Raw genomic sequence first — 57,671 nt, 5'->3', positions numbered from 1 at the left:
GCACAATTTAAATTTTTAAATGTTTTGTTAACAACTCAGAACGCGAAGCTGAATTTAACTGAACTTTCAAGCAAAGCTGCTCGAGTTAAATTCAAAAATGGTACTGAAACATTTAATCAAATTATTCCATATGAAATTATTTTGAAAGGTGAAGCTTTAAGCGGAGCAGAAAACTTAGGCTTAGATGCAAATATTAAGCTAAAAAATGATCTGACTAAAACCTTTGATATTACCCAAGGCGAATCTGCGGCTGCATTTATTAATGCAGATTTGACAGTTAATCTCTCTGGTAACGTAAAAGGTGGGGGGGCTGCTGTGAAGCCATTCAGTTTACTGCTTAACGCTAAAAGGAATGATTACCAAAAAGGGATAGCAAATCTTAAAGTTACAGTTGATCAAAATACATTAAATATAGATGTAAAAACTGACAATCTGATCGCGCAATCTCCAATTATCTGGTCAAGAGTATCTCATGCGAATGGTGCATTTGTAGAAATTCCAGATTTAGATCAATTCAGTTCTGCTGATATTAAAGTCGGTACTGTTAGCTACGGTACGATCAATAGAGTATCGAATAGCATTTATTCTGCGAAATTTACCGATAACACTGTGTTAATGATTGCACCATAATAATGAATTAAGGAGAGGGGGTAACGATGTTCCCCCTTTTTTCTATGTTGAAAAAAAAATTAGTATTATTGGGATTATCGCTCCCGTTTTATAGCTATGCACAAGAGGCTATCTATTATCAAGTGCAAGCAGATGTTTATAGTGAACCGTTAGCGATTCATGCATTTACAGATGATTGGGGTGATTCTAAGTTTAAATCAGGAAAAAATGCATTTGCTCATGGTTTAATGCAATTGGGCGTAAAGCAGGGTAATTGGGATTTTAGCTGGATCTGGCGATATGACTATGCGCTCAATTTCAGTGAGGATACAGCAAAGCTTTATTATCAAATACAGAATGAACTGCCTATCGATGCAAACTCAACGTATGACTTGAGGCTTGAAGCACAGCATATTGATACTGTTGGGTCTCGGGCTGCCTATACATGGCCCATTAGTTCGAATTGGAATTTAGAAACGGGTATAACCGCGTTAATTGGGCGTCATTATATTGATGGTCATATTAATGCGCTAGGGGTAACGACAGATCAGCAAGAGCTTATGGACCGCGTCAAATGGCTGAATGGGAGCATAGATTACAGTTATGATCATCCTGCTTTGAAAGAAGATGAAATGGGCTGGAATGAGCAGGCGCATAGCGGGTATGGCTATGCCCTAGATGCGACTTTAAGAGGTGCTATTGCAAAAAATTGGAATTTAAAAATTAATATTCAGGATGCATTGGCATATTTATATTGGCAAGATGCTCCATACACACGATATAACATCAGCTATGATCAAGATAAGCGTCCACGGTTTGATATTCAGGGAGAGTTTGATAAAGATAAGACCTATGCGCAAAAGCTGCCATTTAAAATTTATACGGATTTAAATTATGACTCAGAGCAGGCTTGGAGTTTAGGACTCAGTTCAATCTCAAATGAGTATATAAGTCTTTGGCAGCTCAATGCATATTGGAATACAGGGCTAATGTGGGGAATCCATTTTGAACCCCAAACCAATTCGTTTGGCCTTTCCGTCAAACATGAAAACTTTGGTTTTAAATACATAGCAGATTCATTCAATACCAACCAAGCAAAACGTATGGGCGCGCAAATATATGCGCAATATCTATGGTAAGTGCTGTTGGACCAGCGACTGTAAACAGATTAGCTTCTTTAGAATGTGTAAAGTTTTAAGCAGTTGTTTTATTTAGCCGTATTGATATGTATTAAAAAAAGCTTTGCATTGTCATAATGGAATTTAAATTGTTCGGTTATGGATAAGTTTGAATTTATCTATAACCGATTTTTATTTATATCGTAAATTTTTTATTTTTTAAAGTTTTTATTAGTATTAGATATTTATTAGTATTCCATTTTTGAAGGAATGGGCATCCCTTAACAGCAAAACAATGGCAATTGGATGAATGATAAAAATCACATAAAAATGCGAAATTTGCGCATTTAATGAAAATTGGTTATTATTTTGCTGGAATATTCACCAGTATGTTTGGGCTGGTAGAGTTCAATGTAGAGATAACAATTTTTAAAAATGGAAAAGCCAGAGGGCAGAACAGATGAAAAATAGCGCATTTGCAAAAATAATAATGGTCACAGGTGTCTTGGGTTTAACGGCGTGTGGCGGTAATGATCGTGATGAGACTGTAAGCGTACCGCCAGAGCCAGTTGCCGATGCCATGGTACAGAAAAGCGTAGAAGAGCTGACTTTATTAGATGTGAATAATCTTGCCTTAAATGCTGCGTCGATTCAGATTTTAAGTGATGAAGAGTGGCAGAAAGTACAAGCAGGCAGTCTGAAAATAGCAACAAATACAATCACAGCAGATGATTCTGAACAGTTATTTCCACCGATCAACAGTTTACCGACAGCGACTCATTTTAAAGGTCAAAGTTACCTTGCTAATGCTCAAGGCATCGTTAAGCTGCCTAAATTGGCTGCAGGCACATATTATGTTTTGGTCACTAAAAATGGACAGTCTGCAGTTTCAGCATTCTTGATCCATCCTAAAAATACCAATAAGAGCATTGTGCTGAATGTGATACTCAACTGTTTAGACCAAGACTGTCAGACCTTAAGCGATGCACCTGTCAATGATGCAGTAGTCGGTACGTTGTCTGGTCAGGTCATTTATAAAGGAAAGCCTTTAGCGAATGCGCAAGTCGCATTATCTGGCGGTGCTGCGACCAATGGTGCATTTGTCAGTGCAATTACCGATGCCAATGGCTATTTCACGCTTTCATTCAACGTATCAAATGCGCTGCTTGAAGCATTGAAAAATGCCACGCTCACCATTAGCGGTGCAGGAATTAATACTATTACGAAAAAAGTTACGGTCATTGCTTCTTCTGCATCGGGCTATCAATTTGAAGTGCTGCCTGAAACGACATCTGCAGATGCCATATGGCGTGAAACTTTTGAAGCGGACTCTGCTACTCGCAATGCATGGACAAGGTCGCAACCAAGTGTGGCCAATGTCGATTGGCAGTTGCTAAACAAAGGTCACAACATCCGTAATAATCAAGTGAATCAGCGTGTACGCTTAGCGCCGAATGACCAAAGTCAAGGCAAGGTGCCTGAGCCACTGCAAGGTAATACGGCATATTGGTATGGCGACAAAGTAAATGGCAACTTTATTGGCGCTTTAAGTGATTCATCTTTGGCTCCAGAGTTTGATGGCGGAACATCTAATACCCATAATATGGGTGAGTTAATCTCACCTGCCATTAATCTAAGCCAGTATCAAGCGCCTTTGAGTTTAAGCTTTAAAACATGGTGGGAAATTGAGTCGGTCAATCCAAATAATCAAGGGTTCGATTTGATGAATATTTTAGTTTCTACCGACGGTGGCAACAGCTTTAAGACCTTGGCTCGATTAAACCCGCTGGCAGATCCGTCCTCTGCATATGAGCGCGCGCCGATTCCATACAGTAATTTAGGCTTTAACCTCGCGCCGGCTGCTGTTCAGCAAGAAGCAATTTCATTGGATGAATATGCAGGCAAGGCCAATGTTCAACTGAAATTCCAATTCAAAACGGTCGATCAACTTTATAACGGTTTCCGCGGTTGGATGATTGATGATGTGGTGATTCAGAAAAAAGCCGGTACTTTCCCATTATTTGATGGTGCGAGTTTGGATGAAAATTTAGATAGTTTCTCTCAGGACTATAGTGGCGTCACTGCAAAACAAGCGGACACTGTGCTGAAAAGCACGAAGAGTTATGCACGGTGGGCTGACGAGCCACAGCGTAAATAACGATTTACATGGTGCCGTAGTATGAATGGTTAGAATAGGTTTAGGCGTACTGCATTCGCGATCAATCAACCATCAAGCGTGGTGAATGCTAAAAACAGCTCTCAATTGAGAGCTGTTTATATTTGAAAGGGCAATATATTCAGCCACTTTAGCATACTGGCGGCTAAAGATTTCGGATGTTGTAATGGAATCATATGGCCTGTATTGTCAAGCACTATAAATTACCAAGTGCTATGGAGTAATGCAGCTCACACGCTGTATTCCATAATGATTCATACAGAAATAAACTGCGAATATTTGGCTGCAAAGAGCTGCACAGGCTACAATCCACTTTTTTATAAGATGAGACGTGTTGTGAGCAGCGAAATGCCTCAACTGCAGCGCCGATTAAAGAACCGCCATATTCAGCTGATTGCAATGGGTGGCGCAATCGGGACAGGGCTATTTTTAGGCTCTGCGCATATTATTGAGTCGGCTGGACCATCGATAATTCTGGGCTATTTGATTGGTGGTTTGATTGCTTTTCTGATTATGCGCCAGCTGGGCGAGATGATCGTGCAAGAGCCAGTCACAGGTTCATTCAGTCATTTTGCTTTTAAGTATTGGGGCAAATTTGCGGGCTTTTTAACGGGCTGGAACTACTGGATTCTGTATATTTTAGTAGTGATGACCGAGCTGACCGCGATAGGCAAATATGTCAATTACTGGTGGCCGCATGTGCCTGCTTGGGTTTCAGTTTTGGTGTTTTTTGCTGTGATTACGCTAGCCAATTTAGCCAATGTCAAACTGTATGCAGAATCTGAATTTTGGCTGTCGATGATTAAAGTTGTGGCGATTGTTGCCATGATTATTTTTGGTATATATCTGCTACTTACAGCTGGCGCAGACTCTACCGCTTCGATTAGTAATTTATGGGTACATGGCGGCTTCTTCCCGCACGGTTTTGAAGGCTTATTCTACATGCTAGCCTTTATGATGTTTGCTTTTGGCGGCATTGAATTAATCAGCATGGCGGCGGCTGAAACTGAAAATCCTGATCAAAATATCCCGAAAGCGGTGAATCAGACCGTGATCCGCGTGTTCTTATTTTATATCTGTTCCTTGGCGGTACTGCTGTCGCTGGTGCCGTGGAATCAGTTGAAACTTGGCGGTTTGGATCATAGTCCTTTTGTGATGATTTTTAATCAGATGGGGATTGATTGGGCGGCACATTTGCTGAACTTTATTATTTTGACTGCATCCGTTTCGGTCTGTAATAGCGGCATGTATGCCAATAGCCGCATGCTGCTCGGTTTGGCAGAACAGGGCAATGCGCCAAAAGCCTTTAAACAGGTGAATAAGCACGGGACACCGATTGCTGCGGTTTTATTTTCAGCTTTGTTGATTTTTGGCTGTGTGCTGCTGAATTATTTCTTGCCCGAAAAAGCATTGAGTTATTTGATTTATATCGTAGTGAGCGCTGCGGTGCTGAATTGGATGCTGATTAGCTTAATTCATTTAAAGTTTAGAAAAGCGATGCAGCAGCAGGGTGTACAAACTAAGTTTCCTGCATTATTTGCGCCGTTCACCAACTACTTTGTCTTAGTGTTTATGCTGATGATTTTATACATCATGTGGAATCAGGGCTTTATGCTGTCGGTGCTGATGCAGCCCGTATGGATTTTACTGCTGTATGTGCTGTTTAAAGTGATGCAAGCGAAGAAGATTTAATACCATGAAGGCTTAGGGAAGAGCTTTTGTTCATTGCCACTAAAGAATGATTTTGAAAATTCTGACAAAATACGCAAATTGAGTGAGTATTAATATAAAGACTGCTCTAGTGTATTAAATTCTAGGGCGAATTTATATAAGATTATGATTTATATTGGATAAAATAAATTATTTCGTATAACGTGTATTATGTTAATTTTATGAAATTTAAATAACGGATTTTAAATAAATATCCAGAATTGAATATATGAAATAAAGTACTGCACCTAAAAAAAGAAACATTTTCTGCCATTTACTTGTTGATGTTAATTTATTTGCTGCATTTTCAAAATTCTTAACTAATAATTTAGCTTCATCCATAGTACTAGACTTTTTAGATAATAGACTTAAGTATTCAGAATTAAATTTTAAAAAATTTGCCTTATGCCCTAATTGAGCAGATCCGAAAATGAAACTTAATGCTAAAAAAAGCAATGATCCTATAATTAACCAAATTAAATCACTCCAAATGACCTGCTTTAGCTGAGTCAAAATAAAACCAATTGAAGCTGTTGCTGCTGTAAGAAACATAAAAGTAGTTTTTTCAACTAAAGCTGTATGTTGTTTGTGTAGCTCAACTTGTTTAGAATTATCATCCATAATAAATTATTAAAATTCTTAATGTTAAGAAAAATATTAACATAAAAAATTAGGATTAAACGAGACTAATAAATAATAAAGTTTCTAACTCGTTATTTTATAAACAGTGGGGCACCAAACAACTATCTAATTAACATAATAGTGATTATTTGAAATTCTCATGTAAGCCCAAAGTAGAAATGTCCGGTTTCTCCAAAGTAAAAATGTCCGCTTTTAGAATATGCGCTTTTGCGATTATCGAAGCGGACGGTTTGATATGTTGGTGTCTATGTCGGATAAAGAACTTAAACGATTGTCGGTCTTGCAAGAAATCTGCGATCAACGCATAACTCAACCTCAGGCTGCTCAGCTACTTCATATCTCAGAACGTCAGATCAGACGCTTACTGCAGAAATACAAAGCTCAAGGTCCCGCTGCATTAGCCCATGCCGCTCGTGGCCAAATCAGCAATTCTAAACTTCCTGAAGAACTCAGACTTAAGTGTCTCAATATTGTTTCAGATCAACTTTATGGTTTCGGACCCACTTTAGCGCATGAAAAGCTCACCACTGTTCATGGATTTGATATTTCAGTGGAAACACTACGTTCTTGGATGATTGCAGCCGATTTATGGATCCCTCGCTGCAAGCGCCTGAAACGACCATATCAGCCTCGTTATAACCGAGATTGTTATGGTGAATTGATCCAAATTGATGGCTCACACCATGATTGGTTTGAAGGTCGAGCACCTAAATGCTGTCTGCTAGTATTCATCGATGATGCCACAGGAAACTTGCAGCATTTACGCTTCTGTGCGTCAGAGTCAGCCTTTGACTATATGATTTCGACACGTTTATATATCGAACAGCATGGTAAGCCATTGGCATTTTACAGTGACAAACATTCAGTTTTTAGGGTGAATCAAAGTAGCAAGAAAGACACCAAGATTACCCAGTTTGGACGTGTTCTGAGCACTCTCAATATCGATATCATTTTCGCTAACTCCCCTCAAGCCAAAGGTCGTGTAGAACGAGCGAATAGAACACTTCAGGATCGTCTGATTAAGGAGATGCGTTTAGAAGGCATCAGTTCAATTGCAGATGCCAATAAGTGGCTGCCGTGCTTTATTGAGCAATTTAATCGTAAATTCGCCAAGATGGCTTTTAATCCCAAGGATCTACATCGGCCTATCGCTGAAACAGCCGAAGAATTAGATGATGTTTTTACCTGGCGTGAACCCCGCAGGGTCACGAACAGCTTGACGATTACTTATGATAAATGCGTATATATCTTGGAAAACAGCGAAGAAAATCAAAGATTGGTCGGCAAGTATCTTGAGTTCTTGGAATATCCGGATGGTACTGTAGCCATTGAATATCAGGGAAGAAAAATCAATTACAGCATCTTTGATAAATTAAGTCAGCTCAACCAGAGAGAGATCGTTGAGAATAAACGTTTGGGTTCTGTGCTGGCACATATTCAACAACAGCATGAACAACTGGAACACCAAAACAAACGCAATCGTTCTCAAAAGATGCCACGTAGACAAGCACAGAAAACAGCGATTGAACAACGAAATCTAAATCCTGTGCTTGACTTGGAAATGTCCATATAGGACATTTCTATTTGGTTATTAGGTAGGACATTTCTACTTGGGAATAACATCTCAATATTAACTTAATTGTAAGGGAAGTGTTATCTAAACACTCCTCAGCAACTCAATCCTTTGCCGCTGTCCTTTATTTAACTTCGACACCACTAATTCATAAGAATTTAGCACCAAATCCTGCAGCAGTTCTTCTTCCAATTCTTCATCTGTAAAAACAGAAATCCAATGCTTCTTATTCATATGCCAGCCCGCACGAATAAAGGGATAAATATCTTTAAGTATTGAGCCATTGTCTGGCAGCACCTTTAAGTTGATGGCCGCTTTGCCTTCCAAATGAAAACTCAGCATAAAGACCTTCTCCATCACTTTAAACACATCACAGCCTTCACCAAAAGGCTGGCTACAGGTGGTTTCAGGCAGGGCTAAGGCCGACTTAGCAGCTACAGTGTGTAATGCAATCATAGGGGATAACCTAAAAATAAGCCTGAGTTTTAAAGCCTAGGGACGAATATGTATAACGGTATCATTATTCACCAATTGCCAAATTTCATCCATATCAATATTACGCACAGCAATGCAGCCCCAAGTCCAATCTTTTTGTGGGAAATAAGTCATCAGTTGTGGTGCAGCTTTCATTTGTAAACTGGTCGCCGAACCATGAATCATAATGTCACCACCTGCAGAAACACCTAAATCTTTAGCCTTTTGTTTATCGGTCGCATTGGGGTAAGAGATATGCAAAGACTTATAAAATGAACTTTGCGGATTGCGCCAATCAATCATATAGCTGCCTTCAGGCGTTTTGCCATCACCTTCTTGAACTTTATGTCCAAGCGGTTGAAAACCCAGACGCATCGGGTAACGCCGAATGACTTGATCCTGATGTTTTAATTCCAAATAACGCTGAGCCTTATGTACCTGAATATTGTCGATCGGCGTTTCTGTGCGAATTTTTTTGAATTTGTAAATCGCTTAATTCAGGTGGAAAGGCCAGTGCATTGGTAGGTGTAGGTAGATATTTTTCAAATTTTTGATAGGCAAAGCAGGCAGCAACAATGCAGACGAGGATAGCGAAACTAAAGATCGTGATATTTTTTCTTGTCATTATTTTTGAGAGGATGAAGTGCTTTCGCAGTCCATCGATTTCTGAATTGTGGATAATGTTTAAATTATCCACAATTTTGATTCGAGTGAAATGTGGATTTGTGGATATTTTTTTAAGACGAGCAGCTGACCATCACTTCAGGCACATCACTTGGTAAAGGTCCTAAATCTTCTGTTGTTTCCAGTTCAGGCTGTTTAGTAAATGGTCGACTGAGCAATGTAAATAAACGTTCTACCTCTGAAAAATCATTGCGTTCAGCTAGCTCAATCGCCTTTTGCGCCATATGGTTACGCAAGATATATTGCGGATTGGCCTGTGCCATTTCCGCATCTAAAGCATCGGTGTCCTGATGCTCACGGATGCTTTCATATTGGGCCAAGAAACCTTCAAATGCGCGACGGTCTAAACAGTCATCTTTAATGGCTTCATATTCATGATTTTGCAGACGAATAAAGCTTTGCGTGTAATCCAGCTGTTCACTTTGCAGAATACGCAAAAAGGCCATGGCGCAGTCAAAGCTGTCTTTATGAAAACTTGGCAAACCCATTTTCTGAGCTAAGCCCAATTTATAATGTTCCAAGAAGGTCAGTTCAAAATGCTCTAAGCACTTAGCTAAATCTTCTTTCCACTGTTCTTTGTCATAGTCCGTAGGGCAGAGCGGAATGAGATTATTCAGCCATTGCCATAAATTCCAATGCCCAATGCTCGGCTGCTGCTGATAGGTATAGCGGCCTTGGTAATCCGAATGGTTGTTGATCCAGTTTGGGCGGAAGCGCTCCATAAATCCATAAGGTCCAAAATCGAGCGTTGAACCAGTAATATTCAGATTGTCAGTATTCATCACGCCATGTGCGAAACCAATCAGCTGCCATTTGGCAATCATCACTGCGGTACGCTGAATGACTTGAGTGGCAAAAGCTAAAATAGGTTGTTCGGCATCTAAGCATTCAGGGTAGTGCCACTCAATACATTTCTGCGTGAATTCAGGCAGTAAATCACCCTGATACTGATTGATCCATTCAAAGTGCCCCAAACGGATATGACAGTCAGATGTACGCAGCATCATTGCACCAAGTTCGAGTTTTTCGCGCTGTACACCTTGCTCAGAACTGGTAAAACCCACCGCATTGCTGGATGCAACGCCTAGGTTGTTCAGCGCATGTCCTGCCAAATATTCACGAATAGTCGAGCGCAGCACTGCACGTCCATCGCCCATGCGTGAATAAGGCGTAGAGCCGGCGCCTTTAAGGTGCAGGTCAATGGTTTGCCCATGTTTATCTACTATTTGCGCAATCAATAAGCCGCGACCATCGCCCAATTGGCCGGCCCATTGACCAAACTGATGACCAGCATAGACCATCGCTAGCGGCTCAAATTCCTCAAAGGTTTTTTGCCCACTGCAAATCTCTACCCATTGAGCTTTATCTTCATCCGACCATTGTAACTGTTCAGCCAAAGCAGCATTGAAATGTCCTGATTTTGAGCCTTTTAAGGGTACAGGCTGCTGATGATGGTACAGGTGAGGTGGCAGGGTGTTATATCGGGCATTGAACAGCATAATGATCTTTAAAAATTCAAATCATGTTTAAACTATAGCAAAGACCAGATAGAAAAACTGTAGCTTAAAATGATAAAGCCTCCACAAGGGAGGCTATAACATTTGAGGAGCTTTAAAACAGTTAAGCGGTTTTCTTTTTCAAATTACGCATTAATTGATTCAGTGTTTCACGGTGCTGAGATAGGCGTTGTTCAACTTGCTGGAATTCAAGTTTGAGTTTGTCATCCATTTGATGAATTTTTTCAGCAACGGCGGTTTTCTTCGCTTGAATTTCCTGTTCTTTTAATTTTGCCCAGTCATTTAAGGTTTGCGAAAACGCATCATATTCTTGAGAAATACGTTGTTTTGCTGTGGCGATGTCATCGGTCATATTCAGACCATAAATCGCAAGGTCTTGTTCAGCATATTTAAACTTCATTGCCAACTCAGCTTTTTTAATATTAAAGCTTGGAATACGGCGTAAGTTCTTTGCCAAACCTAATTTAGAACATGACCAAATTAGCCATTTAGTTGGGTCATATTGCCACCATTTCACACCATTACGGTAGTCGTATTGGAAAATGTGGTGATAGTTATGATAACCCTCACCCCAAGTAGCAATAGCTAGAACAAAGTTGTCGCGTGCCGTATTTTCATCAGTATACGGACGTTTGCCCCACATATGGCAAAGTGAGTTAATAAAGAAAGTTACGTGATGGCTTAAGATTAAACGCATTAAACCGCCCAATAATAGAACGCCCCACATGTCGCCTACCGCCCAACCAATTGGTAACAAAATAGCTGCGTGAACGGCAATCACTAAAGGGATGTAATATTTGTCTTGGAACATCACGACTTTATCTTTTAATAAGTCAGGTGCATTTTTATAGTTTGGTGCTGCTGCTGGATAATCACGAAGCATCCACCCGATATGGGCATACCAGAAACCACGATTAATCGAGTATGGATCTTGGTCAATATCGTCTACATGACGGTGATGTGTACGGTGACCTGAAGCCCAGAACAAAATACTGTTCTGAACAGCAAAAGTACCCATGAGCATTAAAATGATTTTTAAAGGCAAGGTTGCTTCATAAGCACGGTGTGCCCATAAGCGGTGATAACCTGCGGTAATACCTAAACTACTGACACCCAGTAAAACAAACATACTGATCCAAGCAGCGGCACTAAAATCATGATTAATGGCATATAACGGAATTGCAATAACTGCGACAATAGGTAAAAACACCAATGCAAAAATGGCAATCCAGTTTATTGGGGCTTTGGGTAGGGGAGCATTCATCTCCAACAGCACTCCTGAAACCTTGGGAGGTATAGATAGGACGAATCCCATTAAATTTTTAAGGGATTTTAAACGTACAGAATAGTAGCACGGGAAAACCCGTTTTCACCACTGTTATTGTACAGTTGTATTGTTCTAAACAGTAACATAATACGACTGAAGTTATTTGACTTTTTGTGGAGTAAAAAGATGCCAAAAAAACAGCAAATTTGTCAAAATAATCTGAAATTACTTATCAAATACTGCATCTGGGACAGCTTTCTGATCAGTTGTCTTGGACTGATGGCTTGTCAAAATTCTCCTACACGGACAGTGACTACAAAGTTACACGGAAAATCACTGGGCAACAGTGTTGAACAGCCATTAAAAGTCATTCGCATGAATGATGGGATACAAGATATTCCATGGACGATTGTGCAAATTGCAGGGCAAAAAGCCAAGTTCTTTCATCATCAACCTTATTTGCAGTTCAGTTCACAATTTCGCCAAATTCAAGGCAATACGGGATGTAATAACATCAGTGGCACTTATGTGATTGATACCTTAAAACACAGCATTGATTTGAATGCGCGAGCAGGCTATTTCAGTTGTGATTCGGCTTTGGCTCAAGAGGCTGAACTTTCAGATGCATTGCAAGCCGCAACACAATTCCAAATAAAAGGGAAACAGATGACAATGCAAAACAGTCGGGGTCAAACCGTGTTGGTTTTAGAACGAAAATAGGCCAGTTGAAAAAGCCACGTGTTGATCGAAGACTGAATTACATAAAACTAGGGGAATAAAGCAGCATTAAAAATGCTGCATCATCATTTTAGGATAGTCGGTAATTAAGCCGTTAATGCCCCAATCTTTAAGCTGTTTAGCACGATCAACGTCGTTGACAGTCCACACGCTCACATTTAATTTTGCCTGCTGTGTGGCCTGAATAATGTCTGAATTGGCGAGTTGGTTCATCCAACCGATTTGGATACAACCTAATTCAAGTGCTTGTTCAATCGCTTTAAATTTTACGTCTGTTTCAACCAAAAGCCCGCGTTTGAAGCCGGATTTTTTTTGTTGCAAAGCAAGATGAATTTTAGGGTCAAAACTGGTGATCACCGCGGAATGTTCGAAACCTTGGAGCTGTTGTTCCAAGGTTTCAGTCAGCGCTTCTGCTTCAGTCTGTGTCTTCACTGCTTTCACTTCGACTTCAATATGATCGAAGTTATGAATAATTTTGAGCGTTTGTTCGAGCAGTGGCGTCGGCTCAACTTTATTCCATTCTGACCATGTCACTGCATGGTTATACGGTTCTAGTTCAGAACTTTCGCATTCATAAAGATACTTATCTTGGCCGGTGGTACGGATGAATTGATCGTCATGCATCACAATTAAGGCGCGATCTTTTAGCTGTCGCACATCAAATTCAACTGAGCGTATGCCTAAATCTTGAATATATTGGAAACCACCTAGGGTATTTTCAGGTGCTTCACCACGAGCGCCACGGTGACCGATTATGCGCATACGAGGCCTACAAAAAAGGATGTTAAGAACATAATGTCCTGTAAGAATGACAGGGAGATGACACTGTTATTTTGATCCGATCATCCTGAAATACAAGAATGATCGGACGAAATGTTTCGATTTATTTCAATGTAAAATAGACTTTTAATTGGTCAAAGGATTTGAGCAATTTTTGAATCCAAAAATTATTGATCAATCGTGTCGTTAATATTTTTCTGCCACAGCACCTCAGAACCACCTTCAGCGCGTTGTAATGTACGCGATGCGACAAATAACCAGTCAGAGAGTCGGTTAAGTAGCTGCAATGACGGTGCTTGAATGTTCTGGTCACGGTTATGTACAGCCATTAAACGACGTTCTGCACGGCGGCAAACTGCACGCGCTTGATGGGCAAAGCTGCACACCAATGTTCCTGATGGCAGGATAAAGTCTTTGAGCATTGGCAGTGCTTCATTCATACGGTCAATGTCATTTTCCAAAAACTCAATTGACACAGGTTGTACCAAGTTGAAGTTTGGAATGCAGACTTCACCGCCAAGGTCGAATAACCAATGCTGAATCAGGCTGAGCGATTTATCCCAAGCCGCTTTGTCTTCAATACTGCTTAGTGCGATGTGCGAACGCAGAATACCAATGCTTGAATTGAGTTCATCGACATCTCCTAAGGCTTCAATACGTAAATCATCTTTGGCTACGCGTGATCCGTCGCCAAGACCTGTCGTACCTGAATCGCCTGTGCGGGTATAAATTTTACTTAAGCGGTGGCCCATTTTAATTGTCCATTTTTTGATTAAAAGTTGAATAAATCAGTGTGAAATTAATATCTAACTGTGATGCCAAAGGAAGCCAAACGGCCGCCATTTAAATAGAATTTGCCGTCGAAATTGCCAGCAGAAGCCGTTTTATATTGAACATCGCCGACATTTTGAATATTGGCAAAGAAGCGCAGTTGCTCGTTGGGTTGGTAATAACTATTGAAATCAATCTGAGCATGTCCAGGGATCACATCCTCATCATAATTACTGCTGTCTGAATGGCTGTTCGCACTCAGTGTTGTTGACAGCCCATAATGTTCATCAGCCCAACCAGCTGACAATGCCAGTTTTTGACGTGGGCGGCGGCTCAAATCCAAACCTGTTTTATCATTTTTTGCTTGATTGTAGCTATAACTGGCCTTTGTAAAAAATGCCTCATTGCTCCAATTCACATAGACTTCTGAACCTTGAATGGTCACTGCATCAATATTGGCAAACTTCCAGTTATTGTTGGGATCAGAATCAATAAGGTTATCAATTTCAGTTCTGTAGATAGACAAACCAGTTTTTAGTTGTGGTGTCATTTGTAGGTCTAGCCCAATTTCATAGGATTGACTTTCTTCGGGTTTTAAGTCAGGGTTTGCATAGTCGCCATAATATAAGTCGTTCATGGTTGGCGCTTTAAATGCTGTACCAATATTGGCATAGCTACTAAACAACGGCGTGAAAAAATAACGCGCAGCAACTTGTCCGACCGTGTGTTGACCATATTTTTCATGGTCTTCACGACGAATACCCGCTTGAGTTTTTAATTTATCAGTTTGATATTGGTGCTGTAGATAATAACCCGTACTGTTTAAGTCTTGATGAAAAGACTCTGCAGTTTTTAGCGTTGATGTTTCTAGCTTCCGATGGGTGATGCCTGCAATGATGTTCTGAGACGGCGTCATTTGCTGTTTTGCGGTCAGTTCATATTCAGTGGATTCATAATGGGTCTGTTCAAAGATTTTGAGCTGTTCCAACTCATCTTTAAAATAAGACACGCGAGCATTCAGGGTCAGCTGATCTGTGGGGTTGAAGCGTGACTTCAGGGTTGCAATTTGATTTTTAAAATCTTGCGACTTTTGCTCATATTGCAGTGAATTCCAGCTGTATTGCTCATATTGAGCATTACCTTGGTTTTCAGAATAATCCAATGAAGTGCCAAAGCGTGTTTCTTCATAGCCAAATTTGGCAGACACGCCTTTTTGATTAAAGCTAGAAGCTCTGGCATTTTCATGTTCATGAATCAATGTGCCGTCGGTTTCTAAACGCTGTCCACGAATTTGCGCATAAAAACCTTGCTTGGCTAGGTCTACCCCGACAGTACTTTTATAGGTTTGATTTTCACCTATTTCAGCGCTGATAAAAGCTGCATTTTTTTCAGGGGTTTTGCTAATGATTTGTACCACACCACCAATGGCATTGGTGCCATAAAGGACAGATGCTGGGCCTTTTAAAACCTCAATCTGCTTAATGTCTGTGGTATCTATAAAATTATTTGGCGCTAAACCGCTGGCATCATTATTTAAACGGACACCGTCACGCAATACCAAAGTGTGGTCTGACTCTGTGCCACGTAAAAAAAATGAAGCTTGTTGTCCATAGCCACCCAGCTGCACCATATTGATAGAAGCATCACTCATTAATAAATGTGGAAATGATGCAATTGGTGATTGATCTATGAGCGACTCATCAATAATGGAAATACGTGCTGGCACATTTTCTAATTTTTCTTGTGAGCGTGTTGCAGTCACCACAATGGTATCCATTGTTGGTTGAGCAATGCGCGATTCATTTGCAAAACAAGATGTAGAAAAAGCCCAAGCGGCAGCAATGCCTGTAGCGAGTGCTGTAGGGCGAGCTAAAGTTGACATGCGATGCTCCATACATTTACCCCACGTAAATGATTGAGTGATAGAACACAGTGAGCAGGTATCGGACTGGCAAATTTACTTTTGCGCACCGTTGCGGGGGCAGTGTTGTGGAAACTTCCCATGCCAACTGTTGTGAATGGCTTAAGTATAGTGAACTCCGATTATTCGAACAATCGAAACTATGGGGTATTTGAAGATAGGTGCATATACAGCTTGACTTGCTGTGGAGCAGAAATTAATCTGCCTGCGCTTCAGGTGCTTCCTTAATTGAGAAGTGAAACTGGGAAGTTAGTCCAACAGTCTATAGCTGTTGTCATCTGACACTGCCCCCGCAACGGTGAATCGTTATTCAATAACGTAAGTCCGGAGACCGGCCTGATGCAGACCTATTCATAATGCGGCGGGCGTTATAGCGGGATTGCATCATTGCGCCAATATTGGCCTTGCATTGCTGACCCTGAATCCCCCTGCGTTATCCATTTTATTATTCGCACGGGCGGTGCGATCGGGGAATACAGCATGCATTCTTTTTCTAAGACTCTACTCGGGTCACTTTTTGTTTTATCTCCACTTTCTGCTGCGATGGCAGCAGACCAAGTTTATCAACTTCCAGTGATTACCAACACGGTTGCCAATATTGTTGAGCAAGACGCACAAAAAACCTTGGCGGCAGTCACCGTAATCAACCGTGAAGAAATTGAACGCAAGCAATTTACTTCTTTGCAAGAATTGCTTCGTACAGTGCCGGGCGTAACATATAGCAATACTGGTGGTTTAGGGAAAACAACCAGTGTTTCTATTCGCGGTACAGGCAATCGCCATGCATTGGTCTTGGTAGATGGTCAAAAAGTGGGTTCTGCAACGCTTGGTGAAACGGCTTTTGAGCATTTCCCCATTGATCAAATTGAGCGTGTCGAAGTTCTGCGTGGTCCGCGTTCAAGCTTATATGGTTCAGAAGCCATTGGCGGTGTAATTCAAATCTTTACCCGTAAAGGGACGCAAAATGGGGTGAAGCCTTTTGCATCTTTTACCTATGGTTCACATGAAACATATCAAGGGAATGTTGGTTTAAATATTCGCCAAAATGATACTTGGGCAACTCTGAATGTTGCAGGAACGAAAACTCAAGGCATTGATGCGACAAATATTAATGAATCTAATGACTTGGATAAAGATGGCTACGAAAATAAGTCAGCATCTCTGCGTATGGGGCATAAATTCAATGATCAATTTGATGTTGATGCAAGTGTCTTAGTCGTTGATGGTGAAAATGAATATGATAATAGGGATGACTGGGGTTCTCCTTATATTGATGCAAAAAATGTGCATAGTAAAATCGAGCAAAATGTTTACAGCATTGGTGCTACCTATAAGCCTTTTGATATATGGACAACACAAGTCAAGTTAGGTCGCTCTGAAGACAAGTTAGATAGCCGAGATGGCTATCCATCAGTGATTAACACCCAGCGAGATAGTTTATCTTGGCTGAATACATTGGAATTTAATCAGCAAAATACATTGATGCTTGGCTTTGATTATCAGAATGATGAAGTATCAGGTACTAAATCTTATGCTGTTAAAGAGCGTGATAACAAAGCTTACTTTGCGCAATATCTAGGTTCATTTGGTAACTTCGATGTGCAAGGTGCAGTCCGTCAGGATGATAACGAGCAGTTTGGTAATCATACGACTGGAAGCGCGACTTTAGGATATCGCTTCAGTGATGCAGTGCAAACTTATGTCAGTTATGGCACCGCATTTAAAGCCCCGACATTCAATGATTTGTATTGGCCAGGAAGTGAAAATCCTACATTAGTGCCAGAAGAATCTGAAAACTATGAAATTGGGTTCAAAGGTGTGATCAGCAATGTTCAATGGGAGCTAAACGGTTTCTATAATGAAATTGAAAATATGATCGCATGGGCACCAAATGCAACGGGGAACTATGTTCCAAGCAATATAGATAATGCAAAAATTAAAGGTGCTGAATTATCATTCACTCAGCAATTAAATGATTTTGTTTGGAATGTGAATTATACATATCAAGAACCTGAAAACGAGACAGCAGGACTTCATGGCAAGCAGTTGTTTTTAAAACCAAAGCAAATCTTTAATGCTTCAGCAGATTATACAATGGATAAGTGGACTGTCGGTGCTTCAGTTCATGCAGAAGATAAGCGTTATACTAATGCTACAAATACTGCTGAATTGGGCTCTTTTGCCACAGTGGATACGCGAGTAACTTATCAAGCCACGCCTGAATTCAGTGTTCAAGCCAAACTTGCCAATATATTTGATAAAGAATATTCGACCAACTACAGCAATAACACTTTATTTAATCAAGATGGTCGCACTGCTTGGGTAACCTTGCGTTATGCCATGAAATAAGTATCAAGCCTTCTTAAAAAAAAGCCCTGATTGATCAGGGCTTTTTAAATTCTGCTGAATGATGCTGAAAATCCACGCAATACTTGAAAATTGCATTACAATGATTCGCCCTTATATTTATAGATAGGCTATGAATAGGGCGGAGTCAGAGCCAAAACAACATGCGAACCCGTGCCAAAATCTGCGGAATTACACGTACTCAAGATATCCAATCTGTCGTCCAAGCTGGTGCAGATGCGATAGGATTTGTATTCTTTGCGCCCAGCCCACGCAGTGTAACGGCAGAGCAGGCCGCTGAGCTGATTCAGCATGTGCCGCCCTATGTGCAGACCGTGGGTTTATTCGTGAATGCATCGGCTACAGACATACAGGATATTTTAAAAATTTCACCTGTAGATATCCTGCAGTTTCATGGCGATGAAAGCCCTGAACAGTGCAAAATGATTGCGCAGCCCGTTGGGCGCCGCTGGTATAAAGCCATTCAGGTCAAACCCGATTTGGACGTGATTAGAGAGATTCAAGCCTTTCAACAGGCTGGGGCAAGCGCCGTACTGTTAGATGCATGGCATCCTGAACTGAAAGGCGGTACAGGGCATAGTTTTGACTGGACACAGTTCCCAAAACTCGATATTCCTTTAATTTTGGCGGGCGGTTTAAAGCCTGACAATATTGAAGAAGCGATTCAAATCACTGGTGCTTACGCCGTAGATGTGAGTGGTGGTGTAGAATCGGCAAAAGGTATTAAAGACCAACAACTCATAGAACGCTTTATGCAAGGAGTCCATCGTGGATCAGCAAAATAAGATTGACTATACCCAATTCCCTGACGCACAAGGGCATTTTGGTATTCATGGCGGGCGTTTTGTGTCAGAAACTCTTATGGCAGCACTTGAGGACTTAGAAAAACTCTATTTCCGCATGAAAGATGATGCACAGTTTTTGGCAGAATTCGACCGTGACTTGGCGTATTACGTCGGTCGTCCAAGTCCTTTGTATTATGCTGAACGATGGTCGAAAGAGTTGGGTGGTGCGCAAATTTATTTAAAACGTGAAGACCTGAACCATACTGGTTCTCACAAAGTGAATAACACCATTGGTCAGGCTTTGCTGGCTAAACTTTCAGGTAAGAAACGTATTATTGCGGAAACAGGCGCAGGTCAGCACGGTGTAGCAACGGCAACGATTGCTGCGCGTTTAGGCCTTGAATGTGTCGTGTTCATGGGTGCAGAAGACGTAAAACGTCAAGCCATGAACGTGTACCGTATGCGTTTGCTTGGCGCGACAGTTGTACCTGTAGAAAGCGGTTCAAAAACATTGAAGGATGCTATGAACGAAGCGATGCGTGACTGGGTAACCAATGTTGATTCAACTTATTATGTGATTGGTACCGTTGCAGGTCCGCATCCATATCCGCAATTGGTTCGTGATTTCCAATCGATCATTGGCCGTGAAGCGCGTAAACAAATTCAAGAACAAGCAGGCCGTTTACCAGATGCCTTGGTTGCATGTGTGGGCGGCGGTTCAAATGCGATGGGCTTGTTCTATCCATTCTTAAATGATGAAGATGTGAAAATGTACGGTGTCGAAGCTGCAGGCTATGGCATTGAAACAGGCAAACACTCTGCACCACTCAATGCAGGTCATGTGGGTGTACTTCACGGTAACCGTACTTACCTGATGTCGGATGATCAAGGTCAAATCATTGAAACACATTCAATTTCTGCAGGTCTGGACTACCCAGGTGTAGGCCCAGAGCACAGCTTCTTAAAAGATATGCACCGTGTGAACTATGTGCCAATCAATGATACTGAAGCGCTGCAAGGCTTCCGTGACCTCACGCATATTGAAGGTATTATCCCTGCGCTCGAAAGCTCACATGCGATGGCTTATGTGACGAAACTTGCGCCGACGATGGACAAAGACCAAATTATTATCGCGACTGTATCAGGCCGTGGTGATAAAGATTTAATGACCGTTGCCCGTATTGATGGCGTGGAAATGGTTGAAATGTAAAATCTCCCCCAACCCCTCTTTAATAAAGAGGGGAAAAGCCCTCCTTTGTTAAAGGAGGGTTGGGAGGATTAAAAAAAATCGCGCAGAAGCAATTCCGCGCGATTTTTTTGGGCTGAAAATTTTATTGAGGCAAATCACTACAAAACAGATGCAGAATAAAAGTGTGGAATAAATCACAATACTGCGCAAATTTTATTGCTTTAGAAAGACTTTATAACAATGACGTTTACCCAATTGGTTCGTGCTGAATCCTTTCCCACCCATATTTCTTGGCAATGGCGTGATAGTTTTGCGCTGTGCATTCTTCCGTTGATCTTGCTCAACAGTTATGTCTTAGACCAGTTTTTTGGTGTTTCGGCTCAGGTTGCTTTGGGTGATGCGATCTTTCGCGGTATTTTATTTATTGCCGTGTGTTGGCTCTATAAAACGATGCTGTATACACACTGGCAAAAGTATAAACAGGCCTTTTGGCGTTCAAGCCTGTTGGTGGTTGTTGGTGCAGTCGCTTTACAAGTGGTGATTTCTTTTACACGCAGTCTGTTGCCAGTGGGCGAGAGCATTGAAAAAGAATCGACCATTGATCCCAATACGATTGCCTTTTTCAGCTTGCTGATCATCAGTCTTGGGCCATTATTTACCGCTTTGCTCGAAGATATTATTTTCCGCTATACCTTGCTACAAAAGCTATTTGTACAGCCGTGGCTATGGCGAGTGATTTTGGTCTTACTGAACTCAATCTTATTTGGCTTGATTCATTATCATAATTTTGATGGCGATTTGATTGCGACCATCAGTTTTATGGCGGCAGGCCTATTTCTCAACCTGATCTATTTGTGGACGCGTAACATTTGGCATGTCTTACTCATTCATTTCGTTAACAATGCAGTACTATCGCTAGGCGGCGTGATTTTATTGAAATTGCTTCAGCCCTATGTGGGCAGTTGAAGTCAAAAATAGGGGGAAGATTGTGTCCAGTTTATTTATGGTGATGCTCGGCGGACGCCATCCAAGAGCAAATATCGAAGTGCATGATGTCATTCTTGCAGTGGGTAACGCATTAGAAGAGGTTTATCCGCAACTGAGAACGGCATGGTTTGGTGAGCAAAAAGGCTTACATATTGATGCTTGGGCACAAGTACATACAGTCAGCACTGAAAATCGGCATTATCGCATCCAATTTTGTGATGCCGCGCCCCGAGCTGAAGATGAAAAATTATGGCTGATTAATCTCGGGGGATATGATGCCCGCGAATTTGGTGAATTACATCGTTATGTTTTGGTGACGGGACAAAATGCCAGCGTTGCAAAACAACGGGGCAAGGCTTTTTTTGAGTCACATTGGCAAAAACAACATACCGACCGAACCCTAGATGTTGATGATTGTATTGCGATTGATCATGTCTATGGGCGCTATATCGAATTGGTTGAAACGCCGCATAGCCAGCAAAATTCATGGAAAAATGATTACATCTTAATAAATGAATAATTGTGATGATTAAGAGCTGAAATGTCAGCTTTTATATTTTTTTGTGATATTCGCCTGAAATCAGATGGATTGTCTTTTCAGGCGTTAAATAATAGGCATAATAACATTCAGGATTTAGACCTTAAACCTCAATGGAATGGCGTATATGGATTTAATACGGCCGAATGGACAGCCGCATTATGGACGTTTTAGTGAACTTCCCAATCGCATCGATTTAAGTAAGTATGAATATAAGACACCGTATGGAAAACGACTTCAAGGTTGGCGTAAGCGTTTAAAATATAAAAAATTTAAATTTTGTTGTATTCAGCATGATCATTATACGATTGGTCTAGCGATTGCCGATATCGCGTGGGCGGGGCACGGTTTTGTCTATGTGTATGACCATATTACGAATGAAGTGTTGGAATGGAATTCGATTAATTTCCTGTCACGTAATACCGTTTTAGATGAACAACCTTTATTTAATCAAAGTCATTTTATTAAGTCTGGGATTCAACTAGACATTCAGCATGCCAATGGTGTGCGATACATTCAAATGTCAAAACATGGCGAACTCAAACTGAGCGCTCGAGTGTTTTGTGCGGGGACTGATCCGCTGAGTATGTGTAGCCCTACAGGAATTAATGGTTGGACCTATACTCAAAAATTGACGACGTTGGGCTGTGAAGGTTTTTTTATCAATAAGCAAGGCAAGACCATTCAATTTCATGACCGAACATTGGTGTCTTTAGATGATACCTGTGGTTTTCTTCGTCCTGAAACCGCATGGTTTTGGTTATCGTGTAACTTTTGGGACAGTCAAAATCGACGCGTTGGGATCAATCTTGCCTCTGGTGTAAATGAAAGCTTTGGCAATGAAAATTGTCTGTGGGTCAATGGACATCTGTATGCCATGTCTGATGTGCTGTTCCAGCAACAAGGCGATAATCAATGGAATATTAGTTCATTAGACAACAGCTTAAATTTGATCGTCACCACAGGTTGGCGGCGCTATGAAAACCTGAATTTAAGATTGGTCGGTAGTCAGTTCAGTCAATGGCAGGCAAAAATTAGCGGTACAATTCAACGTGATGGCGAAGAAATTGTATTCTTAAATGAATATGGTTTACTTGAGCAGCACTATGCAAAATGGTAAGTCTAAGCCTATAAAAAAGCCGCAATCGATGCGGCTTTTTTTATTCAATTTTTATTTTGCAGCTTGCCAAAACACTTCTGCAGCTTGAATTGGATCATTGGTTTCTTCATAAGTTTTTAACCAAAGATCATAATTTTGCACAATGGGATGCTGACTCGGATGGAAGTCTTTTTTAAACCAATCTCGATATGGCTTGCTCATACGGGTGAGGGTGCCATTTTTACCAAAGAACCACGGTAAGCCTTTCATATTTAATTTTAAACGTTCCTTGAAACTGAAGCCGTCATGTTTAAGCATCACATTGGCACGATATAAGGTAAAGCCAAGCATCAATCCACTGGTCCAGACCAGAGTGAATTTCTTTAGATTTTCATCGACCTTAGCAACATCCTTCATCACATCAAAAGCCACATCGCGATGTTCCATTTCTTCTATCGCATGCCAAATAAATAATGCACGGACATAAGGATGCGCAGATTCTAAGACGGACTTTTGGCTACAAAAGGTTTCAGCCATCAGCGCAGTCAAGTGCTCGGCTGAAGCCGTCATGGCAATGTTGTATTCAGGTGAGCGTTTGCTCAGTTCAAATTTAAAAATTTTATTCAGACGTTTAATGAACGCATCGACAGGCATGCCTTGTTGTTTCATCAACATATTCATTTTGTCATGCGCCATACCATGCTGCGCTTCTTGACGAATAAAGTCAGCGACACGTTGCTGTAAATCAGGGTCTTGAATTTGACTGCGGAACAGACGAACAGATTCAATGAAATAGCGCTCGCCATCAGGAAAGGTCAGGCTCAAGGCATCAAACATACGTGTTAAAAAAGGGTCTCCGCCAAACCAATAGCGCGGGATTTCTTCTAACTTAAAATTTAGCTTTGTGCGAACAATGGGTTCGACTTGATATTTGACGATAGCATTCATGATATTTTTTCTGTGCGAGTCGTATTGATTGCAGTATGTCGGAGAAATTGCACTTTGTTTTGACAGATATTGCCAATTTTTATACATTTTACGCCATGATGAAAATATAAAATGTCAGAATTGGCAGGTCAGAAAGAGGGGCGAGATGGCTGAAATTCAGATCCCAAATGGTTATTTCCAACTGTGGAATATGGTCTTAATTGAGCGTGAATTAAACTATACACAGCTCGAATGGATTGCGCCGTATGCTGCGCAAATTCAGCATGTGCTGTCTTTGCCGATCGACTCTCAATCGCCGAATTCTTTTTTTAACAGCATCATGCAACTGACTCAGCAACATCTGGATTGCCCGCAATTGGTCTTTGAAATGGCCAAGTATATTCGTGCAGAACATTTTGGGGTGTTAGGCTATATGGCGACACTGAGTAATAGCGTAGCAGATGCTTTGCAATATGTGATGCGATTTAGTCGTTTGGTGATTGATGGCGCGCAAATTGTGCCGATGAATATGAGCCATCAAGATCATCAAATTATACTGTCTTGGCCACAGCATGATGATGAATATGCGTTGGTGAATGAATTGACGATGGCCTGTATGGCACATTTGGCCAAGCAAATTTTTCCAGATTCTATAAAGTTACTCCGCATTCATTTTGCCCATGCGCCGCGGATGGCACGTTATCACTATGAAAAGTTTTATGGCTGCCAAATGGAATTTTCGACCCTTAAATATTCATTTGTGATTCATGCCGATAGTTTGGATTTAAAGTCAGAACTTGCTGATCCGTCACTGATGCAATTGTTATTACGCCAAGCCGAAGAGGCGATCGCCGCTCGTCCGCAACATGCAGATCCAATTCTACAGATGCAACAATGCATCGCTGATCATCTCAAACGAAAACAGCAAGCCCCTAAAATAGAGTGGTTAGCAGAGGAGTTACATCTGTCAGTCAGAACCTTGCAACGACAGTTAAAGGAGAAAGACACTTCGTTTAAACGGCTTTTGGAGCTTGAACGGATGAAACGCTGTGAATATCTACTTTCACAACAAACCCATTTGACAGATATCGCTTTACAGCTAGGTTATTCAGATCAGTCTGCTTTGGCACGTGCTTTTAAGGCATATAGCGGAGAGACATTATTAGCGCGAAAAAAAACCTTGAGATTAGAATAAAACGTGCAGATTGCTCGTTAAGAAAAGCCTTTTAAACAACATTAAAAAAAGCGGTCAAACGACCGCTTTTCTTTAAAGCCAAGCTTATGCCGCAGCTTTTAATTTTGGATACCGAAGTAAAATGGCAAGGATGGCAAAGATTGCCAAGACCCAACAGTAATACACACTACCAATCAGTTCCACAGGCGAAAGTTTTGCGATCGAACAAGCCAGTAACAGCTGTGCACCATAAGGAATGAGACCTTGGACTACGCAAGAGAAAATGTCCAAGAGCGCAGCAGCACGTTTAGGGTCTACACCATATTCTTTCGCGACTTCACGTGCCATGTCACCAGATAAAATAATTGCGACAGTGTTGTTTGCCACAAATAGGTTGGAGAAAATCACCAAGAAACTGATACCAATTTCACCCGCGCGTTCGGCACCAACTTTAAAGCAGCGTGTCATGCTGTAAATACGTTGAATCAGCCATTCTAAACCGCCTTCTTTTTGCATAATCGCAGAAATGCCACCCAAGAAAATAGAAAGCAGGGCAACTTCAAACATGCCGGTAAAGCCGTCATAAATAGAATTATTTAAGCTTAAGAAGTTAAATTCAGGTTGAATGACCAACCCAATCAAACCAGATAACAAGACACCAATGGTCAGTACAGCAAGCACGTGCAAACGTGAAAAGGCCAAAATAAATACGGCTAAATACGGCAAGATCAGCCAAGCATTATAAGCTTTGTATTCAATCGCTTGTGAGCCTTGACTCATGAATAAATAGATGCAGATACTGACGATCGATGCAGGTACAGCAATCCAAACATTGACCTTAAATTTATCGCGAAGCTGAACTTTTTGACTGTTCGTTGCAGCAATGGTGGTATCTGAAATCATCGACAGATTATCACCAAACATGGCACCGCCGACCACAGCACCAATGGCATACACCACTTCAATTTCGGTGACTTGTGTAAAACCAAAGGCAATTGGCGCGCAGGCTGCAATGGTGCCCATAGAGGTTCCCATCGCTGTGGCAATAAAGGCCGCAATAATAAACAGCATGGGCAGCACGAACTCAGGCGCAATCACCGATAGTCCCAACTGCACTGTTGCATCGACACTACCGATGGCACTGCTGACACTGGCAAAAGCACCAGCGAGCATAAAGACCATGAACATTAAGATCAAATTCGGGTGGCTGGCACCTTTCATAAAGGTATCAATCGCGTCATTTATCTTGCCGCGATAGAGCAAAATTGCCAATACAATCGCAGGAAGAGCAGCGACTGGCGCTTTCACTTGATAGAACGCAAACTCAGTTCCAATGATGGAATGGTAAATACCACTGCCCAAAAAAATGGTCAGAAAAACAATAAGCGGGAGCAGTGCAAATGCCCGAGCAGGCACTTTCACTTGTGAATCGGAGGACATAGGAGATAAAAAAATAAAAGTATGCGGCTAGTATAAAGCAGGTTTTGCAATTTAAGGAAAATTAAAATGTAAATCCTAAGCCTGTTATTTTTAACATTTTTTTGATGATAAAATTAAGTTAATCTAAAACCTTATAATTTTGCCAGATCCTAAAATTAGGCATCTTTGATCATTGTGAAAAAAACTGAAATATCGGTAAATGATGCTTTCGGGTTGTTCTGGAAAATTATGTTTGCATGAGAAATGCCGACTGAGGATTGTATACCCTGTTCAATGGGTAAAAAATAGCGTTACAATGCGATGTCTTGTATTTCGACAAAACCCACATCATAGTTTTGATTCATTCAAGGAAAGTATAACCCTATGTCACGTTTAGCCACTCGATTTGGAACGCTTAAATCTCAACAGCGTAAGGCCTTGGTTTCTTATGTTATGGCTGGTGACCCTCATCCACAAGTAACGGTACCTTTGTTACATCAAATGGTTGAGGCAGGTGTAGATGTGATCGAATTGGGTCTTCCATTTTCAGACCCAATGGCGGATGGTCCTGTTATTGCACTTGCCGCTGAGCGTGCGCTTGCTGCAGGAACCAATACTCTAGATGCCTTGAACATGGTGAAAGAGTTCCGTAAAAACGATACAGAAACACCAGTAGTACTGATGGGCTATTTAAACCCTGTTGAAGTAATCGGTTATGAAAAGTTTGTTGCCTATGCACATGAATGCGGTGTAGATGGCGTGCTCTTGGTGGACCTTCCACCAGAAGAAGCAAAAGATCTAGATGTAGTATTGAAAAAATATGACATGGATCAAATCTTCTTACTTGCGCCAACATCCACTGATGAACGTATTCAGCATGTGGTGAAACAAGCCAGTGGATTTATCTACTATGTTTCTTTGAAAGGTGTGACAGGTGCAGCGACTTTAGACGTTGCTGAAGCTGCGGCACGTATTCAAAAAATCAAATCGTATACTCAGGTACCAGTTGGCGTTGGCTTTGGTATCAGTGATGCAGCATCGGCGAAAGCCATGGGTGTGGCTGCAGATGCGGTGATTGTAGGTAGTGCTTTTGTTAAACAATTTGCAAACTTAGCGCCAGAACAAGCTGTAATCGAAACAGTGAATAAAGTGAAGGAGCTTCGAGCTGCGCTCGATGAGTTAGTATGAGTCAAGACGCAAAAACAGGCAAAATTCTGAGCGCATCTACGCCATGGACAGAGCGTGCGGTACCAGGTATTCATGTACCTGATGAACAGCAAGCATTAAAGGCGACATTTACTGAGCCGACGATTGAATGTCCTGAGTGTCATGCACTTGTGACTCGTACTGCAATGTCATTTAATGCCTACGTTTGTCCGCAGTGTGATGAACACTTGCGAATGAAAGCGCGTGATCGTTTGAACTGGTTCTTTGACCAAGTACAAAAAGAATTGGGTCAAGAATTTAAAGCCAAAGATCCACTTAAATTTGTAGATAGCAAAGCGTATCCAGACCGTATGTCTGAAGCGCAGAAGAAAACCGGTGAAACAGAAGCTTTAGTGGTGATGCAAGGAACGCTGAAAGGCATTCCAATGATTGCAACCGCATTTGAATTTGATTTCATGGGCGGTTCAATGGGTACTGTTGTCGGTGACCGTTTTGTTCAGGCTGCTGAACTTGCGATTAAAGCTAAACAACCGCTTATTTGCTTCGCTGCTTCTGGTGGTGCGCGTATGCAAGAAGGTATGTTGTCATTAATGCAAATGGCGCGTACTTCTGCTGCCATCCAAAAAATGAAAGATGCAGGCTTGCCTTATCTAGTGGTGCTGACACATCCAGTTTATGGTGGTGTGACTGCATCATTGGCAATGCTCGGTGATGTTCACTTGGCTGAACCGAAAGCCATGATTGGTTTTGCTGGTAAGCGTGTGATTGAGCAAACTGTACGTGAAAAATTGGAAGAACCGTTCCAACGTGCAGAATACTTGCTTGATCATGGTGTAGTCGATCAAATTGTCCACCGTCATGCATTACGTGATACAGTTTATCGTATTGTAGCGAAATTGATGAACTTGCCTTGAACACAGCACCACTTGCATCTGATTCTTTAAGTACATGGCTCGATTATTGGAGCCATGTTCATGTTACGGGTATTGATTTAGGTTTGGAACGGGTGATTCCTGTTGCAGAACGACTCGGTGTAACCCAGCCTGATGCGAAAGTGCTGACGGTCGCGGGAACAAACGGTAAAGGTTCAACCACGACCACTTTGGCTGCGATTTTAAATGCCCAAGGGTATAACGTGGGGCTATACCAATCACCGCATATCTATCGATTCAATGAACGTGTAAAGCTTCAAGGTGTTGAAGTGGCTGACCAAACCCTGATTGATGCTTTCGTGGCAGTTGATCAGGCGCGTCGTGAATGCGAATTAAGTTTATCTTTTTTTGAAGCGACCACTTTGGCCGCTTTTGTTATTTTTAAACAGCAACATTGCGATGTATGGGTACTTGAAGTGGGCCTTGGAGGTCGACTTGATGTGGTCAATGTCGTCGATCCAGATGTTGCAGTGATTACCAATATTGGTTTAGACCATACCGATTGGTTGGGCGACACCATTGAAAAAATTGCTTTTGAGAAAGCAGGAATTATTCGTCCAAATATTCCCGTAATTTTTGGCGGGCAGCAAGTTTTGCCTGAAGCCATTCGTCAAAAAGCAGAAGATTGCCAAGCTGCTTTACATGTACTCAATCGTGATTATTTTTATCAGTACAGTGATGACGGACAATCTTGGATGTTTGCTTCATCAGGTACAACTTTAAAACTGCCCGTGGGTTCTTTGGCGCTCGAAAATATCTCTACGGCTGTAGCAGCAATATTGGCCAGTGGTTTGGTGGTCTCTCAGCAGTCGATCGCTCAAGGGATTATCAATGCCAAGTTACAAGGCCGTTTTGAAGTTAGAGAAATTGCAGGTAAAACGGTGATTTTCGATGCGGGACATAACCCGCATGGTGTTGAATTTTTGTTAAAGCAATTGCGAAATTTTCTCCAGTACAATAAACAATACACAGAAGTGATCAGCGTTTTCTCCATGCTGACTGATAAAGACATAAATTCTGTCGTTAACTTATTGAAAGATACGGTAAGAATGTGGAAAATTGCACAATTAAATGTGCCACGTGCGGCATCTATCACACAATTGGATAGCGCACTGCAGCATCAAGTCGTAGAACATTATGACAATGTGCAATTAGCTTTTAAGTCCGCGCTGGAAGAAACAAAGAATAATCAGCTGATTCTGGTATGTGGTTCATTTCATACCTTAGAAGCGGTATGGGAGTATCTGGAAGAATGTCAATGAATAACAAACAACGCTGGATGGGTGGTGTTGTTTTATTAGGTGGTGGTGTACTGCTGGCCGCACTTTTACTTAAAGGCAAAGAAGAAATACATCAAAATCAAAGCCAAACCCCTGAAATGGCTCAAGTTGAGCAACAAGGTCAGGGTGCGGGTAAAATGTCATCATTGACTGTTGATGTTGAAACTGAAAAGCGTTTGCTCGAAGAACAACGACGTACCCGTGAAAAATCGGTTGCGGAGCAAGAAGCACGTGCAGCAGAATTTTTAGCGATGCAACAACAAGCGGAAGCGGATGCAGCACGTAAAGCAGCAGAAGAATATGCAGCTTTAAACGCACATCGTTCAGCTCAACAAAGTTCGGATAATATTCCGCCCGAATTGGTTGAAGATGAAAAAGCCAAGCAAAAGCGTTTAGCTGAGGATAAGTTGGCGGCTCAAAAAAAGTTAGAGACTCAGTCGGCGCAGCAAAAGGCTGATCAGGCACGTATCGCAGCAGATAAACAAAAAGCCGAAGCAAAACGTAAAGCGGATGCTCAAAAAGAAGCTGAACGTAAAGCACATGCTGAAGCTGAGAAAAAAGCAGCAGATAAGAAAGCAGCCGAAGCGAAGCAACAAGCTGAAGAAAAGCGTAAAGCCGAAGAAAAACACAAGGCAGAAGAAAAGCGTAAAGCCGAAGAAAAACACAAGGCAGAAGAAAAGCGTAAAGCCGAAGCCAAGAAAAAAGCTGAAGCTGAAAAAGCACGTGATCTGTTGGAAAATGGCGATAAGCAATGGATGGTACAAGTTGCTCTAGCTGCCAATGAAGCCAATGCAGATGCCGTCGCTGCAAAATTACGTGCAAAAGGCTATAAAGTGACGAAGAGTCCTACATCTAAAGGCATTCGTATTATGGTTGGCCCTTCGAAGGACCGTGATGCTGCGGACGCAACACGTAAAAAGATCAATTCAGATGCAAGTTTGAATATGAAATCGGCTTGGGTGATTGATTGGGTACCTCTCGATAAACGCTAAGTTTATTTGAGGAATGACCTTTAATAAGATGGATTCAGTAGTTGCTGCTGAATCCATTTTACATTTTCAGGGCTGAATAATCGGTCGATATTTTTCCAAATAGGGAGGAAGCCATAGCCACCTTGTTTCATTTCACGTTTTGCTTCCTCAATGGACCAATGCTGAAAAATAATACGGTACATGGCCACACTCGCGCCTGTACGGTCTGAGCCGTGGTAGCAATGGATTAACACTTTTTGCTGCTGTTGTTCAGCTTCTTTTATGGTTTTCATCACCGCCAGTAAATCTTCACGATCGATTTGCCACGTGTGTATCGGAACATGTACAAATTTAACCTTTTGCATATCAATGACATTTTTTAAGCGTTCTGGGTCATGATGCCTTGAACGTAAATTTATGATCACATCGATTTGCTGTTCTCGTAGAACAGGGGCGAGATCTGCATCAGGTTGTTCACTGCGAAATAGCGTTGGGCTGATTTGATAAAAATTATGCTGTTGATGAACGACTTTCCCCCAATGCTGAGGACGTTCATTTAACGATAATGGATTTGATGTCATGCAACCCGTGAATCTGAAGCTAACACTAAGGAGGATCATTGGCAGGATTTTAGCGGTCATTGCTTGTGTTCTGATGGCGAGCGAGTTCGAATGGGTCATGTGCGCAGATGAGATCGATGTCCGGATGCTGCGCTAACTGCTGAATCTTATGAAGGGAGTGCAGTCGCTGTGTATTGTCGGTGGCAAATAAACGCTCAAGCTGATTTAAGGCCCGCGAATGAAAATTTGGATTTAATTGATGCTGTGAGTAATAAGCATCGCCACAATATAACAACCATCGATGGTTATTTTTAATTGCAATACCGGCATGACCCGCGGTATGTCCCAAAAGTGGGAGCATTAAAATGTCATGTTGAAAAATAGACAGACCGGCAGTGTGCTCTAAGTTAAACCATGCCTGTGTCCCGATGTTTTCAATAAAGTTCCAATAACGATGCTGTTGAAACTGCTGTGGTCGATAGCGCAGTCGTGATTTTAAGCTATGAAGGTTTTGAGTGGCGTTATATTCACTGGCTAAGACATGCACAGTCGCCTGCGGAAAATCAGAGATCCCGCCAGCATGATCAAAATCTAAGTGTGACAACAAAATGTGTTGAACATCTTGAGCCTTAAAGCCTAATTTTTGAATTTGATGAATCGCACTCAGTTGCAGATTAAATTTGATCTGCGCTGTGCGTGAAATAAACCGACCTAAACGATTTTGTGGATGTAAATAATCTTGTAAGCCCAGTCCTGTATCGATTAAGACCAGTCCTTTATCAGTTTCAATGAGCAGGCAATGACAGACCAAATGTGCGCGAAAGCCTTTCTGTCCAAATAAAGGGGCACACGTTGGACAAAAACTACCACAATGTAAATGATGAATTTGATGAATCACGGTTTGTTGTTTTCAAGTTTTTCTTAGTTATAACGGAATTGTGTTGTTTAACCAATCTAATCCCTGAGAGGAATTTGTAATCAAAAAAAAGCTCATCCGAAGATGAGCAGGTTGGAGAATGCCAGAACGGGCTCGTAATTCGTTCTGAGGGGAAAACTATAAGTAACTATAAGTAACTATGGTTATGATTCTGAGTTGGCTCAGGTCATGCGCTTAAAATTAGTTAAAGTTGTACCTTCGCTTGGTCACTCGCCGCAGAGCTTCTTATCTTTCGCTCGGACAGCGTAATGCTCCGTTTTATACTTACTTAGGTTGAGGCGTTAAACGAAGGTAAGGCGTAACTGCGTTATACCCTTGAGGAAAGCGTTGTTTGATTTCCGCTTCATCTTTTAATGACGGCACAATCACCACTTCTTCACCTTGTTGCCAGTTGGCAGGTGTTGCAACTTTATGGTTGTCTGTGAGTTGTAAAGAGTCAATGACACGTAAAATTTCATGGAAATTACGCCCCGTTGATGCAGGATAAGTAATGATTAAACGGACTTTTTTATTAGGATCGATGATCACCAAAGAGCGAACAGTTAATGTTTCGCTAGCATTAGGGTGAATGAAATCATAGAGGGTAGACACTTTACGGTCTTTGTCTGCAATGATCGGGAAGTTCACCGTGGTATTTTGAGTATTGTTAATGTCATTAATCCAACCATGATGGGATTCAACATCATCAACAGATAGGGCAATGGCCTTGACACCACGTTTGCTAAATTCATCTTTTAGTTTTGCGGTAAATCCAAGTTCTGTGGTGCAGACAGGGGTGTAATCGGCTGGATGCGAAAATAAAATGCCCCAACTGTCACCTAAAAAGTCATAAAAATGAATGCTGCCTTCGCTTGAGTCTTGAGTAAAGTCTGGTGCAGTGTCACCTAAACGAATCGTCATGGAATATCCCCGTATTTATTGAATTTGTTTAACTTGAAAATAAATATGAAGGAATTTTTTTATGATTAAAAATAGTGTTTTCTTATTTCTTTATGAGTATTTTTCATATAAAACAGTTTTATTGGGGGATAAATGCGAAATATCTCGCGACAGAGTCACTATGTTGTCTGCAGAAAATTTGTTACATTAGCTTGCCTTAAGTCTCCGGGGCTAGAACCCGAGCGCAGAATATTTAAGGGGATTTTTGTGCAAAACCCTTGTACTTCGAATTTCTAGCACCATAATAACGACTAAGAAAATATATTCATTTGACAAGCAAGATTTAGAGAGTCTATTCATGTTGGCAAGTCTGATCGGAGGAATCTTCGGTACCAAAAATGAGCGCGAACTCAAACGCATGCGTAAAATCGTAGAGAAGATTAATGCGCTCGAGCCGACGATATCTGTTCTAAGCGATGCAGACTTATCTGCAAAAACTGAAGAATTCAAAGAACGTTATAAAAAAGGCGACAGCCTTGATAAATTATTACCTGAAGCGTTTGCTGTTTGTCGTGAAGCTGCAAAGCGTGTCATGGGCATGCGTCATTATGATGTACAGCTGATTGGTGGTATTACTTTACATGAAGGTAAGATCGCAGAGATGCGTACCGGTGAAGGTAAAACCCTCATGGGAACGCTTGCTTGTTACCTCAATGCGATCAATGGTGAAGGTGTTCACGTGATTACGGTGAACGATTACTTGGCGCAACGTGATGCTGAATTAAACCGTCCATTATTCGAATTTTTAGGTTTAAGCATTGGGATTATTTACTCAATGCAAGACCCAACTGAAAAAGCTCAAGCGTATCGTGCTGACATTACTTACGGTACCAACAACGAATTCGGTTTCGATTACTTGCGTGACAACATGGTGTTTTCTGCTGCTGAGAAAAAACAGCGCAGCTTAACCTATGCCATCATCGATGAGGTCGATTCGATCCTGATTGATGAAGCACGTACACCGTTGATCATTTCTGGTCAATCAGAAGACTCATCTCAGTTGTATGCTGCAATTAACAGCATTCCACCAAAACTTCATGCACAAAAAGAAGAGAAGGTACCAGATGGTGGTCACTTCTGGATTGACGAAAAACAGCGCTCTGTAGAAATGACCGAAGTCGGTTATGAAACTGTTGAAGCTGAATTGATTCAAATGGGCTTGCTTGCTGAAGGTGAAAGTCTATATTCATCTGCTAATTTAAACTTGGTGCACCATGTTTCTGCGGCTATTCGTGCGCATTACCTATACCAACGCAACGTGCATTACATCATTCACGAAGGTGAAGTGATCATTGTCGATGAAAACACTGGTCGTACCATGCCGGGTCGCCGCTGGTCAGAAGGTTTGCATCAAGCGGTAGAAGCCAAAGAAGGTTTGGAAATTCAACCTGAAAACCAAACACTAGCAACCACAACATTCCAGAACTATTTCCGTCTTTACAAGAAATTATCAGGGATGACGGGTACTGCAGATACTGAAGCTGCAGAAATGAAAGAAATTTATGGCTTGGATGTTGTACTTATTCCAACCCATCGCCCGATGATTCGTAATGACCAAAACGATTTAATCTATTTAAACCGTGAAGGTAAATACAACGCCATCATTCAAGAAATTCAACGTGTTCATGAAGCGGGTGTTGCACCGATCCTGATTGGTACAGCAACCATTGAAGCCTCTGAAATTTTATCAGATAAGCTGAAAGAAGCAGGCATTCAACATGAAGTGCTCAATGCGAAACAACATGAGCGTGAAGCGGATATTATTGCGCAAGCGGGCTCACCGCGTGCAGTGACGATTGCTACCAACATGGCCGGTCGTGGTACTGATATTCTGTTGGGTGGTAACTGGAAAGCGTTGCTGGCGAAGATTGAAGAACCGACTGAAGCAGACGAAGCACGTTTGAAAGCAGAGTGGGAACAAAATCATGAAATGGTGCTGAACTCTGGTGGTTTACACATCATTGGTTCAGAACGTCATGAATCTCGTCGTATCGATAACCAGTTACGTGGTCGTGCGGGTCGTCAAGGTGACCCAGGTGTATCACGGTTCTACTTGTCGCTTGAAGATGACTTGATGCGTATCTTCGCGGGTGATCGCGTAGTTGCAATGATGCGTGCCATGGGTCTGAAAGAAGATGAAGCCATTGAGCATAAAATGGTGTCACGCTCGATTGAAAATGCACAACGTAAAGTTGAAGCACGTAACTTCGATATTCGTAAAAATCTATTGAAATACGATGACGTAAACAACGAGCAACGTAAGATTATTTACTCTCAACGTGATGAAATTCTTGAAGAAGCATCATTGCAAGATTACATCGAAACAATGATTCACGATGTGACTAAAGGCATGATCGAAGTATATATTCCACCCGAGTCTATTCACGATCAATGGGATATTGAAGGTCTTGAAAAAGCACTTCGTGAAGATCTATCGATTGAACTGCCAATTTCACAGTGGCTAGAGCAAGATCGTCGTTTAGATGAAGAAGCTTTGGTTGAACGTATTACTGATGAAGTTCTTCAGCACTACCGCTCACGTCGTACGCAAATGGGTGACGAAACAGCTGCAATGCTAGAACGTCACTTTATGCTGAATTCATTGGACCGCCATTGGAAAGAGCATTTGGCAGCGATGGATTACTTACGTCAAGGGATTCATTTACGTGGTTATGCGCAGAAAAATCCTGAGCAAGAATACAAAAAAGAAGCCTTTAACTTATTTGTAAACATGCTTGCGGTGATTAAGTCAGATGTCGTGACAGATTTATCTCGTATTCATGTACCAACAGCCGAAGAACTTGCAGAAATGGAAGCTCAAAAACAGGCTCAAGCAGAATCAATGAATCTTCAATTGTCACACAATGACTTTGATAATTTATTGGCTGAAGCTAATGGTGATGACATTATCGATGCGCAATATACACCTGCAGAGCAAGTGATTGTGCCACCGGAAAGCCGTAACTCACCGTGCCCATGTGGTTCAGGTCTGAAATATAAACAGTGTCACGGTAAAATCTAAACGACATTGCTTAATTTCAAATAAATCAGAGCCTTCGCGCTCTGATTTTTAATTTACACTGCTGATCTGACCTGAATAGTATTTGCAGTTCAGCAGATTAAATGTTATTTAGTTTCTATCAATAACCGTAAGACGGAAAAGACAATGAAAAAAGTACTAAAACCGTTCATGATTGCTGCTTTGGCTTTGCCAACTTTTGCCTTTGCAAACGCTCCTCAGACGACTTCTGTCGAGAAAGTTCAACAAGCAGTTGGTCCAACAACAACTCAAGTACAGGTTGGTACTGACGGTCAAGTGACTGTAGCAAGCCCGCGTACGGGTATTCGCTATACCTTTGCCAATCCAAATCGTCCAATCGTATTGCAAACTGCGAAAATTGCAGCAGCCAATGCGGCGAATGCTGACCGTATTGTGGCTGAAAACCCAGCACTTTCTGCTGCGAGTCAACAAAAAGCGAAACAAGTGCTTCTTGATGAAGCAACTCAGCTGGCGCGTAACTAATTTACGACGAACAGTGGTAAAGACCAGTCGGAAGACTGGTTTTTTTATGTGCAAAAGAAATCCACAATAAAATTACAGCAAAACCGTGCTTCTGCTCGATTTTTTATAGTTTTTGCACTAAGCTGTATTTTTTATAACTCATATAGTTGGACGTTGAAAAATGGCAGTTGGTGACGTATCTATGCCACAGATGCATGTGGTGAAAGGTGTAAAAATCGGTTCGGCTGAAGCGTATGTGCGCTATCAGAACCGACGTGACCTTGTCATTTTTGAATTTGCTGAAGGTTCTAATGTTGCAGGCGTTTTTACTCAAAATGCATTTTGTGCAGCGCCGGTTCATATTTCGAAAGCGCACTTATTGGCAGGTAATCCACGTTATTTAGTGATTAACACCGGAAATGCCAATGCAGGTACTGGCAAAATCGGTATGGCAAATGCTGAAGCGACATGTGCGAAACTGGCGGAACTGGCAGGTGTTCAAAATACAGAAGTCCTTCCTTTTTCAACGGGTGTAATTGGCGAGCAATTACCTATTGATCGTTTGGTTCAAGGCTTGCAACCCGCATTAGATAGTTTACAAGAAGATGCTTGGTTGGATGCGGCAACAGGCATTATGACCACAGATACCACACCTAAAGGTGCATCTGAGCAGTTTGAGCTAGATGGGGTTCTGTATACCATGACTGGTATTTCTAAAGGTGCAGGCATGATTCGTCCAAATATGGCGACCATGTTGAGTTATGTAGCAACTGATGCACCCATTAGTCGTGAGTTAGTGCAACAACTTTTGAAAACCACAGTTAACCTGTCGTTTAACCGTATTACGGTGGATGGTGATACCTCAACGAATGACTCATGTATTTTGATTGCAACGGGTCAAGCTGGTGGCGTAGAAATTACTTCAGAATCAGATTCACGTTATGCTGCTGTTTTAGACGTGTTAACACGTGTAATGAAGCGTCTTGCACAGCTCATTGTCCGTGATGGTGAAGGTGCGACGAAGTTTATTACTGTGGCGGTAGAAGGCGGCGCAGATACTCAAGAATGTTGTGATATTGCTTATAGCATCGCACATTCACCGTTGGTTAAAACTGCAATCTTCGCATCAGATCCAAACTGGGGCCGTATTTTGGCAGCTATTGGTTATGCAGGTGTGCCAAACTTAGATGTTGAAAAAATTCAGGTCTGGTTAGGTGATATTCAAATCTGTAAAGACGGTGGTGCCGCAGCAGATTATACCGAAGCAGCAGGGGCTGCAGAGATGGAGAAATCTGAGATCACGATCCGTGTAGATTTAGGACGTGGCAGTGCTCGAGATACGGTGTATACCTGTGACCTGTCGTATGACTATGTTAAGATTAACGCAGATTACCGTTCATAAATTTGATGTTTTTGAAAAGCCTCCGTTGTGAGGCTTTTTTACAAGTGGAACTTTTTAATGACCGGTAAAAAATAGCCAAGTGTCATATTTATGGGTCAGTTGTGAAGCACCTGTGTAGTAACAGGCATTAAGGATAGAGAAGACGTTGTGATGAATAATGCAAACAACTTAATTGCAAATGAAGCAAAATCAATTGTACAAGCGCATTTGGATCGTTTGGGCGATGTTAAAGAGCATCACTTAACGGAGGCTGCAAAGCTTGAAAAGTTTGAATTAATTAAAGCGGAACTCAAAAAACGTAACGCTGTCCTTGTTGCACACTATTACTGTGATCCTGAAGTGCAGGAACTAGCAGAACTGACGGGTGGATGCGTTTCGGATTCACTTGAAATGGCACGTTTTGGTCGGGATCATGAAGCAACGACGTTGGTGGTTGCAGGAGTAAAATTCATGGGGGAGACCTCGAAGATTTTATCTCCTGAAAAAACTGTATTGATGCCAACCCTAGAAGCAACATGCTCACTTGATTTGGGTTGTCCTGTCGATGAATTTACCAAATTTTGCGATGCACATCCGGATCATACGGTTGTGGTATATGCCAATACCTCGGCGGCAGTGAAAGCGCGTGCAGATTGGGTGGTAACCTCGAGCTGTGCTGTTGAAATTGTTGAGCATTTAGATAGTTTAGGTGAAAAAATTATTTGGGCACCCGATCAGCATCTCGGTCGCTATATTCAAAAGAAAACCGGTGCAGACATGTTGCTATGGGATGGGGCATGTATTGTCCATGAAGAATTTCGTGCACGTGGTATTGCCAATATGAAAGCGCTGTATCCCGATGCAGCAGTTTTGGTACATCCAGAGTCACCAGAATCTGTGGTGGATATTGCAGATGCCGTCGGTAGCACCTCGCAATTGATCAAGGCTGCACAAACCTTGCCACACGAACGTTTAATCGTGGCAACAGATCGCGGTATTTTTTATAAAATGCAGCAAGCTGTACCGAATAAAATTCTCATCGAAGCACCGACGGCAGGTGAAGGAGCGACTTGTCGTTCATGTGCGCATTGCCCTTGGATGGCGATGAATGAATTGGATGGCATTCTGGAAGTTTTACAAAAAGGCGATCAGGAAATTTTTGTAGATCCGGCATTGGCTGAGCGTGCTAAATTGCCTTTAGATCGGATGTTGAATTTCAGCGCCAGTTTAAAACGTTAATTTTTGCTTGAAAAATGATTAAAGTGCTTGATAAATAATCGCTTGAAATGATTTTTTATGTTTTTTTGAAGATAGGTGTTGACGTTAATCAACGTCACGCCTAGAATGCACACCGTACCGCACGATATGCGATACAGCGAAAGCTGAGATGAAACGGAGCATAGCACAGCCTGGTAGTGCACCTGGTTTGGGACCAGGGGGTCGTAGGTTCGAATCCTACTGCTCCGACCAATTTCTCAAGGCAAAAATCGCGTGATAGTCTATGTCATCGGTAATGCGCCTGTAGCTCAGTTGGATAGAGCATCCGCCTTCTAAGCGGATGGTCACAGGTTCGAATCCTGTCAGGCGCGCCATTTTAATGGTGTTCTGATAATAGAATCTGAAACTTGTTGTGATGGTGGATGTAGCTCAGTTGGTAGAGCCCCGGATTGTGATTCCGGTTGTCGTGGGTTCGAATCCCATCATTCACCCCAATTCGGAGCATAGCACAGCCTGGTAGTGCACCTGGTTTGGGACCAGGGGGTCGTAGGTTCGAATCCTACTGCTCCGACCATTTTCTCAAAGAAAACGGTCGATAAAAGATACCGCATACAGCGGTTTTTTTATGCCTGTAATTTAAAATGCGTTATATTGGTTATTCACAAGCAAGAACATGATGGTGGATGTAGCTCAGTTGGTAGAGCCCCGGATTGTGATTCCGGTTGTCGTGGGTTCGAATCCCATCATTCACCCCAACTTTTAAAGTTGAAAGCGGAGCATAGCACAGCCTGGTAGTGCACCTGGTTTGGGACCAGGGGGTCGTAGGTTCGAATCCTACTGCTCCGACCATTTATTTCAAAAACAATACTGTAAAAGATGCCGCATATAACGGTTTTTTTATGCCTAAAATTTATAAACACAATAAAAAAGCCACCATAAGGTGGCTTTTTTATATTTCACTATTTAGGGAATGATCGTGACATTTACGCGACGGTTGATGGCACGATTGGTTTCAGTGTCATTAGAGACCATCGGCTGTTCAGCACCACGGCCAATAATTTGAATATTTGAACTGTTATAACCTTGCTTTAAAAAGACGTTTGCGACGCTTTGCGCACGTTTTTCTGACAGTTGTTGGTTGTAATTGGCTTGTCCAACATTATCCGTATGACCAATAAACTTAATTTTGTTTAGGTCATATTTAATCAGTTGAGTGGCGAGGGTATTTAGTTTGCCTTCTTGGTGAGGTTGTATTTGATAATCATCAAAACCAAATAAAAGTCGTTCTGGTAGGGCAAGTGTCCAACCATCATTGGTCAAGACAAAACCTTCTTTTTTAAGCATACGTGCTTGTTTATAGCTTAAGTTACCTAAACTCATGCAGGCTGTCATAGTAGCCGTGAATGCAAGTATAAATAAAACTTTAAATGCGTTCTTTAACATAGCAAATCCTATGAGTTGGGGTGGTGTAGTGCAATGCACCAATGATTATTCGAAAGTTTAGCATCATACATCGCGCGTTCCGCATCTGCGATCAAATCTTCTGGCGATTTTGCATTTTGGATAAGTGCCACACCAATATTAGCTTGTAATGCAATATTATGTTGCTCATAAACAAATGTGGAACTATAGCAGTCATGTATTTTGTGACAAAAGACTTCGAGTTCCGTCAGGAAGTTTAAGCGATTGATAATAATTGCAAATTCATCACCACCGAGTCGCGCAACGAAAGCATCATCTGGCAGTGCTTGCTTTAAACAGTGTGATGAGGCGCGTAGTACTGCATCACCAGCTATAGCCAAATCCTAAAAACTATAGAACAATAGAGATATGGGATATTCAAAAGATTTTAAAGACAAAGTCATAGAAATTATGATTCGAGATGAAATGTCTGTGCGAAAAGCAGCACAGCATTTTAACATCTGTATACAAACGATTCAGAACTGGAAAAAGTCCACTACAAACAAACCTATTCCTGGCCGTCCAGTTAAAATTAGCAGAGAGCAAATATTGAAGGATGTTGAACAATATCCTGATGATTATCAGTATGAGCGAGCTGAACGTTTAGGAGTAAGCACTCATGCGGTATTTAATGCATTACATGCCGCAGGAATATCGCGTAAAAAAAGACGTTAAAGCATCCTAAAGCAGATCAAAATCAACGTCAGCAATTTCAAAATCTCATAGAGTGTTTAGAAGGGAAATTGCCTCTGATTTACATAGATGAAAGTGGTTTTCAAAGTGAAAGTACCAGAACTCATAGTTATAGCCTTCAAGGAACACGTGCTGAAGGTGAATTTAACTGGCAGTTGAAGAATTGCAGTAATGCGATCGGTGCAATTATCGAAAATAGATTGTTGACAGTTGGTGTGTTTAATTGTTCTGTGAATACAGAAGTATTTGAATGTTGGATTGAACAGGATTTATTACCTAAGTTGAAAGAAAGCAGTGTTTTGATTATGGACAATGCGACCTTTCACAAAGGGAAAAGACTTCAGGAGTTGATACGTTGTGCAGGCCATTACATTGTGTGGCTTCCTAAATATAGTCCAGATTTAAATCCAATAGAAAATATGTGGTCACGAGTCAAGGCGATTCGAACTAAGTTTAGAGTTAAAGATATTGATAAATTATTTAAAGATTACTGTAATGATTTATTTGGTATTTAGCTATAAGTGTCCATATTGGTCATTCACATGTTTAAAGTTTTCAATATCGACAAAGAACACAGCAGTGTTCGCTTTTAAGTCAAATAGCTCAAACAGCTTTTCATAAAAATAATTACGATTTGGCAATTGGGTTAATGCATCATGACGTGCTAGATGAATTAGCTTGTCATTTTCTGAAATCAAGTTTTTATTTGACTGTTCAATTTCACTAAGTAAACCATTAAAGGCGGTACTGAGTGCGTGTAATTCTTGAATATCAGAGTTTGAAACCCGCATTTTATAATCTTTCTTAATGCTAATGGTTTGGGCTGATTCAACAATAGAGCGAACAGATTGCATTAAGTATTGATAAACAGAATTCACCGACCAAAACACAGTAGCCAATAAAAGAATAAAACCTAAAAACAAGCCCAGCAAAATTTTATGGAAGAAACTAACTAAATCTGAAGAGTTTCCATATACGACCAGTTCGCCGTAACTTTTCTGATCATGATGAATATCTAAACGAATCGGTTGGCTAAAAAAGAAATAATCTAAAATCGCTTGGCTAGAGAATGTTGAAATTTCTTGTTGCTCAGCATGAGCAAGCGACGCATTTTGATGGTTGGTAATTTCAATCGATCGAATGGGATACAGTTGAGTGTATTCATTTAAAATTTGACGCATCGTTGTTTGGTCATTAAAGACCACAGCGGGTTGAACACGTTCGTTTATCGCATTTGATAAAATCGTTAAGCTGTTTTTTGCATAGGTATGCATAGTATAAGTGGAAATCACCAAAAAAATCGCAGAACAAATCGTAAAAGTTAAAGCAAAGATAGTGAGCTGCGAACGCGTAAATAATTGGTGTAATGTAATTGGATTATAGAGTTGTTTCATTCAGCTGACTCCGATGACTTCGCCAGTAATAAAACGCGTGGATCAATATGTATTTGTGACTGCGTTAAGCTTTCCATATTAACTTTAAACGAATAACTCTGATTTTTTTTATACAAACAAAATGCACTGCCAGACTCACACTCACTATTGTTACTACTTAGAGAGAGGGCGGGGAAATTAACATGGTTGTTTAAAATACTTTGTTCTTCTTTTGCTGATAGATTGGAAAAAAATAAAACTTGGCAATGACTGGATTTGATGTCATTCACATTGATGGCTGTAATTTTATAAGTGCTGTGGGTTGGTGCAAGTTTTTTAAAATCATTGACTAAACTTGAATTATTAATCACACAAAATTTGGGTGAAGTGGTTTCCCACTTGGCATAACTCAATATAGAGAAAGTGGTTGTGAAAATATTTGCTGTGGGAGCTGTATATAATATGGGTGAAATGGAGCACGCCATTATTAAATAGGCAGTTTTTTTAAAAACAACCATACGAAATCAAAAATTCTTAAATTAAATGGAATGAAAATTGGGTTTATATACGTTTTATTATATGAAATAGGGCGTATATAGCCCAATAATAATACAAAAGAATGTTTATGTGTTTAAAAAAACGACATGCGTAAAATAAATCATAAAAAAGGTGTTGCAACGGTCCTGAAATGCTGTAGAATGCACATCCATCGGCGGTGATGAAGATTAAAACTTCTAATAAAACAATGACTTGGTTGAGTTGATTAAGTTGGGTTTTATTTGATAAGTTTAAAAATAATTTGAATTACTGGTTGACTCTTTAGAAATAAAGAGTAATATAGCCGACCTAGCTTGCTGGTGACGAACCAACAAGAAGATCATTAAGAGATTATGAAGAACAACTTGTGTGGATTTTTACTGATTGATTGATCGAAATTATTTTCATTGATTGATGGTAGAAATTACTCGAAGTTTATTTGAGCAAATTTTTGTCAGTAATTGATGAGCCAAGATTGGTACACTATATGTACTATTGATTTTAAACTGAAGAGTTTGATCATGGCTCAGATTGAACGCTGGCGGCAGGCTTAACACATGCAAGTCGAGCGGGGGAAGGTAGCTTGCTACTGGACCTAGCGGCGGACGGGTGAGTAATGCTTAGGAATCTGCCTATTAGTGGGGGACAACATTTCGAAAGGGATGCTAATACCGCATACGTCCTACGGGAGAAAGCAGGGGATCTTCGGACCTTGCGCTAATAGATGAGCCTAAGTCGGATTAGCTAGTTGGTGGGGTAAAGGCCTACCAAGGCGACGATCTGTAGCGGGTCTGAGAGGATGATCCGCCACACTGGGACTGAGACACGGCCCAGACTCCTACGGGAGGCAGCAGTGGGGAATATTGGACAATGGGGGGAACCCTGATCCAGCCATGCCGCGTGTGTGAAGAAGGCCTTTTGGTTGTAAAGCACTTTAAGCGAGGAGGAGGCTACTTTGGTTAATACCTAAAGATAGTGGACGTTACTCGCAGAATAAGCACCGGCTAACTCTGTGCCAGCAGCCGCGGTAATACAGAGGGTGCGAGCGTTAATCGGATTTACTGGGCGTAAAGCGTGCGTAGGCGGCTTTTTAAGTCGGATGTGAAATCCCCGAGCTTAACTTGGGAATTGCATTCGATACTGGGAAGCTAGAGTATGGGAGAGGATGGTAGAATTCCAGGTGTAGCGGTGAAATGCGTAGAGATCTGGAGGAATACCGATGGCGAAGGCAGCCATCTGGCCTAATACTGACGCTGAGGCACGAAAGCATGGGGAGCAAACAGGATTAGATACCCTGGTAGTCCATGCCGTAAACGATGTCTACTAGCCGTTGGGGCCTTTGAGGCTTTAGTGGCGCAGCTAACGCGATAAGTAGACCGCCTGGGGAGTACGGTCGCAAGACTAAAACTCAAATGAATTGACGGGGGCCCGCACAAGCGGTGGAGCATGTGGTTTAATTCGATGCAACGCGAAGAACCTTACCTGGTCTTGACATAGTAAGAACTTTCCAGAGATGGATTGGTGCCTTCGGGAACTTACATACAGGTGCTGCATGGCTGTCGTCAGCTCGTGTCGTGAGATGTTGGGTTAAGTCCCGCAACGAGCGCAACCCTTTTCCTTATTTGCCATCGGGTTAAGCCGGGAACTTTAAGGATACTGCCAGTGACAAACTGGAGGAAGGCGGGGACGACGTCAAGTCATCATGGCCCTTACGACCAGGGCTACACACGTGCTACAATGGTCGGTACAAAGGGTTGCTACTCCGCGAGGAGATGCTAATCTCAAAAAGCCGATCGTAGTCCGGATTGGAGTCTGCAACTCGACTCCATGAAGTCGGAATCGCTAGTAATCGCGGATCAGAATGCCGCGGTGAATACGTTCCCGGGCCTTGTACACACCGCCCGTCACACCATGGGAGTTTGTTGCACCAGAAGTAGGTAGTCTAACCGTAAGGAGGACGCTTACCACGGTGTGGCCGATGACTGGGGTGAAGTCGTAACAAGGTAGCCGTAGGGGAACCTGCGGCTGGATCACCTCCTTAACGAAAGATTGACGATTGGTAAGAATCCACAACAAGTTGTTCTTCATGACGATGTATCTGAGGGTCTGTAGCTCAGTTGGTTAGAGCACACGCTTGATAAGCGTGGGGTCACAAGTTCAAGTCTTGTCAGACCCACCACTACTGACACGTAAGCAATTGCAGAGTAAACGGAAATCAGAAACATTGACTTATTGATAAGCTGGGGACTTAGCTTAGTTGGTAGAGCGCCTGCTTTGCACGCAGGAGGTCAGGAGTTCGACTCTCCTAGTCTCCACCAGAATACTTTTTAAAGCACTGCTTTTAAAAAGTATGCAAGACAAGATCACGAAGTGATCGCGTAGTTGTCTTGTGGGTTAAGCCTTAATCAAACGGTTTGATAGCTTATAGAGCTTAGCAACAAAGTGGCGTATGATTCGCTCCATTGTTATTAAGCTCTGTGATTTATCACAGTTTCCTGACCTGACGAAGGCTGGAAAAATCATTAACAGAATATATTTGAGTTGAAATAATTTGTTCATACTCATAACTGACATTAACACTAACAGTGATTTATTACTGTGATGTGAAGATAAAAGCTATGAGTTACTAGCGAAATTAACTGAATCAAGCGTTTTGGTATATGAATCTAATTGAAGCTGTACAGTGATTAAGTTCACGAGACTCTAACTGTGGCGATTAAGTTCGCAACGCAACATCTTCACTTGTAGGAGATGGGCGACTGTTTGGGGTTGTATAGTCAAGTAATTAAGTGCATGTGGTGGATGCCTTGGCAGTCAGAGGCGATGAAAGACGTAATAGCCTGCGATAAGCTCCGGGGAGGCGGCAAATATCCTGTGATCCGGAGATTTCTGAATGGGGAAACCCACCCGCTATAAGGCGGGTATCATAAACTGAATACATAGGTTTATGAGGCGAACGAGGGGAAGTGAAACATCTCAGTACCCTTAGGAAAAGAAATCAATTGAGATTCCCTCAGTAGCGGCGAGCGAACGGGGAAAAGCCCATTAAGTTATCTAAGCTTTAGTGGAACGCTCTGGGAAGTGCGACCATAGTAGGTGATAGTCCTGTACGCGAAAGGGCTTAGATAATGATGTCGAGTAGGGCGAGGCACGTGAAACCTTGTCTGAATATGGGGGGACCATCCTCCAAGGCTAAATACTCCTGACTGACCGATAGTGAACCAGTACCGTGAGGGAAAGGCGAAAAGAACCCCTGTGAGGGGAGTGAAATAGATCCTGAAACCGCATGCATACAAGCAGTGGGAGCCAACTTGTTTGGTGACTGCGTACCTTTTGTATAATGGGTCAGCGACTTACATTCAGTAGCAAGGTTAACCGATTAGGGGAGCCGTAGAGAAATCGAGTCTTAATAGGGCGTTTAGTTGCTGGGTGTAGACCCGAAACCGGGTGATCTATCCATGAGCAGGTTGAAGGTTGGGTAACACTAACTGGAGGACCGAACCCACTGTCGTTGAAAAGCCAGGGGATGACTTGTGGATAGGGGTGAAAGGCTAATCAAACTCGGTGATAGCTGGTTCTCCCCGAAAGCTATTTAGGTAGCGCCTCGGACGAATACCATTGGGGGTAGAGCACTGTTTCGGCTAGGGGGTCATCCCGACTTACCAAACCGATGCAAACTCCGAATACCAATGAGTACTATCCGGGAGACAGACTGCGGGTGCTAACGTCCGTAGTCAAGAGGAAAACAATCCAGACCGCCAGCTAAGGCCCCAAAATTATAGTTAAGTGGGAAACGATGTGGGAAGGCATAGACAGCTAGGAGGTTGGCTTAGAAGCAGCCACCCTTTAAAGAAAGCGTAATAGCTCACTAGTCGAGTCGGCCTGCGCGGAAGATGTAACGGGGCTAAAACTATATGCCGAAGCTGCGGATTTACACATTAGTGTAAGTGGTAGGGGAGCGTTCTGTAAGCCGATGAAGGTGGATTGAGAAGTCCGCTGGAGGTATCAGAAGTGCGAATGCTGACGTGAGTAACGACAAAACGGGTGAAAAACCCGTTCGCTGAAAGACCAAGGGTTCCAGTCCAACGTTAATCGGGGCTGGGTGAGTCGACCCCTAAGGCGAGGCCGAGAGGCGTAGTCGATGGGAAATTGGTTAATATTCCAATACTTCAGTGTAATGCGATGAGAGGACGGAGAAGGTTAAGTCAGCCTGGCGTTGGTTGTCCAGGTGAAAGGAAGTAGGCATGTATCTTAGGCAAATCCGGGGTACTCTATGCTGAGATCTGACAGCAAGCTGTACTTGTACAGTGAAGTGGCTGATACCATACTTCCAGGAAAAGTCTCTAAGCTTCAGTTACACTGGAATCGTACCCGAAACCGACACAGGTGGTCAGGTCGAGTAGACCAAAGCGCTTGAGAGAACTCTGCTGAAGGAACTAGGCAAAATGGTACCGTAACTTCGGGAGAAGGTACGCTGCTTTTGGTGATGGAACTTGCTTCCTGAGCTGAGAGCAGCCACAGAAACCAGGCCCCTGCAACTGTTTATTAAAAACATAGCACTCTGCAAACACGAAAGTGGACGTATAGGGTGTGATGCCTGCCCGGTGCTGGAAGGTTAATTGATGGGGTTAGCGTAAGCGAAGCTCTTGATCGAAGCCCCAGTAAACGGCGGCCGTAACTATAACGGTCCTAAGGTAGCGAAATTCCTTGTCGGGTAAGTTCCGACCTGCACGAATGGCATAATGATGGGGGCGCTGTCTCCAGCAGAGGCTCAGTGAAATCGAAATCGCCGTGAAGATGCGGTGTACCCGCGGCTAGACGGAAAGACCCCGTGAACCTTTACTGCAGCTTGACATTGAACTTTGATCTTACTTGTGTAGGATAGGTGGGAGGCTTTGAAACCGAGACGCTAGTTTCGGTGGAGCCAATCTTGAAATACCACCCTGGTAATATTGAGGTTCTAACTCTGTCCCGTTATCCGGGACGAGGACCATGTCTGGTGGGTAGTTTGACTGGGGCGGTCTCCTCCTAAAGAGTAACGGAGGAGTACGAAGGTGCGCTCAGCGTGGTCGGAAATCACGCGTAGAGTATAAAGGCAAAAGCGCGCTTAACTGCGAGACCCACAAGTCGAGCAGGTACGAAAGTAGGTCTTAGTGATCCGGTGGTTCTGTATGGAAGGGCCATCGCTCAACGGATAAAAGGTACTCTGGGGATAACAGGCTGATACCGCCCAAGAGTTCATATCGACGGCGGTGTTTGGCACCTCGATGTCGGCTCATCTCATCCTGGGGCTGAAGCAGGTCCCAAGGGTATGGCTGTTCGCCATTTAAAGAGGTACGCGAGCTGGGTTTAGAACGTCGTGAGACAGTTCGGTCCCTATCTACCGTGGGCGCTGGAAATTTGAGAGGATCTGCTCCTAGTACGAGAGGACCAGAGTGGACGAACCTCTGGTGTACCGGTTGTGACGCCAGTCGCATCGCCGGGTAGCTATGTTCGGAAGGGATAACCGCTGAAAGCATCTAAGCGGGAAGCCTACCTCAAGATAAGATTTCCCTTGGACTTTATGTCCACTAAAGAGCCGTTGAAGACTACGACGTTGATAGGTTGGATGTGGAAGTGCGGTGACGCATGAAGCTGACCAATACTAATTGCTCGTGAGGCTTGACTATACAACACCCAAACAGTTGTATGTAAAGCATCAATTGATTCGATATTAAGCAAAATAACTTGATTTAGTTAACGCTTAAGAACAAAATATGCAACTTAGATATGATCTGTTAATAACTCATTTGACCAAGCAACGGCACTGAAAAGATAAGACCAAATGCAAAGTCATAACAGTTGTGCTGGCGACAATAGCAAGAGTGAACCACCTGATCCCTTCCCGAACTCAGAAGTGAAACCTCTTAGCGCTGATGGTAGTGTGGGGTTACCCATGTGAGAGTAAGTCATCGCCAGCTCATTATTCGAAACACCCCCTGATACGTCAGGGGGTGTTTTTTTATGTGCGAAGAAAAAGGGAAAGGAAAAAGATAGAGGGGGATACGGAAATTAAGCGTTGGATATCCAACGCTATAAGTTTACATAGAACGATAAAATTATCTTAACTGACGTCGTGCATGCTTTAATGCTGTTCTTAACCCTTCTTCTAAAGTTGGATGATAGAAAGGTTTATCCAAAATTTCATGAATGGTTCGTTCTTCTGAAATCATCCAAGCTAACATAAGCCAATGACTGCATAATTTGAATTGTGGGCGGGTATCCAACGAATATCATGGTCCATTCTGACCAAGGCTCACAGCACTGTAGTCGTGATTTTAGAGCGCTATTATTGATGAATAACTGCATCCAAAGCATGTCTAGACGAGGCCTTGCGCAGTATATTGCTCATGGTGTTAGCGGCAGTGTAAAAATGACCCCCTAATGGCATTTAAAAACTGACCCCCTTGGTTAATATAGCGGTCATTTTGGACTGCTCAACATGTTAACTTTGGAGCAAGCAGTGACAATCCAAATACTTCATCAACAAGGTAAATCTATTAAAGCCATTAGTCGTGAACTGGGGCTATCCAGAAATACCGTACGTAAATATTTACGGCAAAACACCACACCTCAGTATCAGCGTATACAGCCTAGAATAAGTATCCTTGACCCATATAAACCCTATTTACTCCAACGTGTAAACGCAGCTCATCCTGAATGGATTCCTGCTGTCGTGCTCTACCAGGAAATTTTAAGGTTGGGATATCCAGGAAAGATCAGGATCTTGAGGGAATATCTTGCAACATTAAAACCAGTTGCTCAACCGGAACCGATCATTCGTTTTGAAACCCAACCTGGCCAACAAATGCAAGTGGATTTCACCACGATTCGACGTAACAACACGACTTTAAAAGCTTTTGTCGCAACATTAGGGTATTCCAGAGCGACTTTCGTGAAATTTTATGATCATGAACGTACCGATGCATGGATCGATGGTCTAGAAAATGCATTTCAGTTCTTTGCAGGAGTACCTCAGGAAATACTGTTTGATAACGCTAAAACGATCATGATTGAACGGGATGCCTATCAGGAGGGGCAGCATAAATGGAATCCCAAACTGCTCGACTGCGCCAAGAAATACAGCTTTCGTCCTCGCGTATGTAAGCCCTACCGTGCACAGACCAAAGGCAAAGTTGAACGCTTTAATGGATACCTCAAATCAAGCTTTATTGTGCCATTGAAAGCAAGCCTGAAGACTTCGGGTTTACTGTTAGATGTTGATGTCGCCAATGCCCTCATTGGCCGGTGGCTGCATGAAACCGCCAATCAGCGGATTCATGCCACCACGCAAGAAAAACCGGCTGTTCGACTGCAACAGGAGCAGCAAAAATTTACGCCATTACCGCAATCAGATACGGGTTCTGGCACTGTACCTGTTGCAGCAGCACAGCATGTCATGCCCTACGAGAGTTTGCAGCATCCCTTATCGGTATATGACCAGTTGCTGGGAGTTTCCTGATGAATCTGCAATACGACCGTATAGAGCAACTTTGCCAAAAGCTCAATCTGCCTGCCATCGCATCACAATGGTCACATCATGCACAACAAACATTAGGTCAAGATGGAAGTTATGCCGACTTTGTTGAAGCGATCTTGACGCATGAATATGCTGCCAGGCAACAGCGCAGTCAGCAGGTACTGATGAAACTCTCAGGCCTGCCTCAAGTCAAAACCCTGGAAGACTATGATTTTAATTATGCCCTAGGGGCCCCTAAATCACAGGTGATTGAACTGTTCAATCTGAGCTTTATTGCTAGAGCAGAAAATGTGGTGTTTCTCGGGGCTAGCGGAGTAGGAAAAACGCACTTATCTATGGCATTAGGCTATAAGGCCATCATGAACAACATTAAGATCAAGTTCATTACCGCCGCCGATCTCATGCTGCAACTGAGTACAGCCTATCAGCAAGGTAAACTGAAAACCTATATGCAACGTGCGGTACTGGGACCAAAGTTACTGATTATCGATGAAATTGGTTATTTACCGTTTGGACGTGAAGAAGCGAATCTGTTCTTTAACGTGATTGCCAAGCGTTATGAAAAAGGCAGTACGATATTGACGAGTAACTTACCCTTTAGCCAGTGGTCCAAATCCTTTGCAGATGATGTCACGTTGACCGCTGCGATGTTAGATCGGTTATTGCATCACTGTCATGTGGTACAAATATCGGGTGAGAGTTATCGTTTGAAGGATAAAAAAAGAATTGGGATTCAGCCCCAGGTTGAAACTTAATACGAGATCAAAGGGGTCAATTTTACTTTGCCATTTGAAAGGTAAAAGGGGTCAATTTTAGAATGCCGTTGACAATGGGATAATGCAGTAACAGAAAGCTTCTTTCACACATTTAAAGGTCATGTGGTACATGGCAGTGTATTTTTGACCCGAAAAGAAGCCAATGTTGTCTTGTTTGACTATATTGAGATTTACTACAATCGAGTGAGAAGGCACTCTGCAAATGGTTGGTTAAGCCCAGAAGCCTTTGAGCAGAAATATTTTAAGAATTTAGAGGGATAGGTTGTCCACGATACTGCCTGGGATCATTATTTGGCTACCTTTATCGGGTAAATTTTATATTTAAAATATCAATATCCTAAATATTCGATTAAAAAAAACCTGCTTAAAAAGCAGGTCATTGATTTAGAAAAATGAAGTCACTTAAGCAAAAATATTACAAGCTGCAGATGCTAGAATCCATAAAATCACCACTGCAACGATAGGCTCTACAATTTTTGACCAAGTTGGTACTTGTACTTCAGTTGTCACGTCATCTTGCGTATGTTGTTGATTAACCATTTGATTGAACTCCTTCATTGATGCTTCTAATGATATCTCTTCTTGCAGATTTGGTTTAGAACCAAGGAGCTCTGTTAGGTTGTTTGTTGACCAAACCCAATCATCCGCTTGACCAGAAAGATGTTCAATTTGTCCATTGAGTAATTCTCGAATACTTTGTGGCGAATGTGAGCCTGTATCATGAAGTTGTTTTAATTCATTTAATTGTAAATGAAAAACTTCTGTAGTTAGGTTTTCGAGTTCAGAGCGTTCTAATGTTGATGCATTTGAAGGGTTTGTAGTGAGATGGCGTGAAACTTCCTGAATATAGAGTTCATCAGGCTGAGTAATTTCTTGATAAACCTTTTCGCCATTAATGCGTAGCTGATGAATTAATTCACCTAAAGTTAATGCATTAATTTCACGTATATGTTGACGTTTTTCTTCACGATTTAAATGACTTAAAAGCGTAGGCTTTTGAGATTCTATTTGTTCGACAAAATATTGTACTAAATCAAAAGCCATTATTCGCTTCCTTATTCTTTAATCGAGCAACCTTAAACCTGGTTTTTTCTTCGGCTGCTCTTGTTGTTCTTGGTCGTTTGATTTTAAAGCATTTTGATCATTCTGAATACCTTCATATTCTTGAGGATCGAAGAACATGCCTTGACCATTTTCACGTGCATAGATACCTAGAACAGCAGAAAAGGGGATATAGAGGTTTTGCGAAACGCCACCAAAGCGTGCAGAGAAAGTAATCGTCTCATTGCTCATGTGTAGCGCATGCGTTGCATGAGGTGCGATATTCAGGACAATTTGGCCATCTTGGATATATTGAACTGGCACCATCGTACCATTCTGTGTCGCATCGACAAGTAGGTACGGTGTAAGTTGATTGTCACAAATCCATTCATAAAGTGCCCGTGTTAAGTATGGACGCGTTGGAGTGAGTTGTAGTTCCTGTTCAGACATAATGCTTACTCGAATATTTATGGGAAATTAATTTTTTGCTAAAAGCTCGCTATAGCGATTTTTTTCCTGCAATGTCATCGATTTGATAAATGCAGGACGGCTAAAGATGCGTTGGCAATAGAGAAATATAGGGCGGCATTGCTGTTTGGGAAGCTCAATCCCCATGGCTTTTAGGCGCAGAAATACAGGTGCGAGCATACAGTCTAACATGCTAAATTGTTCAGACATAAAATAAGGATAATGCTGAAACAAGGGGGTAAGTGAAATAAGTGTATCACGTAATTGTTTTTGTGCTTTTTGCTTGGCTTTTTCATCGAGGGTATCGGGATGGCGAAGCATAATATCGGCAAGTTTTAACCAATCTTGTTCGAAGCGCCATACATATTGACGTTGCTCTGCACGAGGCATGGGTGCATCTGCATACAGTTTATTTTGACGATATCGGTCATCCAGATATTCGGCAATAATACTGCTGTTATAGAGTTTTAGGCCATTTTCAATCATCATCGGAAGTTGATTGTAGGGATTTAAACTCGCAAGATCTTCGTCTTCATCATCAGCAATAATTAAATTATGTTTGATTTGCTTCTCTGCAAGTACATAGCGTATCCAGTGTGAGCGAAAGTCATCCGCATGACTGTAAAGCGTAATCCCTTGGAGAGGTGCATTTTCGACTGACATAATCCGAGACGATGAGAAATGAATAAGATAGGATACTAAAATTAGACAGTAAAATCACGGAGACTTTAGCAATATCAATGCCGCTACAGCGAAAATTACAGTTTTGTTTTATTTGATATTATCTGATAGATTTTCATGTCATTCATTTACCTGATCATCACCGCATGATGACCATTGCACTTGTACAAAAAATATTATTTTTCGCTGCTGTTATTTTTATGGGCATTGGCTTTTATACGGCACTCGCTGGAGGTTATGCCTCTGATTATGGAGCAGAGGATGATAGCCCAGAACAAAAAAGCAAAATGACCATCTGTACAATTACACTAACACTGTCGGTTATATGCTTAATTGCGAGTTTGAGTCTCTTTGTTTATCGGATCATTGTTCTATTTGCATCATCTTCATAAAAATTAAGACATAAAAAAACCTTGGCATAAGCCAAGGTTTTTTGTCCGATTCGGTAAACGAATTAACGTTTAGAGAATTGAGGACGTTTACGAGCTTTACGTAAACCAAGTTTCTTACGTTCAACTTCACGAGCATCACGAGTAACGAAACCAGCTTGACGAAGAGCAGGTTTAAGAGTTTCGTCAGAAGCGATCAATGCATGAGTAATACCGTGACGGATAGCGCCTGCTTGACCACCGATACCACCACCAGCAACAGTGATGTAAAGGTCATATTTCTCAGTAGCTTCTAAAAGCTCAAGTGGTTGGTTAACAACCATACGAGCAGTTTCACGACCGAAATATTGTTCTAAAGAACGGTTGTTGATTACGAGTTTACCAGTACCAGCTGATAGGAAAACACGTGCAGTTGCGGTCTTACGGCGACCTGTACCATAGTTAGTAGCCATGTGCTGTATCCCTTAGATGTCCAAAACTTGTGGCTGTTGAGCAGTATGTGGATGCTCAGTACCAGCGTACACTTTCATTTTCTTGATCATTGCATAACCAAGAGGACCTTTTGGCAACATGCCTTTTACAGCACGTTCGAAGATTTCTTCTGGTTTGTGAGCAACTAATTTTTCGAAATTAGTTTCACGAATACCACCAGGGAAACCAGTGTGGCGATAATATTTCTTATCAAGTGATTTTTTACCAGTCACTTGAACTTGCTCAGCATTGATAACAACGATGTAGTCACCAGTGTCAACGTGAGGAGTATAAGAAGTTTTGTGCTTACCGCGTAAACGACGAGCGATTTCAGTCGCAAGGCGACCTAAAGTTTTGCCAGAAGCATCAACAACGTACCAGTCGTGTTGAACTTCAGCTGGCTTAGCGCTGAGAGTTTTCATTAAACCACTACCTATTATAGTTGGTTTGGACTATGGAAGCTGTCCAAACAAAAGGAGACGCGATTCTATACGAATACGTGAAGAATCACAAATGAAAATATAAAATTTCAAGCGCTGTATTGTAGTATATTTCTTCAGCAATAAACAGTAGATAATCCAGAAATTATAAAAAAAGCGGATGAAAGTAAATCATGTCGAATTCTAATCTGTTAAAAAACACATCTGAACCCTTATTTTGCGACATTGGTGGTATTTAATGGGCTTATGTAGCACCTTGATTTTAAGCCCAACTTTTTTGTATTTGGTATATTTGCATGGGGCGGATGGTGCGATCATCGTTTTGTTGATGATGCTCACTTTATTTTTCCTTAGTTATTTATTGGTTTATCTGTTGATTGGATTATTGCTTGTGAGCGTTATGTCTTTTTGGTTGATAACGAAGTACCCGCAGCATGTGTCAGTCGTTCAGCGCGGCATTATGATTCTTATTTGCATTGATTTGGATCATTGACATTTTAGGTTTTGCTTTCGATTTCATTCCATACAATGTCGTACAACGCGCTTATTTTTGAGTTTTGTCAGGTATTTTTAGTCAATAAAATTAGGTCTGTCATGTGCATCACACAGTATAATAATGTTATTGCACACACAGGATAGACCCATGCTGCCTTTATATATCACGAGCGGTGAACCCGCAGGTATCGGACCTGATATTTGTTTGAGCTTAGCCAATCGAATAGATGAAAGGCCAATTGTGGTTCTTATTGATAAAGATTTGCTGATCAAGCGTGCTCAACAGTTAAAGCTCGAAGTTGAACTGATTGACTATGTTGGGCAGGAAGCGTCGGCAGCTCTAGGTCAGCTTTATGTGGAACATGTACCTGTGGCTAAATCTGTCATCGCAGGTCAGTTAGATGTGAACAATGCAGCCTATGTGTTGGAGCAATTACGGCGTTCTGCAGATTATGCGATGTCTGGCAAAAGTGTTGGTGTTGCAACTGCACCTGTGCAAAAGTCGATTATTAATGATGCCGGTATCCATTTCAGCGGACATACGGAGTTTTATCAAGAATTTGCAGGCGTTGATCGTGTCGTGATGATGCTTGCGACCAAAACGCTCCGTGTCGCATTGGCAACTACACATTTACCGCTTCGTGATGTAGCCGATGCCATTACTCAAGAACGTTTGCATCAAGTCATCGATATATTAATTCATGACTTAAAAACCAAATTTAAAAAAGATCATCCGCATATTTTAGTCTGCGGTCTAAACCCACATGCGGGTGAAGATGGCTATTTGGGCATGGAGGAGATTGAAGTGATCAATCCGGTGCTAGAGCGTTATCGCGCTCAAGGGGTGAATATGAGCCTGAGCTTACCTGCCGATACCTTATTTACCCCTGAAAATTTAAAAGATGCCGATGCGGTTTTGGCGATGTATCACGATCAGGGCTTGCCTGTGTTAAAGTCGCAGGGCTTTGGCGAAGCCATCAATATCACTTTGGGCTTACCGTTTATTCGGACTTCAGTGGATCACGGCACAGCACTGTCACTGGCTGGAACTGGTCTTGCTAAAAGTTCGAGTTTACAGGTGGCGGTTGATTTGGCTTTAGAATTAGCACGTGCGAAAAATAACGAAACTTAATAATAAAGGTTTGAATTTTATATGAATAATAGTAAAAAATTATCAAAAATAAAACAGGAAAATAACAAGATGCTTAGGGCGAAATCGATCATTCGCCCATTTTTTGGGATTGCGTTAGCGTTGATGCTGTCAGCATGTTCAACGCTCGCTACAGATCATCATTTTTGTGAATTAAAAGTATTATCGCTGCAAATTCCAAAACAGACGGAAGGATTTATACGTTTTGCATTACCGGGTGCTGTGGATGGCTTTAAACATAATCAGCAAAAATTTAATCAAGCGCTGACCGCGGTGCATAAAAAATATGCGAATCGTGATGGAGCTGATAAAATGCTTCAAGATGGACAGGCAATCAATGCTAATATTGATCTGCTTGTACAGCATCAAAATAGCCTGAGTGCGCTATATGAATATCAACTTCTTGTAAGTGAAACCATTCCAGGTATTCAAGCTGAATATAACATTCTGGCTGATATGATGGCTAGAGCAAACAATTCAGCTATTCAAGCAATGATTGCCAAAAATCAAGTCTATATTGCGGGACGAATGTTGAGTTCTTTGCTGAAGTTAACTGATGTAAATTCTATTCATCCAGACGATTTAGATGACTTTTTAGCAGATTTTGAAACTTTCAATATTTTTTTGAAGGCTCAACTGAATGGTAATCCCGAACTCGGTGTAGAGCGCGTAAACAATGCTGAAATGCGTGAAAGTTTGCTCTCCATTCAGGCTGAAACTGAAGAAATGATGAAATCTGAAACAATGGCTTTGTTGAAACAAAGAGAGCCATTGCTCAGTGTAATTAACGCGGCTCGGGATAATGTGGCCAAGTCCGAAGAAATT

The 57,671-nt window shown here is 41.8% G+C and carries 49 protein-coding genes, 8 tRNA genes, 3 rRNA genes, 3 pseudogenes and 1 riboswitch (2 of these 64 only partly in view); of the genes and pseudogenes, 40 read left to right on the top strand and 23 right to left on the bottom strand.

Features of this window, described 5'->3' with window-relative positions:
* From MST16_RS13550 to MST16_RS13535, 4 genes are all read left to right on the top strand, one after another.
* Window positions 1–630 carry the 3' end of a hypothetical protein gene (locus tag MST16_RS13550; protein WP_218946169.1) on the top strand. Its footprint begins 777 nt before the window's first position, so 630 of the gene's 1,407 nt are visible here — the last part of the coding sequence; the start codon falls outside the window, past its left edge; it ends in the stop codon at window positions 628–630.
* A 26-nt stretch (window positions 631–656) separates the two neighbouring features.
* Complete coding sequence (locus tag MST16_RS13545) at window positions 657–1,748, top strand: hypothetical protein (protein ID WP_257222989.1); 1,092 nt, start codon at window positions 657–659, stop codon at window positions 1,746–1,748.
* 439 nt (window positions 1,749–2,187) lie between these two features.
* Window positions 2,188–3,885, top strand: a complete 1,698-nt coding sequence (locus tag MST16_RS13540; protein ID WP_180010987.1) for a carboxypeptidase regulatory-like domain-containing protein — start codon at window positions 2,188–2,190, stop codon at window positions 3,883–3,885.
* Between the two features lie 354 nt (window positions 3,886–4,239).
* Window positions 4,240–5,595 (top strand): amino acid permease, encoded by a 1,356-nt coding sequence (locus tag MST16_RS13535; protein WP_180010989.1) that lies wholly within the window; start codon window positions 4,240–4,242, stop codon window positions 5,593–5,595.
* Window positions 5,596–5,802: 207 nt separating this feature from the next.
* Here MST16_RS13535 and MST16_RS13530 read toward each other — a convergent pair whose 3' ends face one another.
* A complete protein-coding gene (locus tag MST16_RS13530; RefSeq protein WP_180010991.1) occupies window positions 5,803–6,234 on the bottom strand; it encodes a hypothetical protein in 432 nt (143 codons plus the stop codon).
* A 268-nt stretch (window positions 6,235–6,502) separates the two neighbouring features.
* Between MST16_RS13530 and MST16_RS13525 the strand changes: the two genes are divergently transcribed.
* On the top strand, window positions 6,503–7,828 hold the full coding sequence (locus MST16_RS13525; RefSeq protein ID WP_180012554.1) for an ISNCY family transposase: 1,326 nt from the start codon (window positions 6,503–6,505) through the stop codon (window positions 7,826–7,828).
* An 84-nt stretch (window positions 7,829–7,912) separates the two neighbouring features.
* Here MST16_RS13525 and MST16_RS13520 read toward each other — a convergent pair whose 3' ends face one another.
* From MST16_RS13520 to MST16_RS13505, 4 genes and pseudogenes are all read right to left on the bottom strand, one after another.
* A complete protein-coding gene (locus tag MST16_RS13520) occupies window positions 7,913–8,284 on the bottom strand; it encodes an MmcQ/YjbR family DNA-binding protein (protein WP_218946194.1) in 372 nt (123 codons plus the stop codon).
* A gap of 36 nt (window positions 8,285–8,320) precedes the next feature.
* A pseudogene (locus MST16_RS13515) lies at window positions 8,321–8,927 on the bottom strand (murein L,D-transpeptidase family protein).
* A gap of 112 nt (window positions 8,928–9,039) precedes the next feature.
* On the bottom strand, window positions 9,040–10,485 hold the full coding sequence (locus tag MST16_RS13510) for a YdiU family protein (protein WP_180011775.1): 1,446 nt from the start codon (window positions 10,483–10,485) through the stop codon (window positions 9,040–9,042).
* Window positions 10,486–10,606: 121 nt separating this feature from the next.
* Window positions 10,607–11,767, bottom strand: a complete 1,161-nt coding sequence (locus MST16_RS13505; RefSeq protein ID WP_180011773.1) for an acyl-CoA desaturase — start codon at window positions 11,765–11,767, stop codon at window positions 10,607–10,609.
* 189 nt (window positions 11,768–11,956) lie between these two features.
* Between MST16_RS13505 and MST16_RS13500 the strand changes: the two genes are divergently transcribed.
* A complete protein-coding gene (locus MST16_RS13500) occupies window positions 11,957–12,490 on the top strand; it encodes an META domain-containing protein (RefSeq protein WP_180011771.1) in 534 nt (177 codons plus the stop codon).
* A gap of 66 nt (window positions 12,491–12,556) precedes the next feature.
* Here MST16_RS13500 and MST16_RS13495 read toward each other — a convergent pair whose 3' ends face one another.
* The 3 genes from MST16_RS13495 to MST16_RS13485 form a co-directional block, all read right to left on the bottom strand.
* Window positions 12,557–13,270, bottom strand: coding sequence for a glycerophosphodiester phosphodiesterase (locus tag MST16_RS13495; protein ID WP_180011769.1), 714 nt, complete (start codon window positions 13,268–13,270; stop codon window positions 12,557–12,559).
* Between the two features lie 185 nt (window positions 13,271–13,455).
* The gene (locus MST16_RS13490) at window positions 13,456–14,040 is read right to left on the bottom strand and encodes a cob(I)yrinic acid a,c-diamide adenosyltransferase (RefSeq protein ID WP_111885379.1); all 585 of its coding nucleotides are present in this window, start codon (window positions 14,038–14,040) and stop codon (window positions 13,456–13,458) included.
* A 47-nt stretch (window positions 14,041–14,087) separates the two neighbouring features.
* Complete coding sequence (locus MST16_RS13485; protein ID WP_180011767.1) at window positions 14,088–15,941, bottom strand: TonB-dependent siderophore receptor; 1,854 nt, start codon at window positions 15,939–15,941, stop codon at window positions 14,088–14,090.
* Between the two features lie 236 nt (window positions 15,942–16,177).
* A riboswitch (cobalamin riboswitch) is annotated at window positions 16,178–16,335 on the top strand.
* Between the two features lie 125 nt (window positions 16,336–16,460).
* Between MST16_RS13485 and MST16_RS13480 the strand changes: the two genes are divergently transcribed.
* The 6 genes from MST16_RS13480 (at window position 16,461) to MST16_RS13455 (ending at window position 22,966) form a co-directional block, all read left to right on the top strand.
* A complete protein-coding gene (locus tag MST16_RS13480) occupies window positions 16,461–18,329 on the top strand; it encodes a TonB-dependent receptor domain-containing protein (RefSeq protein WP_180011766.1) in 1,869 nt (622 codons plus the stop codon).
* Window positions 18,330–18,490: 161 nt separating this feature from the next.
* Entirely contained in the window at window positions 18,491–19,132 is a 642-nt protein-coding gene (locus MST16_RS13475; RefSeq protein WP_180011764.1) for a phosphoribosylanthranilate isomerase, read from the top strand.
* Complete coding sequence (trpB, locus tag MST16_RS13470; protein ID WP_117007224.1) at window positions 19,116–20,342, top strand: tryptophan synthase subunit beta; 1,227 nt, start codon at window positions 19,116–19,118, stop codon at window positions 20,340–20,342. Before MST16_RS13475 ends, trpB begins: the two co-directional genes overlap by 17 nt.
* A 219-nt stretch (window positions 20,343–20,561) precedes the next feature.
* Complete coding sequence (locus MST16_RS13465; protein ID WP_180011762.1) at window positions 20,562–21,287, top strand: CPBP family intramembrane glutamic endopeptidase; 726 nt, start codon at window positions 20,562–20,564, stop codon at window positions 21,285–21,287.
* Window positions 21,288–21,309: 22 nt separating this feature from the next.
* Window positions 21,310–21,828 (top strand): DUF1543 domain-containing protein, encoded by a 519-nt coding sequence (locus MST16_RS13460; protein ID WP_078194137.1) that lies wholly within the window; start codon window positions 21,310–21,312, stop codon window positions 21,826–21,828.
* A 145-nt stretch (window positions 21,829–21,973) separates the two neighbouring features.
* The gene (locus MST16_RS13455; protein ID WP_180011760.1) at window positions 21,974–22,966 is read left to right on the top strand and encodes a DUF2804 domain-containing protein; all 993 of its coding nucleotides are present in this window, start codon (window positions 21,974–21,976) and stop codon (window positions 22,964–22,966) included.
* A gap of 51 nt (window positions 22,967–23,017) precedes the next feature.
* On the opposite strand, the gene MST16_RS13450 is transcribed toward MST16_RS13455, so the two are convergent.
* Entirely contained in the window at window positions 23,018–23,893 is an 876-nt protein-coding gene (locus MST16_RS13450; protein ID WP_180011758.1) for a metal-dependent hydrolase, read from the bottom strand.
* 145 nt (window positions 23,894–24,038) lie between these two features.
* Between MST16_RS13450 and MST16_RS13445 the strand changes: the two genes are divergently transcribed.
* The gene (locus MST16_RS13445; RefSeq protein WP_180011756.1) at window positions 24,039–25,067 is read left to right on the top strand and encodes an AraC family transcriptional regulator; all 1,029 of its coding nucleotides are present in this window, start codon (window positions 24,039–24,041) and stop codon (window positions 25,065–25,067) included.
* Window positions 25,068–25,151: 84 nt separating this feature from the next.
* Here the strand turns inward: MST16_RS13445 and MST16_RS13440 are convergent, their stop codons facing one another.
* Window positions 25,152–26,486, bottom strand: a complete 1,335-nt coding sequence (locus MST16_RS13440) for a Na+/H+ antiporter NhaC family protein (protein WP_180011754.1) — start codon at window positions 26,484–26,486, stop codon at window positions 25,152–25,154.
* 363 nt (window positions 26,487–26,849) lie between these two features.
* On the opposite strand from MST16_RS13440, the gene trpA reads away from it, so the two are divergent.
* The 4 genes from trpA to MST16_RS13420 are packed head-to-tail and all read left to right on the top strand — an operon-like array spanning window position 26,850 to window position 30,836.
* Window positions 26,850–27,653, top strand: a complete 804-nt coding sequence (trpA, locus tag MST16_RS13435) for a tryptophan synthase subunit alpha (protein WP_180009060.1) — start codon at window positions 26,850–26,852, stop codon at window positions 27,651–27,653.
* Entirely contained in the window at window positions 27,650–28,546 is an 897-nt protein-coding gene (gene accD / locus MST16_RS13430) for an acetyl-CoA carboxylase, carboxyltransferase subunit beta (RefSeq protein ID WP_180005414.1), read from the top strand. Before trpA ends, accD begins: the two co-directional genes overlap by 4 nt.
* Window positions 28,543–29,826, top strand: coding sequence for a bifunctional tetrahydrofolate synthase/dihydrofolate synthase (folC, locus tag MST16_RS13425; RefSeq protein WP_180011752.1), 1,284 nt, complete (start codon window positions 28,543–28,545; stop codon window positions 29,824–29,826). The genes accD and folC overlap by 4 nt, the downstream gene beginning before the upstream one ends.
* On the top strand, window positions 29,817–30,836 hold the full coding sequence (locus MST16_RS13420; RefSeq protein ID WP_373683938.1) for an SPOR domain-containing protein: 1,020 nt from the start codon (window positions 29,817–29,819) through the stop codon (window positions 30,834–30,836). Before folC ends, MST16_RS13420 begins: the two co-directional genes overlap by 10 nt.
* Before the next feature lie 20 nt (window positions 30,837–30,856).
* Here MST16_RS13420 and MST16_RS13415 read toward each other — a convergent pair whose 3' ends face one another.
* From MST16_RS13415 to MST16_RS13405, 3 genes are all read right to left on the bottom strand, one after another.
* Window positions 30,857–31,396, bottom strand: coding sequence for a dual specificity protein phosphatase family protein (locus MST16_RS13415; RefSeq protein ID WP_373686310.1), 540 nt, complete (start codon window positions 31,394–31,396; stop codon window positions 30,857–30,859).
* A 49-nt stretch (window positions 31,397–31,445) separates the two neighbouring features.
* Window positions 31,446–32,273, bottom strand: coding sequence for an MBL fold metallo-hydrolase (locus MST16_RS13410; protein WP_180011746.1), 828 nt, complete (start codon window positions 32,271–32,273; stop codon window positions 31,446–31,448).
* A gap of 303 nt (window positions 32,274–32,576) precedes the next feature.
* Window positions 32,577–33,212 (bottom strand): peroxiredoxin, encoded by a 636-nt coding sequence (locus MST16_RS13405; protein WP_180011744.1) that lies wholly within the window; start codon window positions 33,210–33,212, stop codon window positions 32,577–32,579.
* A 337-nt stretch (window positions 33,213–33,549) separates the two neighbouring features.
* Here MST16_RS13405 and secA point away from each other — a divergent pair, with 337 nt between their 5' ends.
* From secA to MST16_RS13355, 10 genes are all read left to right on the top strand, one after another.
* On the top strand, window positions 33,550–36,273 hold the full coding sequence (gene secA / locus MST16_RS13400; protein WP_180011742.1) for a preprotein translocase subunit SecA: 2,724 nt from the start codon (window positions 33,550–33,552) through the stop codon (window positions 36,271–36,273).
* A gap of 144 nt (window positions 36,274–36,417) precedes the next feature.
* Window positions 36,418–36,774 (top strand): hypothetical protein, encoded by a 357-nt coding sequence (locus tag MST16_RS13395; RefSeq protein WP_078191213.1) that lies wholly within the window; start codon window positions 36,418–36,420, stop codon window positions 36,772–36,774.
* A gap of 160 nt (window positions 36,775–36,934) precedes the next feature.
* Complete coding sequence (argJ, locus tag MST16_RS13390) at window positions 36,935–38,155, top strand: bifunctional glutamate N-acetyltransferase/amino-acid acetyltransferase ArgJ (RefSeq protein WP_180011740.1); 1,221 nt, start codon at window positions 36,935–36,937, stop codon at window positions 38,153–38,155.
* A 150-nt stretch (window positions 38,156–38,305) separates the two neighbouring features.
* Window positions 38,306–39,373, top strand: a complete 1,068-nt coding sequence (nadA, locus tag MST16_RS13385; RefSeq protein ID WP_078191211.1) for a quinolinate synthase NadA — start codon at window positions 38,306–38,308, stop codon at window positions 39,371–39,373.
* A 154-nt stretch (window positions 39,374–39,527) separates the two neighbouring features.
* Window positions 39,528–39,604 (top strand) — tRNA-Pro (locus tag MST16_RS13380).
* Window positions 39,605–39,649: 45 nt separating this feature from the next.
* Window positions 39,650–39,726, top strand: a tRNA-Arg gene (locus tag MST16_RS13375).
* Between the two features lie 44 nt (window positions 39,727–39,770).
* Window positions 39,771–39,846: transfer RNA gene (locus tag MST16_RS13370), tRNA-His, on the top strand.
* Window positions 39,847–39,849: 3 nt separating this feature from the next.
* A tRNA-Pro gene (locus tag MST16_RS13365) sits at window positions 39,850–39,926 on the top strand.
* A gap of 105 nt (window positions 39,927–40,031) precedes the next feature.
* Window positions 40,032–40,107, top strand: a tRNA-His gene (locus MST16_RS13360).
* 17 nt (window positions 40,108–40,124) lie between these two features.
* Window positions 40,125–40,201: transfer RNA gene (locus MST16_RS13355), tRNA-Pro, on the top strand.
* Window positions 40,202–40,315: 114 nt separating this feature from the next.
* Here MST16_RS13355 and MST16_RS13350 read toward each other — a convergent pair.
* Both MST16_RS13350 and MST16_RS13345 read right to left on the bottom strand, forming a co-directional pair.
* Window positions 40,316–40,795, bottom strand: a complete 480-nt coding sequence (locus MST16_RS13350) for an OmpA family protein (RefSeq protein WP_180005407.1) — start codon at window positions 40,793–40,795, stop codon at window positions 40,316–40,318.
* A gap of 8 nt (window positions 40,796–40,803) precedes the next feature.
* Entirely contained in the window at window positions 40,804–41,154 is a 351-nt protein-coding gene (locus MST16_RS13345; RefSeq protein WP_180011738.1) for a diguanylate cyclase domain-containing protein, read from the bottom strand.
* A 28-nt stretch (window positions 41,155–41,182) separates the two neighbouring features.
* Between MST16_RS13345 and MST16_RS13340 the strand changes: the two genes are divergently transcribed.
* Together MST16_RS13340 and MST16_RS13335 are read left to right on the top strand one after the other, a co-directional pair.
* Window positions 41,183–41,488, top strand: coding sequence for an IS630 transposase-related protein (locus MST16_RS13340; protein ID WP_180136461.1), 306 nt, complete (start codon window positions 41,183–41,185; stop codon window positions 41,486–41,488).
* Window positions 41,489–41,535: 47 nt separating this feature from the next.
* Window positions 41,536–42,021 carry a transposase gene (locus MST16_RS13335; RefSeq protein ID WP_227554803.1) on the top strand — a complete coding sequence of 162 codons (486 nt, stop codon included), beginning with the start codon at window positions 41,536–41,538 and terminating at the stop codon, window positions 42,019–42,021.
* Here MST16_RS13335 and MST16_RS13330 read toward each other — a convergent pair whose 3' ends face one another.
* Together MST16_RS13330 and MST16_RS13325 are read right to left on the bottom strand one after the other, a co-directional pair.
* A complete protein-coding gene (locus MST16_RS13330; protein ID WP_180012519.1) occupies window positions 42,022–42,900 on the bottom strand; it encodes a CHASE sensor domain-containing protein in 879 nt (292 codons plus the stop codon).
* Window positions 42,897–43,397 (bottom strand): YfiR family protein, encoded by a 501-nt coding sequence (locus MST16_RS13325; RefSeq protein WP_180012517.1) that lies wholly within the window; start codon window positions 43,395–43,397, stop codon window positions 42,897–42,899. The genes MST16_RS13330 and MST16_RS13325 overlap by 4 nt, the downstream gene beginning before the upstream one ends.
* A 522-nt stretch (window positions 43,398–43,919) precedes the next feature.
* On the opposite strand from MST16_RS13325, the gene MST16_RS13320 reads away from it, so the two are divergent.
* From MST16_RS13320 to rrf, 5 genes are all read left to right on the top strand, one after another.
* Window positions 43,920–45,457: ribosomal RNA gene (locus MST16_RS13320) — 16S ribosomal RNA — on the top strand.
* 61 nt (window positions 45,458–45,518) lie between these two features.
* A tRNA-Ile gene (locus MST16_RS13315) sits at window positions 45,519–45,595 on the top strand.
* Between the two features lie 63 nt (window positions 45,596–45,658).
* Window positions 45,659–45,734: transfer RNA gene (locus MST16_RS13310), tRNA-Ala, on the top strand.
* A 457-nt stretch (window positions 45,735–46,191) separates the two neighbouring features.
* A 23S ribosomal RNA gene (locus MST16_RS13305) occupies window positions 46,192–49,085 on the top strand.
* A gap of 176 nt (window positions 49,086–49,261) precedes the next feature.
* Window positions 49,262–49,376 (top strand): 5S ribosomal RNA (rrf, locus tag MST16_RS13300).
* The 16S, 23S and 5S rRNA genes sit together here with 2 tRNA genes alongside, the layout of an rRNA operon.
* A gap of 138 nt (window positions 49,377–49,514) precedes the next feature.
* On the opposite strand, the pseudogene MST16_RS13295 reads toward rrf, so the two are convergent.
* Window positions 49,515–49,640 (bottom strand): annotated as a pseudogene (locus MST16_RS13295) (hypothetical protein); the annotation flags it as partial.
* Window positions 49,641–49,897: 257 nt separating this feature from the next.
* Between MST16_RS13295 and istA the strand changes: the two are divergent.
* The 3 genes and pseudogenes from istA to MST16_RS13280 form a co-directional block, all read left to right on the top strand.
* Complete coding sequence (gene istA / locus MST16_RS13290) at window positions 49,898–50,917, top strand: IS21-like element ISAba8 family transposase (protein WP_180008621.1); 1,020 nt, start codon at window positions 49,898–49,900, stop codon at window positions 50,915–50,917.
* Window positions 50,917–51,690 carry an IS21-like element ISAba8 family helper ATPase IstB gene (gene istB / locus MST16_RS13285; RefSeq protein WP_001053379.1) on the top strand — a complete coding sequence of 258 codons (774 nt, stop codon included), beginning with the start codon at window positions 50,917–50,919 and terminating at the stop codon, window positions 51,688–51,690. The genes istA and istB overlap by 1 nt, the downstream gene beginning before the upstream one ends.
* A gap of 75 nt (window positions 51,691–51,765) precedes the next feature.
* Window positions 51,766–51,972, top strand: a pseudogene (locus MST16_RS13280) (IS3 family transposase); the annotation flags it as partial.
* Window positions 51,973–52,113: 141 nt separating this feature from the next.
* Here the strand turns inward: MST16_RS13280 and MST16_RS13275 are convergent.
* Genes MST16_RS13275 through MST16_RS13265 form a run of 3 tightly spaced genes read right to left on the bottom strand, consistent with a single transcriptional unit; the run spans window position 52,114 to window position 53,883 of the window.
* A complete protein-coding gene (locus MST16_RS13275) occupies window positions 52,114–52,755 on the bottom strand; it encodes a hypothetical protein (RefSeq protein WP_180011643.1) in 642 nt (213 codons plus the stop codon).
* Between the two features lie 18 nt (window positions 52,756–52,773).
* Window positions 52,774–53,202 (bottom strand): ClpXP protease specificity-enhancing factor, encoded by a 429-nt coding sequence (locus MST16_RS13270; RefSeq protein ID WP_078194278.1) that lies wholly within the window; start codon window positions 53,200–53,202, stop codon window positions 52,774–52,776.
* A 27-nt stretch (window positions 53,203–53,229) separates the two neighbouring features.
* Window positions 53,230–53,883, bottom strand: a complete 654-nt coding sequence (locus MST16_RS13265) for a glutathione S-transferase N-terminal domain-containing protein (protein ID WP_180011641.1) — start codon at window positions 53,881–53,883, stop codon at window positions 53,230–53,232.
* Window positions 53,884–54,047: 164 nt separating this feature from the next.
* Between MST16_RS13265 and MST16_RS13260 the strand changes: the two genes are divergently transcribed.
* Complete coding sequence (locus MST16_RS13260; RefSeq protein ID WP_180011640.1) at window positions 54,048–54,293, top strand: hypothetical protein; 246 nt, start codon at window positions 54,048–54,050, stop codon at window positions 54,291–54,293.
* A 62-nt stretch (window positions 54,294–54,355) separates the two neighbouring features.
* Here MST16_RS13260 and rpsI read toward each other — a convergent pair whose 3' ends face one another.
* Both rpsI and rplM read right to left on the bottom strand, forming a co-directional pair.
* Window positions 54,356–54,742 (bottom strand): 30S ribosomal protein S9, encoded by a 387-nt coding sequence (gene rpsI, locus MST16_RS13255; RefSeq protein WP_180092304.1) that lies wholly within the window; start codon window positions 54,740–54,742, stop codon window positions 54,356–54,358.
* Window positions 54,743–54,754: 12 nt separating this feature from the next.
* Window positions 54,755–55,183 carry a 50S ribosomal protein L13 gene (gene rplM, locus MST16_RS13250; RefSeq protein WP_004722943.1) on the bottom strand — a complete coding sequence of 143 codons (429 nt, stop codon included), beginning with the start codon at window positions 55,181–55,183 and terminating at the stop codon, window positions 54,755–54,757.
* A 661-nt stretch (window positions 55,184–55,844) separates the two neighbouring features.
* Here rplM and pdxA point away from each other — a divergent pair.
* Complete coding sequence (gene pdxA, locus MST16_RS13245) at window positions 55,845–56,828, top strand: 4-hydroxythreonine-4-phosphate dehydrogenase PdxA (RefSeq protein WP_180011638.1); 984 nt, start codon at window positions 55,845–55,847, stop codon at window positions 56,826–56,828.
* Window positions 56,829–56,897: 69 nt separating this feature from the next.
* Window positions 56,898–57,671 carry the 5' portion of a pilus assembly protein PilJ gene (locus MST16_RS13240; protein ID WP_257245654.1) on the top strand. 36 nt of this gene lie beyond the right edge of the window, so only the first 774 of its 810 coding nucleotides appear in the window; its start codon is at window positions 56,898–56,900; its stop codon lies off the right edge, out of view.

This window comes from Acinetobacter sp. YH16040_T (assembly GCF_024605785.1).
Classification (GTDB): domain Bacteria; phylum Pseudomonadota; class Gammaproteobacteria; order Pseudomonadales; family Moraxellaceae; genus Acinetobacter; species Acinetobacter amyesii.
This window is presented reverse-complemented; position numbering and strand designations above follow the sequence as displayed.

Bases quoted from the DNA above. Each gene is read 5' to 3' on its own strand.
- MST16_RS13265 (WP_180011641.1), bottom strand. From the start codon at position 53,883: ATGTCAGTCGAAAATGCACCTCTCCAAGGGATTACGCTTTACAGTCAT.
- MST16_RS13275 (WP_180011643.1), bottom strand. From the start codon at position 52,755: ATGGCTTTTGATTTAGTACAATATTTTGTCGAACAAATAGAATCTCAA.
- MST16_RS13260 (WP_180011640.1), top strand. From the start codon at position 54,048: ATGATGACCATTGCACTTGTACAAAAAATATTATTTTTCGCTGCTGTT.
- accD (WP_180005414.1), top strand. From the start codon at position 27,650: ATGAGTCAAGACGCAAAAACAGGCAAAATTCTGAGCGCATCTACGCCA.
- MST16_RS13510 (WP_180011775.1), bottom strand. From the start codon at position 10,485: ATGCTGTTCAATGCCCGATATAACACCCTGCCACCTCACCTGTACCAT.
- MST16_RS13325 (WP_180012517.1), bottom strand. From the start codon at position 43,397: ATGGTTGTTTTTAAAAAAACTGCCTATTTAATAATGGCGTGCTCCATT.
- MST16_RS13490 (WP_111885379.1), bottom strand. From the start codon at position 14,040: ATGGGCCACCGCTTAAGTAAAATTTATACCCGCACAGGCGATTCAGGT.
- MST16_RS13440 (WP_180011754.1), bottom strand. From the start codon at position 26,486: ATGTCCTCCGATTCACAAGTGAAAGTGCCTGCTCGGGCATTTGCACTG.
- rplM (WP_004722943.1), bottom strand. From the start codon at position 55,183: ATGAAAACTCTCAGCGCTAAGCCAGCTGAAGTTCAACACGACTGGTAC.
- MST16_RS13475 (WP_180011764.1), top strand. From the start codon at position 18,491: ATGCGAACCCGTGCCAAAATCTGCGGAATTACACGTACTCAAGATATC.
- MST16_RS13330 (WP_180012519.1), bottom strand. From the start codon at position 42,900: ATGAAACAACTCTATAATCCAATTACATTACACCAATTATTTACGCGT.
- MST16_RS13495 (WP_180011769.1), bottom strand. From the start codon at position 13,270: ATGCGCATAATCGGTCACCGTGGCGCTCGTGGTGAAGCACCTGAAAAT.
- MST16_RS13415 (WP_373686310.1), bottom strand. From the start codon at position 31,396: ATGACATCAAATCCATTATCGTTAAATGAACGTCCTCAGCATTGGGGG.
- MST16_RS13540 (WP_180010987.1), top strand. From the start codon at position 2,188: ATGAAAAATAGCGCATTTGCAAAAATAATAATGGTCACAGGTGTCTTG.
- MST16_RS13465 (WP_180011762.1), top strand. From the start codon at position 20,562: ATGACGTTTACCCAATTGGTTCGTGCTGAATCCTTTCCCACCCATATT.
- MST16_RS13270 (WP_078194278.1), bottom strand. From the start codon at position 53,202: ATGTCTGAACAGGAACTACAACTCACTCCAACGCGTCCATACTTAACA.
- rpsI (WP_180092304.1), bottom strand. From the start codon at position 54,742: ATGGCTACTAACTATGGTACAGGTCGCCGTAAGACCGCAACTGCACGT.
- MST16_RS13545 (WP_257222989.1), top strand. From the start codon at position 657: ATGTTCCCCCTTTTTTCTATGTTGAAAAAAAAATTAGTATTATTGGGA.
- argJ (WP_180011740.1), top strand. From the start codon at position 36,935: ATGGCAGTTGGTGACGTATCTATGCCACAGATGCATGTGGTGAAAGGT.
- MST16_RS13395 (WP_078191213.1), top strand. From the start codon at position 36,418: ATGAAAAAAGTACTAAAACCGTTCATGATTGCTGCTTTGGCTTTGCCA.
- MST16_RS13445 (WP_180011756.1), top strand. From the start codon at position 24,039: ATGGCTGAAATTCAGATCCCAAATGGTTATTTCCAACTGTGGAATATG.
- secA (WP_180011742.1), top strand. From the start codon at position 33,550: ATGTTGGCAAGTCTGATCGGAGGAATCTTCGGTACCAAAAATGAGCGC.
- MST16_RS13340 (WP_180136461.1), top strand. From the start codon at position 41,183: ATGGGATATTCAAAAGATTTTAAAGACAAAGTCATAGAAATTATGATT.
- MST16_RS13405 (WP_180011744.1), bottom strand. From the start codon at position 33,212: ATGACGATTCGTTTAGGTGACACTGCACCAGACTTTACTCAAGACTCA.
- istB (WP_001053379.1), top strand. From the start codon at position 50,917: ATGAATCTGCAATACGACCGTATAGAGCAACTTTGCCAAAAGCTCAAT.
- trpA (WP_180009060.1), top strand. From the start codon at position 26,850: ATGTCACGTTTAGCCACTCGATTTGGAACGCTTAAATCTCAACAGCGT.
- MST16_RS13420 (WP_373683938.1), top strand. From the start codon at position 29,817: ATGTCAATGAATAACAAACAACGCTGGATGGGTGGTGTTGTTTTATTA.
- MST16_RS13530 (WP_180010991.1), bottom strand. From the start codon at position 6,234: ATGGATGATAATTCTAAACAAGTTGAGCTACACAAACAACATACAGCT.
- MST16_RS13480 (WP_180011766.1), top strand. From the start codon at position 16,461: ATGCATTCTTTTTCTAAGACTCTACTCGGGTCACTTTTTGTTTTATCT.
- istA (WP_180008621.1), top strand. From the start codon at position 49,898: ATGTTAACTTTGGAGCAAGCAGTGACAATCCAAATACTTCATCAACAA.
- MST16_RS13350 (WP_180005407.1), bottom strand. From the start codon at position 40,795: ATGTTAAAGAACGCATTTAAAGTTTTATTTATACTTGCATTCACGGCT.
- MST16_RS13520 (WP_218946194.1), bottom strand. From the start codon at position 8,284: ATGATTGCATTACACACTGTAGCTGCTAAGTCGGCCTTAGCCCTGCCT.
- MST16_RS13505 (WP_180011773.1), bottom strand. From the start codon at position 11,767: ATGAATGCTCCCCTACCCAAAGCCCCAATAAACTGGATTGCCATTTTT.
- MST16_RS13485 (WP_180011767.1), bottom strand. From the start codon at position 15,941: ATGTCAACTTTAGCTCGCCCTACAGCACTCGCTACAGGCATTGCTGCC.
- pdxA (WP_180011638.1), top strand. From the start codon at position 55,845: ATGCTGCCTTTATATATCACGAGCGGTGAACCCGCAGGTATCGGACCT.
- MST16_RS13525 (WP_180012554.1), top strand. From the start codon at position 6,503: ATGTCGGATAAAGAACTTAAACGATTGTCGGTCTTGCAAGAAATCTGC.
- MST16_RS13455 (WP_180011760.1), top strand. From the start codon at position 21,974: ATGGATTTAATACGGCCGAATGGACAGCCGCATTATGGACGTTTTAGT.
- MST16_RS13450 (WP_180011758.1), bottom strand. From the start codon at position 23,893: ATGAATGCTATCGTCAAATATCAAGTCGAACCCATTGTTCGCACAAAG.
- MST16_RS13500 (WP_180011771.1), top strand. From the start codon at position 11,957: ATGCCAAAAAAACAGCAAATTTGTCAAAATAATCTGAAATTACTTATC.
- nadA (WP_078191211.1), top strand. From the start codon at position 38,306: ATGAATAATGCAAACAACTTAATTGCAAATGAAGCAAAATCAATTGTA.